This window comes from Roseivivax lentus, assembly GCF_900156805.1.
In the GTDB taxonomy this organism is placed as follows: Bacteria; Pseudomonadota; Alphaproteobacteria; order Rhodobacterales; family Rhodobacteraceae; genus Roseivivax; species Roseivivax lentus.
Window position 1 is genome coordinate 1 of record NZ_FTOQ01000014.1, and the last position, 56927, is coordinate 56927.

Consider the following 56927-nt stretch of genomic DNA (forward strand, 5'->3'; position numbering starts at 1 on the left):
GCCGCCGCCCGGCGCGACCGTCAGGCTGCCCGGCGCCGAGATCGAATTGACCGTGACGTTGCTCGGGGCCGCGCTCACCGCCTGCGCGATGGTCAAGGCCGCCGTGCCCGAGTTCGTGACCGTGTAGGTGACGGATTTCGCCATCCCCGCGGGCTCGCTGCCCTGGGCGTCCGTCCCGCCATCGGTGAGCGCGCCGCTTTCCGACGAACTCACCGCGATCTCGGGTTCGGGGGGCGGAGGCGTGCCAATGGTGCCGGTGCCGCCTGAATAGGTGTAGGTAAAGTTGATCGCGGTCGCCCCGTGGGTCCCCGTGACGGAACAGCCCGCGCTGCAATCGAGGGTTACCGATCCACCTGACGATACAGGGTTCCCGTTCACCGAAAAGGTAAGCAGTCTCGCATCGTCGCCGCCATCGAAATTGAAGAAATTGGTATTTCCAGCGCTGTCGACGTTCTGGATGAGTATAAAATCTTCGTTTTCGTCGCTGACTGGTACGTTGGTTGAATAGTCGCAATCGTTATCGGTCAGGTTTAGCGCGAGCGTATCTGTCACGGATGTCGGCGCCCCCGGCGAAGGGCAATTGGTGTACTGCGCCTGCGCCGGGACAGAGAGGACGAGCCAGAGAAACAGCGCCTTGCAGAACAGCAGACAGGCCTGCAGGACGAAAAGACGGGCCCGGTCGATAGATTTGGCGACGGACCGGTCTTCGCCATGCGCGTCTCGGGAGGCTCCGATCGCCGAGAACCGGGAAAATGCCATGGTCATGTCGCGTCGCCCTTCAAATCGGGCCAGGGCATTGCCAAGCATCTCTGCCGAAACACGCCATGACCATATCATCAATAACCACCAGGCTCTCACCCGGATCGTTCGAAATACGCGGCGCTTCGCAGGCGAACCCTCGCGCTGCCGTGGGGTAAACGTTATCCGCGGGCCGGAATCGCACAACGGGCTTTGTTTCGCTTTTTGCGGGTATGAGGATTTCTGCAACACACTTCATGAGGGCGCGCGCCCTGCTTGGCTGCACAGCCCCCCCGATCCGGCCTGGTCGGGTTGCGACGGACGCCGGAGGCAGGGGATGCGAGATGCCGCCCGAGTGCCATGAGGGCCGCGGGCGAGACGCGGCGGACGGGGTGTTGCGGTTCATGTCAGCCTCCGCGCGCCAGGTCATCGTGCAACTCGGTCAGGAGGGCCGCGCCCTCGAGCGGCATGTCCGGAAAGAGGCTGCGCAGATTGGCCGCCTCGCGCATCTCGGCGAGGCTTAGCGGCGGTCGGCCCGCGCGCCGCCGTCCGCTCCACTCGGCGCCGAGCACTTCGGTGAGGATGAAGTCGCGCTTCGCCGCCGGTCCCGGCCGGGACAGTTGCGCCGCCGGGATCGTGCCGAAGACGTTCTCATAAGCCGCGACGAGAGGATCGGCGGGGCGCGGCTGGGACTTGGGCAACGGCATGGCTGCGGGCGCGGCGGCCTGCGGCGCGACCCTCGCCTGCGCCGTGGCGAACAGGCGCGGCGTCTGAAGCCTCTGCGACAGGACGGGCGCGGCCTCCGCGAAGGGCCGCGCGATACGGGCGCCGATCACGTGGGCGAGCGGTCCGGGCGTGCCGGGTTGGCCCTGCGCCCCGGCGTTCAGAACGAGGCTCGGCGCGCCGGTCCCGGGGTCCGGTTCGACCCGGGCGGTCACCGGACGCTGCGCCTGATCGGTCACTCGCATCTGCCCCAGAAGCGTCGCGCTGACCCCGGCCCCGGTGGGCACGCTTTGCGACAGGCGGTGCAGGTCGCCGTCGGGATAGACCACCCGCAGCGTCACCTCGCGGCAGACAAGCAGCGATTTCAGGAAGCCGAAGGCGGTGCCGGCAACCGGCCCCACGGGCACCTGGAACTGGTATCCCGCAGGCAGGCCCTGGGCGTGGTTGGCGGCGGCCTGCCGGATCGGCGTGTCGAAGAACCAGCCGGTCGCCCGATCCGCCTCGAAGGGCGCGAGGTCCAGCGTGATCTCCGCCGGTCCGTGATATTGCACGCGGATCTCGGCCTTGTCTCCCGCGCCGTCATGGGAAAAGAGCGACCGCTCGGCGCCCTGGGCATCGGTCAGCGCGACCACCGAGGCGGGAACGTGCGACGGCGCCGCACCCGGGGCCGCCACGAGCGCCGTGCCGCCGGGGGCGCTTTGGGCGGAAAAGGACATCTCGAGGACATTGGCCGCTGACAGATCGGCCCGGATCGCGTTGACCGAGGGCGCGACGGAAAAGCTGTGCCGCACCGCGTTCACGCCGCTGCGGTCGACCGTGTACATGCCGCTCTCGTTGCCCGGATCGGGCGCGTGGGTGTTCCCGGCGGCTTTGCGGATCGAATGGGAGGTGTTCCACAGCGCGTCGATGCGCGCGGCCCAGTCCGCCTCGTGTTTGAGCGCGGCGCGCAAGGGCGGAAGCAGCGCGGGCGGCGCCGAGGCCGGCGCCTGCGCGAAGAGGCTGTCGAGCCAGGCCGCGCGGATCCCGGCGGCGTCGAGGGGCGGCAGTCCCTGCGCCTGCCGGCCGCTCCATTCATAGGCGATCCGGTACTCGACCACGTAGTCCACGTTGCTGAGCGGTCCGCGCCCGAGGGCCGCTGCCGCAGCCGCCTTGTCCGTGGGGCTGATCGGCGCGAACAGCGACTGGTAGCTGGTGACGAGCTGGCTGCGCGCCTGCGCGGCGGCGGTCAGGTGCTGTTCCAGCTCCGCCCGGTCCTGATCCGTCCAGAGATAGGCGGTGGCGCTGATCAGGTTGAAATACCGGGTGGTCAGACCGGCGCTGAGCGCGATCACGTCGTCCGACGTGCGTGCGGCAAGGGTGTTGAGGAAGTGCCAGGTCTCGGCGCTGAAGGTCCCGAAGCTGTTCCATTCCCACGGGAACTCACCCACCCCGGAGGTATCGACCGGCAGGAATTCCTCCGGGGCCGCGGCCATCGCCTGCGCGGGCGCGGTCTTGAGGACCGCGCGGGCGCCGGGACCGCCGATGCCGGCAGATCGCCGCAGGGTGGCGACAAGCGACTGCTTGAGGGCACGATAGGGGTCGGACATGGCCGGACCTCGGAGCTGCGGGGAATGGGACATGGGGGTGCCTGCCCGGTGGCGCCGGTCAGGCCGTGCGGACAGCGGCGTGAAAACGCCCACCCGACGATCGCGCGCGATCATCGGATGGGCCGGCACTCGTGACAACACAACCTACACGCGGGTCGTTACTGCGCCCCGGGCCACGCGCAATTCGCCCCAATCACGTAGGCCTGCGAGGTCATCAGGGTGCCGGGGATGACGGCGGGCGGCGGGGTCATGGTGACGGTCACCGTGCCGGCGGTCTTGTCGTAATGGTAGGTCGAGCTTTGGTAGCTCTGCGATGCGCCGGCCAGCGGAATGCCGAGGAAGCTGACGCTCCACGAGGATTGCTGCTGGAAGTGCGACTGGAACAGCGCTTCGGTGGCATTGTGGAAGACCATCTTGATCGTCGGCAATTGCGAGATGGCCAGCACGTCGAGCACCCCGAAATCCCCGTTCTCGGCGAAGTTGTAGGGTTGCGGCGTGGTGAAGGCGACGCCGCTGACGTTCGGATCGTGATTGGCCGCCTGCTTGATCAGCTGCGGGTTCCACCAGCCCGAACCGTTGCTGATGTCATAGGCGCTGGCGGAGAGTTGCGGCGTGAACTTGGTCACCCCGGTGAAGGACATGGTGATGTCGACCTGGGTCACTTTCTGGTCGAAGGAGAACGCGTTGTAGCTTGCGCCCGCGCTGCCGCCGAGATGAAAGAAGTCGATCCAGCCGGACACGCCTGCCCCGCCATTGACCGAAACGCTGGAGGTCGTCTGGTCCACCTGGGTAACCGTCATGTTGACCTCGAAGCCCTGCGTGCCCTGCAGCCCATTCTGGATCGTGCTCGTGGGCTCCGCGATGTTGAGATACGGCAGGATCGAGGCCGTCCCGTTGACATCCGCCGCCGACATCCAGCCCGGCTTCACAGCCGCCGGCGTCGGGGAGAGGTTCCTCGCACATTGCGCGATTTGCGCATTGTAGGAATTGACCGCGTTCTGGACCGTGGCCGCCGCCGCCGTCTGCGACAGGTACGTCATGAAGTCGCTGATAAGCTTTCCGGTGCCGAGCGGCGCATTGGGCAGCAGCGAGGTCGGGCTGGTCGAGCTGCGGAAGGTCGCAAGCGTCAGATCGTCAGCGCCCCAGGAGAGGATCTGCTCGGTGACATAGAGCAGCTTGGCGCTGGCCGTGGCCGAATTCGCCGCGGGAATGGCCCCGAAAAGCGAGGTGTAGTCGGCCACCACGGTGGTAACGATCCCCGCCGCGTTCATGTTTGCCTGGTTGAGCGCGGTCTGGTCGGCCGCGGTCAGCTCGTAGGCCATCGCGGTGTAGAGGTTGAACAGCCCGGTCGTCAGTGCGCTGCCGTCGGTGATCTGAAGGTACCCGTCCGCATTGTACTGCATGACGTTGTCGAACTGGTTCCACGTCGCGGTGTTGAAGATCGCCGCGTTGTTCCAGTACCAGAACAGATCGCCCATCCCGGCGCTGTCGACCGGCGACCAGTTCTGGACGTTCAGCGCGGACTTGACCGCGCTATCGGCTTTTTTCATCAGGCCATCGTAATAGGCCTTCTTGATGGGGGCGATGTCCTGTGCGGTTGTCTCGAGGTCTTTCATGGTCTTGTCCTCCGGATCCTGTTCCCTGTGATGCTCGGATCGAGCGCTGTCCCCCGGGAGCGATCCTTGAATGGCGGGGAACAGTGAGGACATGCTGTCAGGGCGCGGGGTTCCGGTCCCGAAAGCCTGCCGAAATTAAAACGAAATCGCGGGCCTTCGGAAATTCGGGAAGGTTTCGGAAATCTTTCGGTCTTTTCCCGCGCGTCTGCGCGAAGGTGTCCGGGTCTCCCCAGACGGCGCGGGCCCGCGTGTACCTCTCTCCTTCCTGACGGCGCGGGCCCGCGCCACACCCCGGACCTCTCAGGCGGCCCGGACCTCTCAGGCGGATGGCCATGGACTTGTTGACCGCGCAGACGCAGGAGATCACGGGCGTCAGCATCTTTCCCTATTACCGCGATGTGCCGCTCGAGCTGGACGCGGTCGCGCATGGCGCCTCGGGGCGCTACGAGACCGGCTTTTTCGCCGGGCAATCCTATCACCGCCTGACGCTGGACGACGTGCGCATCACGCGGGCGCTGCATGTGGGCGCCACCTATAGCTGCACCGCGCGCGGCCCCGACGACCGGCCGCTCAAGACGCATTGGCTGTTCTGCACCTCGCTGGCGCCGCGCCTGTCCTTCGGTCTCAGCAAGGGCTGGGGCGCGCCCGCCGGTTGCACCGCCATCCTGCCGGATATCGACGGGCTGCTGGTCGAGCTCGAGGAATTGACCGACCTCGTCAGCGTGTTCCCCTCCCCGCTTGTCGAAAACAGCGTCTGCGAAGCTCAGATCGGCCGGAAGGGCTGGCTGGTGATGACCCGCATCGGCTGTCCGCAGCGGATCGGCATCCTCGTCGAGGACCCGGTGCTGCCCTCCAGCATGTGCCTGGGATCGACCGGCATCACCATGGCCGCGCGCGCGGTGCGGACCACGCAAGCCATATCGCTCGGCCCGTTATCCTGCGTGCGCGACGGTGATGCCGCGCTGTTTCTGCGGATGGAGGCGTGATGTTTGGGCTATGCCGCAGCGCCGATGATGTTTACGCTACGTCCGGTAGCCAGTTGCCGTCGGTTTTCCCTAATCTTCGTTCGAGCGATGTCGAACAGCCGTTTCGGGTGCCGCATGCGGAGCAACGGGCCGACCGCCCCGGGCCGCATTCGTGTCTGCGACACGGAGACACCGGCGCCCCTAAGGGCGCTCGCGTCTGGGACGGGACCGGCGTTTTTCACCAAGCACGCGTTCATGTCGGGGCCGGTATTCTTGATGGGGCCAGTATTTTTTACGGGGATTGTCCTGCGCACATCATGACCACGGTATCGGGACATATCAGGCTGGGCCGCGCCACCTATCATCCGGGGACCGAACGGATCCTGACGGCGTCGGGCGACGAGATCGTGCTGCGCGCGCAATCGGCGCAGGTGCTGCGCGCGCTGATCGGGCGGCTGGGCGCGCTCAGCCCACGCGACGACCTGATCGCCGAGGTCTGGCCCGATGTCGCGGTCACCGATGACAGCCTGACGCAGTGCATCCTCGATATCCGCCGCGCCATCGGCGATGCCGACCGGAGCGTGCTGAGGACCATGCCGAAGCGGGGCTACGTCCTGCACGGAGAGCTGGTGCAGGGCCCCGTTCCCGCAGCGCCCGGGCAGGCGGCGGCGCATGCATCGGTTGGGATCGCGCCCGCGACGCCGCGTAGCCCCGCAGAGACCGGGCGCGCCGACGCGGCGCCGGACCCGTCCCGCGATCCCGGTGCGCCGCATTACGCGCATCCCCTTCGCATCATCCCCCAGCTCGATCCGCGCGATGTGCTGCCCACGCTGGCCGTGCTGCCGTTCCGGGCGCCGCCCGACAGCAGCCGCGCCGCGATCGTGAGCGCCTATCTCGGCGACGAGATCGCCGGCGGCATCAGCCGGTCGGAAGACATGAACGTCATCTCGCGGCTCTCCACGCTGGAGCTTGGCCAGGGCGCGGGCGACCTGCGGCGCGTGGGGCAGATGCTGAACGCCGATTTCGTCCTCTCGGGCAGCGTGTTCGATCGCGGCACCTCGAGCCTCCTGCTCGTCGAGTTCGCCGAGACCACGTCGCAGCGGGTGCTCTGGTCGGACCGGATGGCGCTGGCCGACCGCGCCTGGATCGAGGATGACGAATGCGTCGGCCGGATCGTCGCCCAGGTGCGCCGGGCGATCATGACGAACGAGGTGCGGCGCGTCCGGTCCTCGGCGCTCAGGGATCTGAAGCTCTTCAGTGTGCTGCACGGGGCGGTCGGGCTGATGCACCGCTTCGCGCCGAAGGAGTTCAACCTCGCGCGGAACTACCTCGATTACGTGATCGAGAAGGCGCCGGATCATCCGACGCCCTTGGCCTGGCTCGCGCGCTGGCACGTTCTGCGCGCCGTTCAGGGCTGGACCGAGGACACGAAATGCGAAGCCCGCGCGGCCCTCGACTTCACCGGGCGGGCGCTGGATATCGACCCCGATCACACGCTCGCCCTGGTCTCCGAAGGGCAGGTCCTGGCGCACCTGGCGCACCGGCTCGACGAGGCCGAAAGCCGCTACAACACCGCGCTGGCGATCACCCCGAACGATGCGCAATGCCTCGCGTTGCGTGGCATGTTCTCGGCCATTCGCGACCGCGGCGCGGAGGGCAAGCGCGACACCGAACGCGCGCTGCATCTGTCGCCGCTGCATCCGCACCGCTTCTTCTTCCTGGCGCAGGCCGCCGCCGCCAACATCGCCGCCAAGGATTACCCCCGCGCGGTGACGCTGGCCAAGGAATCGCTGCGCCTGAACCGCACGCATGTCTCCACGCTGCGCACGCTGGCCATCGCCCAGGCGGGCGCGGACCAGATGGAGGATGCCCGCCGCACCGCCGCCGAACTGATGCGGCTGCATCCCGGCATGCGCGTCAGCAGCTGGCTGAAGAACTCGCCCAGCAGCGGCTACGAGCTGGGCCGGTCGGCGGCGGAAAAGCTGAAACTCTCCGGGATCCCGCTTTAGGCAAACCGGCAAGAAAACCACCAGGAGGTACGATATGAGTATGGGTCCCGAGAATGCCCTGAACGCCTTGAACGCGCTCAATGCGCTCAACGCCCTGAATGCGCTGAACGCGCTTGGCAGCAGCAATGCCCTGGGCGCGCCGGGCGGCGAAAGCCCGCTTCTGGGCGAGGCGCTCATCACCAACCGCGACGGCATCGCGGGTGCGCGCATTCCGGATATCCCCGCGCCCGCGCCGGGTCTCGCCGACAGCCCGCAGAACCTGCCGCGCCTGTCGACCAGCGTCCGCGCCGCCATTTTCCAGGCCGAGCTCGGTCAAAGCGTCGATCTGTCCGTCGAAATCAACGACGGCCTGCCCACCGCCACGCTCTGGCGAAAGACGGCTGAACGCGACCGCAAGTCCCGCACGGTCACCTTCGCGCCGATGGTCGAGATGACCGGCCCCACGACCGAGCAGCTCGTCACGCAGCTCAGGCTCGTCGGCTCCTATGCGCGGCTGCGTGCCGACCGGGGGGCGGAGGTCCTGTCGCAGATCGGCGTGCCCACGGCCTTCTTCGGCTCGATCGGCTTTCTCGACCCGGCCCGGACACCGCACACGATCGAGCTGCTCTACACCGCGCTCGGATTTGCCCTGCCGGTGATCCAGCGCACGAAGTTCGCGATGGCGGTCAAGCGGCCCATCGAGTTCTCGCCGCAGGTGCAGCCGATGATCGCGACGCCGACCCATGGCTCGCTGCCCAGCGGGCATGCGACCGAGGTCTTCCTGATGGCGCGCGTTCTGTGGAAGCTCCTGCGCGAAAGCGGCGCGCCGCAATATGCCGATCACGATAACGCTTACTGGGGCGAGATGCTGATGCGGCAGGCCGCACGGATCGCCACCAACCGCACCGTGGCCGGCGTGCATTTCCCCATCGACAGCGTGGCGGGCGCCGCGCTGGGGCTGACGCTGGCCGATCATGTTCATGCCATGTGCCGGGGCGGCGGCTGGTCGTCCGCCTGTCTCAAGGCGCCGAAATTCAACGCCGACGACGATTTCGACTGGCACCAGCTCTATGCTGCCAAAGGCGACAAGCTGCAGCCCGAGGCCGGCACGGGCGACCATGTCTATGCCACCTTCGAGACCCATGAGGCGGGCGGAGACGCGCCTCCCTCCCCGGCGCTCAACTGGCTCTGGCAGAAGGCGCTGGACGAATGGCGCGACCCGCAGCCGGCAGCCGGACGATAGGGGCGCACCATGGCGCAGTGGATCCCGAACCCGCTGGAGCAGGCGGGCGACATCATCGATCACGTGACTTTTTTTCGGCTGAGCCGCGCCGGGGCGGATACGGAACCGGCGCCCGATACAATCTGGTGGTCGGTCCTGGTCGAGCTCGAGGAGATCAGCATCGACACTCTGGCGGCCCGGATTTCGGACTTTGCGCAGGACCTCGTCATCCCCGCCGCCTATGACGCGGAAGATCGCGCGCGCTCCCTGCCGCGACAGCCGGTGACACTGTTCGCCCGCAGCGCGCTGGTCGCGCATCTGAACGATCGCAGCCAGGACCTGGGCATCGCCTCCGTCCTTCTGGGCGCCGAGACGCCCGCGCGGTTTCTCGACCGGGACGCGGCGCCCCGGGACCTGCCCGGGATCGAAGTGGCAGACGACGTGGTCGTGCAGGCGGTCGTGGATGACGGCATCGCGCTCGCGCATGACCTTTTTCGCCGCGGCGCGACCGCGACCCGCATCCACTACGCGCATATCTTCGAAGCGGAGCCGGTGCCGGGCGGCCATACGAGCCTCGGGCGCGGGCTGGAGCGGGCGGAGATCGACCGCATCCTCGCCGAATGCACCTTCGGCGGCATGCTCGACGAGGATCTCTTCTACAGCCGCACCGGGCAGCTCGATCCCGCGCGAGAGGTATTCTCCACCGTGGCGCTGCGCCGGTCCCACGGCACGCATATCATGGCGCTTGCGGCGGGCGCGCCCATGGCCGAGGAGGACGCCAAGCATCCGATCCTCTGCGCCGCTCTGCCCTCGCGGATCGTCGGGGACACGACCGGGCTCGACATGGTGCCGCTGCTGTACCTGGCCTTCCACATCCTTGTCCGGCAGGCCCGCCGCTTCCGCAGGCAGGACGGCACCCCTGCCCCGGTGATCTTCAACTTCTCCTATGGCAATAACGGCGGGCCGCATGACGGCACCGGCATCTTCGCCACGCTCTTCGATCATTATTTCGGCCCGGATGCCCCGCGCGCGACCGCGCAGGAACAGCGGGCCTGGCTGACCCTGCCGGCCGGGAATGCCAATCTCGAACAGCTGCACGGCGTGGTGCCCGAAGGCGCAAGCGGGCCGGTGACGCTCGATCTCTGCCTGCTGCCCGACGACCGCACGGCGAGCCATGTGCAGGTCTGGATGCCGTCCTGCCCCAAGGATGCGCAGCCCGACTTCGCCCGCATCACCGTGCACACCCCTGCCGGTCAGTGCGGCACGATCGACACGCAGCCCGGCGCGCATGCCGAGCTTGTCGGCGCGGAGAACCGGAGGATCGCCTGGCTTGCCTACCAATATGTCGGCGGGCACACGCGGCGCGGGCTGGTGACGCTGTCGATCAATCCGACCGCCGATCTGACGGACGACACGGCGCTCGCCCCGGCAGGCCAGTGGCGGCTGGAGATCGAGCGCCATCCCGGCCTGTCGGACGACCCGATCCATGTCTGGATCCGCCGCGACGAGACGCTGCCCGGCCAGATGCCGGGCGGTCGTCAGGCCTTTTTCGACAATCCCGACTACGTGCGCTTCGACCGCTTCGGCGCACCGCTGCCCGTCGATCCGCCGGACAGCGATTGCCCGGTCCGGCGCTCCGGCACGCTGAGCGGCTTTTCCTGCGGCGCGGAGCCCGTCGTGGTGGCGGCCTACGTGGCGCAGGAGGCGGTGCTTTCGGATTATTCCGCGGCAGGACCGCTCAACCCGACGCCCGGGGGTCCGCAGCCGCCGCGCGACGGCCCCGATCTGGCGGCGCGGGGCGATGACAGCTTCGTGCGGCGCGGCGTGCTGTCGGCGGGATCGAGAAGCGGCTCCTGGGTGCGGCTCGCGGGCACCAGCGTCGCGGCGCCGCAAGTGGCCCGGATTGCCCGTGGCGACATCGCCCGCGCGACGGGCAGCGCGCGCGATTGGGCGCGCGCGCTTGCGCAGGCGGACGGCCTGCCGCTGAAGGACGATCCGGGCCCAACCCGGGTCGGGGCGGGTGCGGTGCGGTCCGCGCCCGGCGAGGCCTGAGCGACCGGCCGCGCGGGCCCCGGCGCGCAATGATGACATGTCATGCCTTCCGAGGAGGCCTCACGGCGCGGCGTCAGCCTCCGGGATGACCGCCTCGGCCTCGATCTCGACCTTGTAGCCGCCGATCAGCCCTGCCACGACCACGAGCGTATTGGCGGGCTTCACCGCCCCGAAGACCCGGCCATGGGCGCGCGAGATCGCGGCGACATCGGCCTCGTCGGTGATGTAGATGCGGGTGCGCACCACGTCCTCGGCCCGCGCCCCGAGCGCCGAGAGCGCGGCGAGGATCTTGTCGAGCACGTAGGTCGTCTGCGCCCCGGCATCCTCCGCGGCCACCTTGCGCGACGGGCCCGCCGTGGCCGTGGTGCCCGAGACGAAGACGCGCGCGCCCACGCGCTGCGCGCGGGCATATCCGGCGATATCCTCCCATTCCGAGCCGGTCAGCACGCGCGTCGCGCCGGGGCGCGCGGCGGGCTCGGCGGCATGGGCTAGCGGGATCCGGTCGAGGTGATGCGACAGATCCCCCGAGGCGGTCAGGAACGGCGGCCTGCGATATTCATCGCCGCAATCGCCGGGCACCGGGTCGGTCCCGGCGAAGGCCGCGTCCAGCGCCGCGCGGTCCTCGGCATCGAGCGCGAAGGAGAACAGGCGCAGGTTATCGGCCATGTGTTCGCTTTGCCCGAGCCGCGCGCCGATGATCGTGGCGGCCACGGCCTCCTGTTCCAGCACCCAGCGCGTCGCCACGTTCGACAGCGACACGCCATGCTTGCGCGCGATGCCCGAGGCCGCCCGCAGGAGCCCCTGAAACGCATCCCAGCCGCCGATCGTGTCGATGAAGCGGCGGTATTTCATCTTCGACCAGTCGCCGATCTGCGCGGGGTCCTCCGCGCCCAGCCATCGCTCCGACAGGAAACCGCCGCAGAGCGTGCCATAGGCAAAGAGCTTCACGCCGGTTTCGCGCGCCAGATCGCTGAGCGGCCCCGCCGCGCGCCGGTCCACAAGCGAGAACGACACCTGGTTCGAGACCAGAGGCACGCCGTCCTTCAACGCCACGCGCAGGTGATCGGCGTCGAAATTGGTGACGCCCAGCTCGGCGATCAGCCCCTTCTCGCGCAGCTCGGCCAGCTCGTGCAGCGCATCGAGCCAAGCCGGGTGCTGAAAGCTCCACCAGTGGAATTGCAGAAGGTCGACGCAGTCAACGCCGAGCCGTTCGAGCCGCTCGGCCACCCCGGCGCGCACGATTGCGGGCGTCATCGGGCCGGGTGGCGGGCACCATTTGGTGAAGGCGAGAGGCCGCTTTTCGTTCTCTCCCCGCCGGGCCAGAAGCCGCCCGGCGATGATCTCGGCGCTGCCGTAATGATCGGCCATGTCGAACGTATCGAAACCTGCGCCGGCATAGGCCGCAAGGTGGTCCGCGCCGGTCTCGGGGTCGATCTCGGTGCCGTCCTTCTCGATGTCCGCCACCTGCCACAGCCCCACGAGCGTGCGGGCCATGTCGAGCGATCCGAGGCGCGTGCGGTCGGGGCGGGGGTCAGTCATGGCGGGCGGCCTCGTCGATCCGGTGGGCGAGAATGGCGAAGCTGCGCTCGATATCGCGGCATAGCGCGGCGCGGGCGGAGGCCCCGTCACCCGCTTTCAGCGCCGCGAGGATCTCGTGGTGGTGGCGGTGCTCGTCGAGGGTCTGCGCCGATTGCTCGCGGATCACGAGGTTCAGATACGCGCCGTATTGCATCCAGAGCGCCTCGATCATCGGCAGCAACACTTCCGACCCGCTGAGCCGGTAGAGCGCGAAGTGAAAGGCGTAGTTGAGCTCCAGATCGGGCAGCACGCCGTCGGCCCCCGCCCCGGCCAGCATCGCCTCGAGCGGGGCAAGGTCGTCCGGCCCCATCCGCGCCATCGCCGCGTCGAGCGCCAGCGCCTCGAGCGCCAGTCGCGCGGCCTTCAGGTCGGTGATCCGGCGCGCATCGAAGGGCGGCACCATCAGCGTCCGGCTCGGCGTGTCGATCAGCGCGCCCTCCGCCACCAGCCGCCGCACCGCCTCGCGCACCGGGGTCATCGAACAGCCCAGCTGTTCGGCCAGATCGCGCAGGCTGACCACGTCGCCCGGGGCGAATTCACCGCGCGTGAACGCCTGCCGGAGCGCGTCATAAACGGTCTCGCGCAGCTTCGACTGATCGATCGGGGCGAGTCTCGGCTGGTTCATGGGCACGCTCCCTGCCTGCGCTTCCGGGGGGTCAGAAAAGATTTGACACCCCATCGGGCTTTTACACAAGATCAAATATCACAGATCAAAAGGCGCAACATGGCGGACGATCCCGAGGACGGTTTCTGGCTTTACGATCTCAGGATCGAGACCGTGCTCGACGGCCGCACGCCCGTCTGCCGCCATATCGAGGGCGAGGCCTTCCGCATGCAGGGCGAGACGCTGGTCTTCGAGGCCGGGCAGCGCGTGTCGGCCTATGCGCTCGCGGCCCTGCTGCCGCTTCTGCCCGCCAAGCAGCGCACGACCGATCCCAACGACTGGATGTCCACCGACGCCGAAATTGCCTGCCCCGACCCCCATTGCGGCGGGCGCTTCCGCATCATCCGCGAAGGCAAGCGGCATTTCAGCCATGCCGCGACCACCGGCCTGCCGGATGCCCGCAAGGCTCCCTATTGGCAGGAGGGCGAGACATGAGCGTGGCGACCATCGAGCTGCGCCCGGGCCACCGCATCAGCCGCGTGATCCGCGGCGGCTGGCAACTCGCGGGCGATCACGGCGACGTCGACCGCGCGACGGCCATCGCCGACATGGAAGCCTTCGTCGATGCCGGCATCACCACCTTCGACTGCGCCGATATCTATACCGGCGTCGAGGAGATGATCGGTGCGTTCATGGCGGATCTGCGCCAGAGGCGCGGAGCCGAGGCCGCCGACCGTGTCGTCGTTCATACCAAGCTCGTCCCCGATCTGGGCCGCCTGCCCGATCTTCGCGCCGACGAGGTCGAGGCGATCATCGACCGGTCGCTCAAGCGGCTGCAGGTCGACCGGCTGGACCTCGTGCAATTCTACTGGTGGGACACGTCGCTCGGCGATCCGGTCGCGGCGATGGAGGTGCTGAAGCGCTGCCAGGCGGCGGGCAAGATCCGCAATCTCGGCGTGACCAACTGGGACGTGGCCGATACCCGGCCTTTCGTCGAGGCGGGCATCGATCTGGTCTCGACGCAGGTGCAATATTCCGTGCTCGACCGCCGTCCGGCGGGCGGGCTTGCGGACTGGGCGGCACAGGCCGACATGCAGCTTCTGTGCTACGGCACGCTCGCGGGCGGGTTTCTCACCGAGGGCTGGCTGGGCAAACCCGATCCGGGCTTTGCCTTCGAGAACCGCAGCCTCGTGAAATACCGACTCATCATCGACGAATTCGGCCCCTGGGCGCTGTTCCAGGAGTTGCTCGAAGCGCTGAAGGCGGTGGGCGACCGGCACGGCGTGTCGCTGTCCTCGGTCGCGACGGCCTGGGTGCTCGACCAGCCGCAGGTGGCCGCGGCCATCGTCGGCGCGCGCTATGCCCGGCACCTGCCGAAGACCCTGCAGGTCTTCGACGTGACGCTCGACGCCGAGGATCATGCGCGGATCGGCGTGGTCATCGCCAAGGCGGGCGGGCCGAACGGGCCGGTCTTCGGGCTCGAGGGCGACCGGACGAACCGTCACGGGCGCATCATGAAATACAACCTTAACACCAATCCCGACGACGCGGTGCTGGGGACGCAGACGTGACCGAGACGCTGCTGGAAACGGCGGGCCTTTGTCGCGCCTTCGGGCCGCTCAAGGCCGTCGACGATGTCTCGATTGCCGTCAAGGCGGGCACGATCACCGGGCTCATCGGCCCGAACGGTGCGGGAAAGTCGACGCTTTTCAATCTTCTGACAGGCGTTCTTGCACCGGATGCGGGCAAGATCCGCCTCAAGGGCGAGGACGTGACCGGCCTGCCGCCCGATGCGCTGTTCACGCGCGGACTTGGCCGCACGTTCCAGATTCCGCGCCCTTTCGCGCGCATGTCGGTCCTGGAAAACGTGATGATGGCCCCCGTCGGCCAGACAGGGGAGCGCGTCTGGGGGCCGTTCGTCGGCGCGGGCCGGGTCCGGGCGGAAGAAGCCCGCATCCGCGCCCGCGCGCTAGAGGTTCTGGACTTCGTCACGCTCGCGCCGCTCGCGGATCACCCGGCGGGCAAGATCTCGGGCGGGCAGCGCAAGCTGCTGGAACTCGCGCGCGTCTTGATGGGCGATCCGGAGGTGATCCTGCTCGACGAGCCCGCCGCCGGGGTGAACCCGTCGCTGACAGCGACCTTGATCGAGAAGATCGAGGCGCTGAACCGGCAGGGCAAGACCTTCGTCATCATCGAGCATGACATGGATTTCATCATGCGCCATTGCGATCCCGTCATCGCGATGGCCGAGGGCCGCCTCGTGTTTGAGGGTAGCGCCGCGGAGGCGCAGGCCAACCCGGTCCTTCTCGAGGCCTATCTCGGGACGATGGTGCATGGCTGATCCGGCGCTCAGCATCCGGGCCGTGACGGCGGGCTACCTGCGCGACCTGCCGATCCTCTTCGACGTGGACCTCGTGGCCGAGGCCGGGAAGATCACCACGATCATCGGACCGAACGGCGCGGGGAAATCGACCTTGATCAAGGCGATAGCGGGCCTTGTTCCAGTGACGTCCGGGACCGTTCGGCATGGCGGCACCGACATCACCGGCCTGCGTCCCGACCGGATGGCCGCCCACGGCATCGCCTACGTGCCGCAGACCGACAACATCTTCCGCAGCCTGACCATCCGCGAGAATCTCGACCTCGCGCTGCGCCGTGCGGGGCTGCGCCGGGACGCGATCCGCGCCCGCCTGCTGGCCCAGTTCCCGGCACTTCAGGCCAAGCTCGGCGACAAGGCCGGATCGCTTTCGGGCGGGCAACGGCAATTCCTGGCGCTGGCCAATGCGCTCGCGACCGAGCCGCGCACGATCCTGATGGACGAGCCGTCCGCCGGGCTGTCCCCCCGGGCCGCCGAGGAGGTGCTGGAGATGGCGCGCGGGTTGACCGAGACTGGCGTGACGATCCTCCTCGTCGAGCAGAACGTGACCCAGGCGCTGCGCCTCTCGGACCACTGCTACATCCTGGCCGAGGGCCGCAACCAGATCGACGGCAAGGCCGCCGACCTTCTGGGCGATCCGGTGGTGGCCGAGATCTATCTCGGCGGCAAGCGCCTCAGGGTGGGCGCATGATCCAGCACCTCGTCGACGGCGTGCTTGTGGGAGCGATCTACGCGCTCGGAGCCATCGGGCTGACGATGGTCATGCACATGCTGCGCTTCGCCAATTTCTCCCATGCGGAGCTGCTGTCGGTCGGGGCCTATGCGGCGCTGGTCTTCGAAAAGCTGTTCTCGGCTCTCGCCCCGCCGCTCGCCGCCAAGATCGGCCCCCTGTCGATGTCCTTAGCGCTGGCGCTCGCGGTTCTTGTCTCGATGGCGATCACCGCCGCCACCGCCGTGCTGATCGACAAGCTCGTCTTCAAGCGCATCCGCGAGCGGGGCGAGGAACTGTCGATGGTCTTCGCCTCCTTCGGTGTGGCGCTGATCGTCCGCAACGTGATCGGGCTCGTCTTCGGGCTCGGCACCACGCTTTACAGCCGCGAGATCCCCTTCGCGATGGTCCTGAGCCTCGATCCCTTGATCCTCGTGCGGCCCGACCAGATCTTCACCCTCTCGGCGGCGCTCCTCCTGATGGTGATCCTGCACCTCGTCCTGTCGCGCACGACCTTCGGTTACAGCTTGCGCGCAGTGGCCGAGAACCCGGCGCTCGCGCAGATCGCAGGCGTCAACCTGCGCCGCATCGTGATCGCCGTCTGGGTGATCGGTGGCGGGCTGGCCGCGGCGGCCGGCGTGTTCTACGGGCTGACGAACCAGATCACGCCGATGATCGGACGCGACCTTCTGATGCCGGTCTTCGCCGCGACCATCGTCGGCGGGATCGGGTCGATCTACGGCGCGGCGGCGGGCGGTTTCCTCGTGGGCCTCGCCGCGAACCTCGCGCTGGTGATCCTGCCTTCGGGCTACAGCCCCTCGGTGCCGTTTCTCATCATCCTGCTCGTCCTCAGCTTCCGCCCGAGCGGCATCTTCGCATCGGAGCGCGCATGATCGGGCTTCTGTCCTACCTCGTCTTCTTCGCCACGGTGGCGACGATCCTTGCCATCGCGGTGCTGGGGCTCAACCTGCAATGGGGCAATACCGGGCTCTTCAACGGCGGCGTGGCCGCGTTCTTCGGGGCGGGGGCTTACGGCACGCTGATCCTCGGCGGCACGCCGCAGGCGGGGCATCTGGGCGGCTTCGCCATGCCCTATCCGCTGGCGCTTTTAGGGGGCATGGCGGTGGCCGCCGCGCTGGCCTGGGGTGTGGGTCGGCTCACGCTCAAGCTCAGGCACGATTACCTCGCCATCGCGACCTTCGGCGTGGCGGTGGCCTTCGAGAACGTCATGCGCAATGCCGAATGGCTCTCGGGCGGGGCCAAGGGCCTGCGCGGCTTCGAGCGGCCCTTGCAGGAGGGAATCGGCTCGGGTCTCGCCTATAACGCGCTCTATCTGGCCTTCGTGGCGTCGCTCTTGCTGCTCACCTACCTTTTCCTCGAACGGCTCGTGAGCTCCCCCTTCGGACGGCTCCTGCGCGCGATCCGGGAGGACGAAGAGGCCGCGCGCTCCCTCGGCAAGAACCCCGCGAAGGTGCGGCTCACGGCCTTTGTCACAGGCTCCGTCATCATGGGGATGGCGGGCGGGCTCTACGCCACCTTCTACGCCTTCGTCAGCCCGCAGGACGTGCTGCCGATCCTGACCTTCCAGATCTGGGCCATGCTGATCGTGGGCGGCGCGGGCAACAATCGCGGCGCGATCCTGGGCGCGTTCCTGATGTGGGGGGCCTGGACGGCGAGCGGCTGGGCGCTGTCGCGCCACGCCCCGGTCGAGGCGCAGATCTATGCAGGTTCGATCCAATATGTCCTAATCGGATCGGTGATCGTGGGCATGCTGCTGTGGCGGCCGCAGGGGCTCTTCCCCGAACGGCTCGTCGTGTCGCAATCGGGCGGCGCCACCCGGCCCGCTCCGGCGAAATAGAGATTATCAATGAAGCCAACCAACAGAACCAACAGGGAGACGAAGGAATGACCAAGACAGGGAACCTGCTGCGCACGGGCGCGGCCATGGGGCTGGCGCTCGCGGCGATGAGCGTCGCCGACACAGCCGCCGCGCAGGAATGCAGCGTCAAGGTGGGCGCGGTGCTGCCCACCTCGGTCGATTGGGGCCGTCCAATCGCCGAGACCGCGCAATGGGTGGTCGACCAGGTCAACGAGGCCGGCGGCGTGAACGATTGCCAGGTCGAGATGGTTCTGCGCGACACCCAGGTCGATCCCAAGGTCGGTGTCGATGCCGCCAAGGCGCTTGTCGATCTCGACGGCGTGCCGGTGCTGCTCGGGGCCGTTTCCTCGGGCGTGTCGATGCCGATCCTGACCTCGGTAACGGTGCCCGCGGGCGTCATGCAGATGTCGTGCTGCTCGTCCTCGACCGCCTTCACCGCGCTCGCCGAGGAAGGCAAGACCGACGGGCTGTGGTTCCGCACCTTCGCCACGACGGGCGTGCAGGCGGCGGTCGGCGCGAAGGTCGCGCAGGACCAGGGCTGGAAGAAGGTCGCGGTCTTCTACAAGAACGACGATTGGGGCCAGGATATCGGCAAGCTCGTCGCCGCCGATCTCGAAGCGCTCGGGATCGAGGTCACGGCCTCGGTCGCCATCAACGACGCCCAGCCCAGTTACCGCGCCGAGGCGGCCTCGGCGCTTTCGGGCCAGCCCGACGCGATCTATCTCGCTCTTTATCCGAACGAGGGCACGGCCACGGTGCGCGAATGGATCTCGCTCGGCGGCACGCAGAACATGATCCTCGCCAATTCGCTGAAATCCGAGGAATTCCGCGAGAATGTCGGCATGGATTACCTCTCCAATGCCTGGGGCACCGACACCGCCTCCCCGCGCGCCGACAGCGCCACAGCCTTCGTCGACGCCTACCAGGCGCGCTTTGACGGCCCGCCGAACGGTCCGGGCCTCGCCAACAGCTACGACGCCACGATGATCGCGCTTCTGGCGATGGAAGCGGCGGGCAAGGACGCCACGGGGGCCGAGATCGCCGCCGCTGTGCCCCGCGTGACCGACCCCGCGGGCACGCCGGTTACCGCCGACAGCGCCGGCTTCACCCAGGCGCGCGAGGTCTTCGCCGAGGGCGGCAGCGTCATGTATCAAGGCGCCACGGGCAACGTGCGCTTCGACGCCAATGGCGACGTCTCGGCCCCGGCCGTGGTGTGGAAATTCGGCGAGGCGGGCATCGACGAGGTCGAATACCTCTCGCTCGACGACGTGGATGCCTTCATGAGCGCGCTGCAGAAGTGACGATCCGAGGCGGCGCCGGCAGGTTCGGCGCCGCCTCCACTCAGAGGTCTATGCGGCCAGTGGCCCGCGCAGGCAGGTCACCGTGAACCACAAGGCCACGTCGATTTGGCAAACCGGAAAAGGGCTCAGCGCGTTCCGCGACGATAGGGCGGCCACATGCGCGAAAAGACGCCGTCCCGCTTGATGAGCCCGTGCTGCAGCGCCGCAAGCACATGCACTCCGACGATCCCGGTGATGAGGTAGCTGCCGTAGAAATGCGCGCTCTTGGCGATCTCGGCCACCGCATCGGATCGGGGGGCCAGCTTCGGAAACCCGATCGCGTTCAGCGTCTCGATGGGAAAGCCGCCCGCGACGACCCGGATGTAGCCCGCAACGGGCATCGCCAGGATCAGCACGTAAAGCGCCATGTGGCTGGCATGGGCGGCGCGCTGCTGCCACACCGGAATGTGATCGGGCAAGGGCGGCGCCGGGCGCAGGCCGCGATAGGACAGGCGGATCACCGCCATGACGAAGATCAGGACGCCCGTATTCTTGTGATAGATGTAGAGCGAATTCTGGAAGGGCCGGCTAAGCCCTTCCTGAACCATGAGAAATCCCACCGGGATGGTCGACAGGATCAACAGCGCCATGGCCCAGTGCATCACCCGGGCGAAGGTCGTATAATCGGATTGGGCCTTGTCCATCGCGCACCTCACACAAGGGCATGTTAGCGCCGTGACTGCACGCTGCAAGCGATACCGGCGAGGGCTTGACGCGGCCCGCTTCCCGCTCAAATCAGCGCTATGACCATGCTGCCGACAGATTCCACCGCGCGGGCGCGGCACGATTGGGCGAACGGGTTCCGTTTTCCGCCCGCGGTACTGCGTTTTGCCGCCGCCTCGCTGGCCGGTGCGGTCCTCGTGGCCGCGCTCTCCGCCGGGCTGTTCGACGCGGCGCTGGTCCATGTCGCGGTGACCACAATCCTGTTCCTCGCCGCGGCGCTCTTCGCCGCGACGCGCATGGCCCGCGATTATCCCCACGCGGCTCTCGGGCTGGCCAACGTCGTCACGCTGGCACGACTCGGCCTGACCGCGGCCCTGGTCAGCCAGATCCTGTCGGGCGAGGCCACGCCGTGGCTCGTCTTCGCGCTTGCGGTGGCGGCCCTGTGCCTCGATGGCATGGATGGCTGGCTCGCGCGCTGGCAGCGACTGACCTCGCGCTTCGGGGCGATGTTCGACATGGAGGTGGATGCGGCACTGGGCCTCGTGCTGGCGCTGAACGCGCTTGCCGCGGGCACGGTCGGCCCGGCGGTCCTGCTGCTGGCGCTGCCGCGATACGCCTTTGCCGCCACGGGGCGCATCCTGCCGTGGATGGCGCGTCCGCTGCCCGAGCGGCGGGGCCGCAAGCTGGTCTGCGTGCTGCAGATCGCGGCCCTGATCGCGCTGCAGCTGCCGCTGCTGGGCGACATGCAGGCCGCGCTGATCGTCACCGCGACGGCACTGGCGCTGGCCTGGTCCTTCGGGCGCGATATCCTCTGGCTGTGGCGGAACCGGCCGTGACCGCCCTGCCCGTCCGGGCCCTGCTTCGGCTTCTGCTCGCCACGCTGGTTCTGCATCTGCTGCTGATCCAGCCGAACCATCCCGCGGCCATGACCTGGCAGGCCCTGCTGCTCTTCCCGCTGGAACTGCCGCTGATCCTGTTGCTGCTGATCGCGGCCAGGGGCCTTGCGGCGACGCTCCTGCGCGGGTTCCTCGCCGTGGCGCTGACGGTGATCGCGGTGCTCAAGACCGCCGATTTCGCGATGTTCACGGCGCTGGCCCGGGGCTTCAATCCTGTCGCCGACCTGGTGCTGATCGATGCCGGTCTGCGGCTTCTGTCGGGCTCCGTCGGGATCGTCCCGGCGATCCTCACGGGCCTTGCCGCGATCCTCGCCACCTGCGCCATCGCCGCCGCGACCTGGTGGGCGACGGGCGTCTGGGCGGCCCTCTCGGTGCCGCGCGGCGTGCGACCGGCGGCGGGCCTCAGCGCGATCGTCTTTTCAGGCCTCGTGTTGGCGCAGATCGGCGAGAGCTGGGGCAAGTGGCGCCTGCCCGTCTCACCGCCCGGCGCGGCCTTCACCGCGCGTCTTGGGCTGGAACGCGGCGCCCTCATCCGTGACACGATGGCCGAACTGCGCGCCTTCCGCCTCGCCGCGGCGACCGATCCCTTGGCCGAGGCAAGCGGCCTGCTCGACCGGATCGACCGCGACGTACTGATCGTCTTCGTCGAAAGCTACGGGCGCACCAGTCTCGACACGCCCTATTACGCCGATCTGCACCGCGAAACCCTGCGGCGCAACGAGGCGCGCCTGCAGGAGTTGGGCCTTTCCATGACCTCCGGCATCCTCGAGGCACCGACGCGGGGCGGGCAAAGTTGGCTGTCGCACGCGACCTTCGCCAACGGGCTCTGGGTGACCGACCAGACGCGGTATGGCGCCGCCCTCGCCTCGGGGCGCGAGACGCTTTTTCACATCGCGGCACGGTCGGGCTTTCACACCGCGGCGATCATGCCTCAGATCACCCTCGACTGGCCCGAATCTTCGGTGATGGGCTTTGACACGATCCTGGCCGCCAGCGATCTGGGCTATCGCGGCGAAGCCTTCAACTGGGTCACCATGCCCGATCAATACACCTTTTCGGCGCTCGACCGTTTGCTGCGCGACGCGGTGACCGACAAGCCCGTCTTCGCCCAGTTCGCGACCGGATCCTCGCACGCGCCCTGGGTGCCGGTGCCGCAACTGGTTTCCTGGGACGAGATCGGCGACGGGCGCATCTTCAACGAGATGGCCGCGTCGGGCGATACCCCGAAGGAAGTCTGGCGCGACCGCGACCGCGTTCGCCTGCAATACCGCAAGGCCATCGACTACGCGCTCGACACGGTCTTCGCCTACGCCGCGCTGCACGCGGAGGATCCGCCGCTTCTGATCGTGCTCGGCGATCACCAGGCGGCCGATTTCGTGTCGCTCGACGACACCGCGCAGGTGCCGATCCACGTGATCGGGCCGCCGCACCTCGTGTCGGAGATCGACGCCTGGGGCTGGACGCCCGGCCTGATCCCAGCCTCCGACAGCCCGGTGATCGCCATGGACCGGATGCGCGATCTGCTGATCGAGGCGTTTTCCTCGGGGATCGAGGTCGCCGAGGCATCTCGATGAGGCGTCCCGGTCTGCCGTCCTGGACGCTCCGTGCGGTGCAGGGAGCCATCGCGCTGGGGCTTCTGGTGCTTCTCTGGCAGGTCGCGGGCGGCGAGGAGGCCGCGCAAAGCCTCACCTCGGCGAACCCCGCCTGGCTGGCGGCGGCCCTTGCCGCGCTGACCCTTCAGACGGTGCTTTCGGCGCTGCGCTGGCGGCTGACCGCGGCGCAGCTCGGCATCACGATCGACCCGCGCGCGGCGCTGCGGGAATATTACCTCTCGCAGGTGGTGAACCAATCGCTGCCGGGCGGCGTGCTCGGCGATGCGGAGCGGGCGCGGCGCGCCCGCGCGCAGGCCGGGTTCCTGGCCTCTGGTCAGGCGGTCCTCTTCGAGCGTCTGGCGGGCCAGGCGGGCCTTTTCCTGTGCACCGCGACGGCCTTCATCCTGACGCTCGCCCTGCCCGGCGGGGTGGTCTGGCCGGATTGGCTGCGCGCGCCGGTGGCCGGGTTCGTCGGGCTCGGGCTGTGCCTGCCCTTTGGGTTCTACGCCGCCACGCGCCTTGACGGGCGGCTGGGGCGCGGCCTGCGCGCCTTCGGAGCGGCGATGGTCACGGCCCTTGCGGCCCGTTCCGTCATCGTCCGGCAGCTGCTGCTGAGCCTTGCCACCACGGCCTGCAACCTTGCGGCCTTCGCCTTCTGCGCCGAGGCGGTCGGGCACGGCCTGCCGCCCGCGGCGGTCGCGGCCTTCGTGCCGCTCATCCTGCTGACGATGCTGGTCCCGCTCACCATCAGCGGCTGGGGCCTGCGCGAAGGCGCGGCGGCGGCGCTCTTTCCGGTGGCGGGCGCCTCGGCGAGCGGCGGTCTGGCCACCAGCATCGTCTTCGGGCTCATGCTGATCGTCTCGACCCTGCCCGGTCTTCTGGTGCTGCTCGGGCGGCGGCCCGATCCGGTCGGGTCGCGCTGATCAGGGCGCGGCGCTGCGCCGTGGGCGATCATGCACCGCCTCGATCGCGGCCTGCGCATCGGCGTTCAACCCGCAATCGAACACCACATCGGAGCCGAGCGAGAAGACCCGCGTGTCCGGACGGATCGCATCGGCGAGCTTCTCGGTGGGCGACGGCATGGTCAGGCCCTGCTGCCCGCCGCCAATCAGAAGCGGCGCGATCGCGACCTGAAGCCGGGTCAGAAGGCCCGCTTCGAGGAACCGCGAAATGGTGATGCCGCCGCCCTCGATCATCAGCGTGGAGAGGCCCGCGTCGTGCAGCGCCTCCAGCACCGCGGCGGGATCGATGAGACCGTCCTCTGCCGGAAGGCGGATCACCTCGATGCCCGGCGCGCGCGCCCGGTCCACGGACTGGATGACGATCCGCCGCGCACCGTCGGCCTGCAGAAGCGGCGCGTCGTCGGGCAGCCGTCCGCGCGGATCGACGACGATGCGCGCGGGGTTCGGGCCCGGGCAGAGGCGCACGGTCAGCCGCGGGATATCGTGCAGCGCGGTGCGCACGCCGATGACCACGCCGTCCACCAGCGCCCGCATGCGGTGCAGATGAGCCAGCCCGTCCGGGCCGGACACGTCGCGCGCATCGCCCGTCACCGTTGCGATCCGACCGTCGAGCGACTGGCCGATCTGCGCCACGGTCACCGGACCGAGGTCGCGACGCGCGAGCGGGCCGTAGAGCGCGATGGCCTCGGCCTCGCGCGGGCTCCAATGGCCGCAGCAGGCGCAGGCCCGCCCCTGCCGCACCGCGAGCATCCGCTCCCAGACCCGTTCGCTGACATCAATCGGTTGCATGCGCACCGTTCCTTTCCGCGCCGGGCGGCATCGCGAGGATATCGCCATGCCCGATCCGGCATGTACTGCGCGCCGCATCTGCCACGCGCATCGCACCCCAGGCTTCGGCGCTTGCCGCGCCGGCCTCTGCCGCCGCCGCGGCTATTCCCTCGACCAGCGCGGCCTGCAGCGCCGCCGATGCCGGACCGAGCTGCCAGGGGCTGGACGCGTGCTGCACGTCGAAGCCTTCCCGCGCGAAGGCCGATGCCGCGGTCTCGACCGCGTCGGGGCCCAGCGCCGGACCGAGGCCCTTGTCGCCGCGCTGGTGGCGGTTGAAGGCCTCCGTTACGGCCGCGTCCTCGGCGTCCGCAGGGCTCCATTCCATGTCGCCATCATAGGACAGGGCGGCATAGACGGGCACCCGCACCCGCGCCGCGAGGTCGCGCAGCCACGCCTCGGGCATGAGATCGAGAAGCGCCGACGCGGTCACCAGCGTCACACCCTCGAGCGGCAGCGCCTCGAGATCGCCGAGATCCATCGCCCATGTCTCCGCCTGCCCGCCCGCGCAATCGGCGGCCCGGCGCAGCAGGTGCGGGTCGTTGTCGACCAGCCGCCAGAACGTGCCCGCGGGCAGATGCGGCGCCATCGCGCGCACGGTCGAGCCAGTGCCGCATCCGAGATCGAGGATCACCGGATCGGGCCCCGCCGCCCGGGCCGCGCGCCGCAACAGTGCCGCGTCCCGCGCGGCGTGATCGGCGGGTTCGCGCAAGGCCAGCCAGTCGGCGGAAAATCCCACGTCAGACCTCGCCCTCGTACCAGGCCCGCGCGACATGGCTTTCATGCAGCAGGATGCGCAGTTTCTTCACCCGCCCGTCATCCTTGAGCCGGCCTTCGCGCACGAACCCGGCCATCCGATCGAAGATGTGGCGGCACAGGAACTCGGTCGTGGTGAACTTGCCCTCGAATTCCGGCACCTCGTCGAGGTTCTGGAACTTCAGCGGCGCCAGCACCTCGCTCAGCATGTCGGTGGCGAGACCGATATCGACCACCAGCCCGTGCTGATCGATATCCTCGGTGTAGAAGGCCGCGTCCACGGTGAAGGTCGCACCGTGCATGTTCTGCGCGGGCCCGAAGATGGGCGAGGCGAAGGAATGGGCGATCATGATGTGATCTCGGACTTCGACGGCGAACATGCGGTCTCCTTTCGGTCAGGTGTATCGGATACGGTGGCACAACGTGCCGGGATCGGCGAGGATCGCGCCGTATTGCCCGGGCAGCGCGGCGAAGGCGGTCTCGCCGGAAATCAGCGCGTCGAGCGCGGGATCGGTCAGCAGATCGAGCGCCTTGGCCATGCGCCGCGCGTGATCCCAGCGCGGGCTGCGCGCCGCCGGAAGCTGGCCGACCTGGCTGCTGACAAGGCGCAGGCGGCGGCTGTGAAAGGCCCCGCCCAGCGGCACCGGGATCGGCCCCGCGCCGTGCCAGCTGGCCTCGACGATGGTGCCCTCCTGTCCGGCGCAGTCGATGGCGCGGGCCAGACCCTCGGGCGTGGCGGAGGCATGGATGACCACGTCGCATTCGCCCGGTGCAGTCTCCGGCGCGGCGAATTCGCAACCCAGCGCGGCCGCCAGCGCCGCGCGGTCCGGATCGCGGTCGACCAGCGTCACCTCCGCCCCGGGCAACCGCGCGGCGAGATAGCCCGCCAGCGCGCCGATCACGCCCGCACCGATCACGGCGATCCGGTCCCCGGCCGAGGCGCCGCTGTCCCACAGGATATTGAGCGCGGTCTCCATGTTGGCGCCCAGAATGCCGCGTTCGGGCGGCAGGGCGTCGGGCAGCGGGGTCAGCATCGCCTCGGCCATGCGAAAGCGGTCCTGATGGGGATGCAGCGCAAAGACCGCGCGGCCGGCGAAGCTGCCCTCGGTCGCGCGGCCCACGGCGCAATAGCCGTATTTGACGGGAAACGGGAACGCGCCTTCCTGAGCGGGCGCGCGCATGCGCTCCGTCTCGCTGTCGGGCACGCGGCCTTGGAAGACCAGCCGCTCGGTGCCCCGGCTGATACCGGTGAACAGCGTCTCGACCGCGATGCCCGCGCCCGTCTCCGCGGGGCGCAGCTCGGCCGCTTCGGGGCCCGTGCACCAGAGCGCGGTTGCATTCATCGCGGCAGATGTCCCGACTTGGCGATCTTGGTCGCGATGTAGCGATCGTTCCAGCCGGTGCGGCCTTGGTGCAGAGGCACCCGCTCAATCACCTCGATGCCCTGCGCGGCGAGGATGGCGATCTTGGCGGGATTATTGGTCATCAGCCGCACCTGAGCGATGCCCAGCCGGTGCAGCATATTTGCCCCTATGCGGAAATCCCGCTCGTCGTCCTCGAAGCCGAGCCATTGATTGGCCTCGACCGTGTCCAGCCCCGCATCCTGCAGCGTGTAGGCGCGCATCTTGTTGGCAAGGCCGATGCCCCGGCCCTCCTGGTTGAGGTACAGGAGCACCCCGCCCCCGGTTTCCGCCATGGCCGACATGGCCCCGCGCAGCTGGGCGCCGCAATCGCATTTCCGGCTGCCCAGCACGTCGCCGGTGAAACAGGACGAATGCAGCCGGACGGTCACCGGCCCGGTGAGGTCCGGCGCACCGATCTCGATGGCGTAATGCTCCTCGCCGCCGTTGCCCGAGCGAAAGACATGCACATGCCCCGCCTCGGAGACATCCATCGGCAGGCGGGCCGAACTGATCGGGTGTTGCGGCTGGTCCCGCTCCAGCGCCGCGATCACGTCCGCTGCCGACATCACGGTCAGATCGAGGCGCCGGACAAGCTCCGCGTCCTCGCCCAGCGGCACGACGAGCGCCGCGGGCAGCATCTGCTCCGCCTTCGCCAGCGCGATGGCCGCGCGGTGCAGGACCGATCCCGCGGCCGTCACGGGCACGGTCTGCGGCGCGGGAACGGCAGGCTCTTCCGCCGTCACCGCCGCCTGCCCCGCAATCGCCGTCAACCATGCCAGCCCCGCCGCTTGCGGCACATCGAGCGTCACCGTCTCGCCTGCGCCGGTCTCCGGCAGGCCCAGCGCCGCGGCCCGGTGCGCCGTCACCACCAGTTGCGGATGCCCGAGCGCCGAAAGCGCGGCCAGGCGGGCATCGGTCAGCGTCTCGACCCAGGCGACAAGCGCCACGGTCCCGGCGTCTTTCAGGGCGACCGGCAGGCCGAGCCTGAGATCGCCCTTGATGCGCAACAGGTATTCGGCGGCGCGCGGCGCGAGGGCCTCGCGCGTGGCGTCGTCATGCAGGTCGGTCGGACGAAAGAGTTGCACCCTCGGCACCCATCTTAAGGATTGGTTTCTAGGAAGTTAGCGCAGCCACGGCGGAGGCAAGCGTCGTGCGCGACTTGTTGCGACCCCGCCGCATTCCCGTTGGACGGGCGCGGGCGCGCGCTATGTGCAGGCGTGCATGGCGAAAGGAGATCGAATGGACCGCTGGCTGGGATTTCTGCGATCACTGGTGATCTATCATAATCCCGTGTCCATCCGGGCCTGGCGGCGCTTTTACCGCGAGATCCTGACGCCGGGCGATCTGGTGTTCGATGTGGGCGCGCATGTGGGCACGCGGGCGCGGGCGATGCGGGCCGTGGGCGCGCGGGTGGTCGCGCTGGAGCCGCAGCAGCCCTTCGCGGGCTTTTTGCGCCGGACCCTGCCGCGCGACATCCACCTGATCGAGGCCGCCGCGGGCCGAAGCGAGAGCGAGGCGGAAATGGCCGTCTCCTCGCGGCATCCGACCGTGTCGTCGCTGCGCACCGATTTCGTCGAGGGCGCCGCGACCGCGCCGGGTTTCGACCATGTGCGCTGGGACCGGGTGCAGCGGGTCCGCCTGGTCACGCTCGACGGTCTGATCGCGCAATTCGGGCGCCCAAGCTACGTCAAGATCGATGTCGAGGGGTTCGAGCTTGAGGTGCTCGGGGGATTGTCCGAGCCGCTGCCGCTGTTATCCGTCGAATTCCTGCCCGGCTTTCCGCATCTGACCCATGCGGTGATCGACCGGCTCTGCGCATTGGGCGAGTATCGGTTCAATCCCGTGCAGGGGGAGAATGGCGGGCTGTTGTGGTCCGACTGGCGCGATGCGGGCGCGACCCGGGCATGGCTCGGCACCCTGCCCGCCGAAGCAACCTCGGGCGATCTCTTCGCGCGGCTGTCCTAGGCGTTGCGCGTCATTCGCCCCGGATGATCCGGGCGAAGGCGTCGAACAACACAGGCGGCGCGGCAATCACGGTGCCGCTCTCCTCGGGGCGCTCCGCGGCCTGCCAGCCCTCCACCCGCGCGCCCGATTGCCGCAGAAGCACGAGGCCCGCGGCGATGTCCCAGGGCTGCAGACGCCGTTCCCAGAACCCGTCGAGCCGCCCCGCCGCCACCCAAGCCAGATCGAGCGCCGCCGCCCCCATGCGCCGCACACCGGCGCAATGCGGCATCAGCCGCGCGATATCGGCGGCGTGGTCGTCGATATGCGGCATCGTGCCGAAGGGAATGCCGGTGCCGAAGAGCGCAGGCTCGAGCGTCGCGGTCGCCGCCGGCGTCATGGCCGCGCCGTTCAGCGTCGCGGCCGCGCCGGTCCGCGCCGCGAAAGTCTCGCCGTGCAGCGGGCTGTGCACCACACCGACCGTGATCTCGCCCGCGACCTCGAGCGCGACCGAGACCGCCCAATGCGGGATGCCGCGCAGGAAATTCGTCGTGCCGTCGAGCGGATCGACGATCCAGCGGCGCGTGACCGGGCCGGATGTGCCGCTTTCCTCGCCGAGCCAGCCATCTTCGGGCCGGGCCGCGGCGAGCCGCGCCCGCACATGCCGTTCCGCCGCGAGGTCGGCCTCGGAGACGAAATCGCCCGCGCGTTTATGGGTGGCGGTGAGCCGGGTCCGGTCGCGCCAGTGACCGCGCAGGATCTCTCCCGCCTCCTCGGCGACGGCGACCGCCAGCTCGAGATCCGCGGCGCTCATCTCCGGTGCCCCGCCGCGACCCGGTCGAGGATGTCGCCCACCCGCGCCGCCGCATCGGCCCATGTGGGCAGGTCCTGCGCGGCCAGCCGCGCGGCCCGCGATTTCGCCGCGTGGGCCTGCGGGTCCTGCAAGAGCGCGCGCAACGCCTCGGCGAAGGCCGCGGGATCGTCGGGGGCGACCAGCGTTCCGGCGGCCTCGGGCACCGTCCCGGGCACCGCACCGGCGGTCGTCGAGACGATGGGCAGACCGCGCAGCAGCGCTTCGTCGAAGACTATGCCGTAGCCTTCGTAGCGCGTCGCCAGCGCGAAAAGATGGGCCTGCGCGTAAAGCGCGTTCAGTTCGGCCTGACCGACCCGCCCGGCAAGGCGCAGGCGGTCCACCAAACCGGCCTCGGCGATCTGCCGGGTCAGCGCGGCGTCATGGCCGGGCTCCCAGGGGCTCCCGACGATGACCGCCCGCCACGGCATATCCGCGATCTGCGCCAGCGCGGCGATCAGCACGTCATGCCCCTTGCGCGGATGCAGAAGACCCACCGACAGGATCAGCGGCGGACCGGGCGGCGGCGCGTCGGGCCGGTCGGGCGGCAGCTCCGGTCGCCCGGGCCGGATCACCGAGATCCGGTCGGAGTTCACGGCATAATCCGACACCAGAACCTCGCCGATATGGGCGCTTGGCACGAGGACATGCGCCGCGCGGGTCAGGTTTTCCCGTTCCAGCGCCTGCAGCCGCCGGGCTTCGGCTTCGGGAAGGCCGCTTTCATGCGCGAGCGGGTGATGCACCAGCGCAATAATCGGCGCCGCGACCCGGTCCAGCGCCGCGGTCTCGAGCGCGCCGAAGGCCAGCCCGTCCACGATGACCACGCGCTCCGACGGGACCTCCGACAGACGACAGAGCGCCTCGGCCATGTCCGCAGGGCCGGGAAACGGAAAACCCTCCGGCAGGGCGACATGGGTCACGTCCCGACCACCGGCGCGCAGGGCCTCCAGCAGAGAGCGGTCGTAATGATAGCCGCCGGTCGGAGAAGACAGGTCCCCCGGAACGGCAAACGCGGCGTCGTGAGCGGGACACATTCTGAGACCTCCACCTGCTGGCCTTCAGGTTAGGGCACGGACGGGGCAAGACAATCGGGGCGCACCGACGATCTTGCCGCGATGTCCGTGGCTTGATTGAGGGCGCACGCCATTTCGTGCAGCGCGCGTCTTGCGGAAGTGCGTCGCGCAGGATCATGCTCCGGTTCGGTTTTCCGCGTGACCGGGCAGGACTTCGCCCCATCTCGGCAGGAACACGTCACCGTCACCGGGCCATCGCCGGCCTGTTTCTCAACCGAGGACGCCAATCATGCGCTTTGGGACCTTGATCACCCTGATCCTCGTTCTGTCGGTCGTCGGTCTCACCTATGAGATCGCCGCGGGCCGGGTGCTTGCCCCGTTTTTCGGAACCTCGCTTGTGACCTGGACCGCGGTCATTGCGACGGTGCTGGCGGGGTTCTCGCTGGGCAATGCCCTGGGCGGGCTCGTCGCCGAACGCCCGCCCGACGCCGCCGCCGCCGCTGTGCGCCGGGCGCTGGTTGCGACGGCGGCGCTGATGGCGCTGTCGCCGGTCGTGCTGGCGCTGCTCTACGGGATGGGTGCGCGCGGCACGTCCGGCATGATGTTCACGGTCTTCGTCGCCTTCTTTCCCGCCTCGGTGCTCATCAGCTTCCCGTCGCCCTTCCTGGCCAAGCTCGCCGTGGAGGCCCGCCCGGGGCGCGAGGGATCCTCGTTGGGCCTGATCCTTGCGGCCGGCTCGCTCGGCGCCATTGCGGGGGCGATCATCGCGGGCTTCGTCGCGCTGCCGCTGATCGGCTCGGCTGCCACCTTCTCGGCCTGCGGCGCCGCGGCTTTGGCCTGCGTGCTCTTCGTGCGCGGGGCGCCGCCCGACGCGGACCCGTCGCGCGGGCGCACCGCGGGCTCGACCACGCTGCTTTCGGTCTGGCCCGCGGGCCTCGCGATCCTTCTGAGCATGGCCAACGGGGCGGTCTGCCAATACGAGTCGGGCCTCTCCTGCATCGACGTTCTGCGGCACGGCAACACGATCCAGCTGCAATCGGATCGCACGCCGCAAGCCGCCGAACGCACGCTGCGGTCGGACGAGGCGGCGGGCACGCCGCCCGAACTGGTGCTGCCTTACACGCAATGGCTCTGGGCGCGGATGGACCGCGACCTCGGACCGGCGCCCGCGGTGCTGTTCATCGGCGGCGGCGGCTACACCCTGCCGACCCGTCTTCTCGCCGAGCGGCCCGAGGCTCGCGCCATCGCGGTCGAAATCGACCCGCTGGTGACCTCTGTGGTGCGCGACACCCTGCCCCGCGCGGGCGCGATGATCGCGAAGACCGGCTTCGTCGCGGACAGCGAAGCCCTCGACGACACGGACGGCGGGCGGCTGGGCATCGTCCACGCCGATGGGCGGGTCTATATCAACGAGGCCGAACGCCGCTTCGACGCCGCCGTCATCGACGCGTTCTCGTCGGGATCGGTGCCCGCGCATCTGGCGACGCTGGAGACCTATGAACGCCTGCGCGCGGTGGTCGACGGGCCGGTCTACGTGAACCTGATCGACAGGCCGGACGGGCGGTTGGCGCGCGGGGTGCATGCGATCCTGCGCGGGCTCTACTCCCATGTGGAGGCGGTGCAGGGCCCGCTCAGCAATCGCGGACGGGCCAATATCGTGCTTGCCGCCGCACAGACGCCGCTGGCCGCGCTCGACCGGCTGCCCCGGGGCTATGCGCCGACCGAGATCACGCCCGCGCGGACCTTCACCGATGACCGGGGATGGGTCGGCCACCGCTAGGACTTGGGATGCCGTGTTCCGTGCCGGTTGCTTGGCATTCCAAGCAGCCGGGCCGGTCGGCTCACGCGCGCCCGGCTTTGCAGGCAGGGACAGCGCGGCCTCGGCCCGCCCTCAGCCGGCACCGTGCAGCATCGCCTCCACAAGCTTCTGCACCCGCAGCGCTTCGCGGGGCGATGCGAGGCGGTTGGGCTTGCCCTCGATACAGAGCTTCAACTCGTCCAATTGCGCCTTGAGGCTGACCGCGCGGGGGTCTTCCGGGCGGGGCCGGGTTTCGACGAAGGCGCCGCCGTCCGAGACGGCATCGATGTAAAATTCCGTGATCCGGCGGCTTGTCCGCGTGCCCTTGATGGTCAGCTCCTGCCGGTCGGGCAGCGCGCCGCCGACGCTGGCGAGGATCGTCACCGGACGGCCATCGCCGCTTGTGAGGCGCGCGGCCATATGGGTTTCGCACAGGGCCGGGTCGGACGGGTAAGCGGGCCGGGCCCAGTCCACCGAGAGCGGCCCGAGCAGGCGTTCGGTGAAGAACAGGAAATGCGAGACGACCTCGCGGGTCATGCCGCCCTCGTCGCGAAAGCGCAGCCAATCCGCCGCCTGCTGCCAGGCGCGCGGCCAGGCACCGTAGGTCAGGATGATCTCCGCCCCGACCAGATCGCCCATCGCGCCCGACTGCGCCGCCGCCGAGACATCCGCCAGCGCGTCGCCGGAGGCCTGCACGAAATTGACCGCCGCCGGAACGCCCTGTTCCTCGAGCCGCGCGACGAGAGCCGCGCTGGCCTCGAGATCGACGCCAAGCGGCTTTTCGAGAAAGACCGCCTTGCCCGCCTCCGCCGCGGCCAGCGCATAGGCCTTGCGCGGCACCGGCGGACAGGCGAGGTAGACCAACTCCGCCGCCGCCATCGCCGCTTCGGGCGTTTCGGTCACGACCGCGTCCGGGACCAGCGCCTGCGCCGCCGCGCAGGCCACGGGATCGGGATCCCAAAGCGTGACCGGCGCGAAGCCGTCATGCCGGGCCATATGCGCCAGCATGCGCCGGCCCATGATCCCCAGCCCGATGAGTGCAGTCCTTGTCGTCATCCGTCCCGTCCTTGTCCTTCACTGCTCCAGCAGCGTTTTGTCGAGCACCATGTGCACGCCCTTGTTGCCGTTGACGCATTGCGTGATCCGCAGATCCGCGGCGAGCGAGCAGAGCATGTAGGCATCCGCCGGGCTCAGCCCGCGCCGCTCGGTGATCCAGGCGATCATGTCGCGCACGGCGCGCTCGGCGCAGCGGTCGAGGCTTTCGTGCAGCCCCATCGTGATCAGCTGATCGGGGGTCTCGGCGCGCGGCGCGGGAAGCGTCACGTCGCTCAGGGCGGTCAGCCGGAACGTGCCGGTCAGCGCGGTTTCGATGGCGGTCACGCAGACCTCGCCGTCGCCCTGCGCGGCGTGCCCGTCTCCGGCCGAGAACAGCGCGCCCTCAGCGAAGATCGGAAGGTAGAGCGTGGCACCGGGACCGAGCATCTTGTTGTCGAGATTGCCGCCATGGGCGCGCGGTTGGGTCGTCGAGATTCGCCCCCATCCCGGCGGCGGTGCCACGCCCATGACCCCGAAGAACGGGGCCAGTGGGAGCGTCAGCCCCCAAGAGAGGCGCGCGGTCATCGCATCGGTGTCGAGCGGGATGATGGTCGTGCGGCCGGTGTCGAAATCCTCGGGCAAGGCGCCGGAAAGCGGGCGGATGATGTTCCAGCCCCAATCCTGCCGCAGCGCCACATCGAGGATATCGACCTGCAGGACCATGCCGGGCCGCGCCCCGCTTATGGCCACGGGGCCGGTCAGGATATGGCCCGGAAGCATTCGTTCGGCCCGCGCGTGGATATCGTGGATTTCGCCCGGAACGTGGAAGCCCGCATCGGGCGGCGGCAGGTGCGCCTCGCCGCCCGAGACGGTCTCGATGGTCACGGTCTCGCCGCTCTCGATCTCGAGGACCGGCGGCAGGGCGGCATCGAAATAGCCCCAGGCACAGGTCTCGAGGCTGGCGGCGAGGTGATGGCGCATGGCAGCGGGCCCTTCCGGATCGTCACAGGCTTTCGGTGATGGCATTGGCGGCCTCGATCGCGAGCGGCGCGATCTTGGCGACGAAGGTTTCGCGGGACCACTCGGCCAGCGATCCCGCGACGTGGATCGCCCCCAGCGGCTCGCCGGGCGCGCGGGCGATGGCGACACCGATGGCGATTTCGCCCTGGATGAATTCGTCGGTGACGACCGCGAAGCCATCCGCACGCGCATCCGCGACGCGCGCCATGATCGCGTCGCCATCGGTCAGCGTCTGGCCGGTATAGGCGGTCAGCGGCGCCTGTTCGAGGATCTGCGCGACCCGCGCGTCCGGCAGGGCCGAGAGCACCGCACGCCCGCCCGCCGTGCAGAAAAGCGGCACGCTGTGGCCGACCAAGGTGGCGAAGAAGGTCTCGCGCTTGCTCTGCATCCGCAGCGCGTAGATGAGGCGCGCCTCGTCGAAGAGGCTCAGATCGACCCGCTCGCGCACCGTCTTGCGCAGCTCCAGCAGCACCGGCGTCGCCTTCTGCACCACCGGATCGAGCCGCAGGACATCGAGCGTCCGGTCCAGAAGCCGCACGCCCGGCAGGTAGCCGCGGTCGTTCGGGCCGCGCCGGAGATATCCCAGCACCATGAGCGTATGCGTGATGCGCTGCGCCGCCGACCGGTCCATCCCGGCACGGCTCGCGATCTCGCTCAGCGAAAGCGGCCCGCTGGCGTGGTTGAAGGCGGAGAGCACATGCATCGCCCGGGCGGCGGCGCGCACGAAAAGCGGGTCGCCTTCCTCTGCCTGATTATTGGGCGGGGAAATCGGGTCGGCTCGAAAAACCTCGCGCATCGAAATCCTCGTGGTTGACGTAGCGTCGCAAATCGCGGCACTCTCATCTAGCGATATAAAAGTATCGCCTGTCGATACACAAGGCCGTCAGAGCGATCAATAATGAAAAACCCGCCGCAAGCGACAGAAATCGCTCGGGATTCGGGAACGCACCAACAGTCGGGGGAACGCGGGTCTCGCACCCGCCTTTCGCCACGATGATTCGGCTCCCGCAGACGGGGGCGTCATGCCTGCCGCGGGTCCTCGAAGGCCGGCGCAGGCCAAAGCGGTTTCCGGCGGCGGCCCCGCCGGGAAGCGGCGGGGATCACCCTGCGCAATCCGGCACGGCCCAGACCGTGCCCGGGCACGACCAACAGACGCGAAAGGCAAACAGGGAAACGTTCATGAAGACTTTCAGCTCGAATTATCATTGGCTCGCCGCAGGCCTCGTGGCCGGCAGCACGGCCTTCACCCCCGCGATCGCGCAAGAGGACGAGGTGACCATCACCGCGGTGATGCATTCCGGCCTGCGCGTGCTGGACCCGGTCATCACCACCGCGCATATCACCCGCAACCACGGCTACATGATCTATGACGTGCTGACCGCGGTGGACGAGAATTTCACCCCGCAGCCGCAGATGGCCGATTGGGAGATCTCCGACGACGGCCTCGTCTACACCTTCACCCTGCGCGACGGTCTGCTGTTCCATGACGGCGCGCCGGTGACCGGTGAGGATGTCGTGGCCTCGCTGACGCGCTGGGGCGACCGGGATTCCGGCGGCCAGTTGATCTTCGACGTGACCGAGAGCCTTGAGGCCCCGGACGAGAAGACCATCGTCTGGACCCTGACGGAGCCCTTCGCGCCGCTGATGGACGTGATCTCCAAGCAATCGGCGGTGCCGCCCTTCATCATGCCCGCGCGCGTCGCCGCGACGCCGCCCTCGGAGACGATCACCGAATACGTGGGCTCCGGTCCCTTCACCTTCAACGAGGACGAATACGAACCGGGCGTGTCGGTCACCTACGAGAAGTTCGACGATTACGTCCCCCGCGACGGCGAGGTGTCGTGGATGGCCGGGCCGAAGGAGGTCAAGGTCGACCGCGTCGTCTGGACCACGATGCCCGACAACCTGACCGCCATCAACGCGCTGGTCGCCGGCGAGATCGACTATATCGAACAGCTCTCCATCGACCTGCTGCCGATCCTCGAGGCGGCGCCGAACGTGGTTGTCGAGATGCGCGACCCGCTGGGATACGTCACCATCGGCCGCCCGAACCACCTGCATCCGCCCTTCGACAACAAGCTCGTGCGGCAGGCGGCCATGGATGCGCTGAGCCAGGAGAACATGCTGGCGACGATGCAGGGCAACCCGGATTACTACAATGTCTGCGGCGCCATCTTCGGCTGCGCGACCCCGCTCGGCGACGAGACGGGCTCCGAGCCGGTCACCGGCGGTGCCGATATCGAGGCGGCGAAGGCCAAGCTCGAAGAGGCGGGTTATGACGGCACGCCCATCGTGCTGATGGCGCCGACGGACGTGGTCAGCCTGATGAACCAGCCGGTCGTGGCAGCCCAGGCCCTGCGCGAGGCGGGCTTCGAAGTCGACATGCAGTCGATGGACTGGCAATCCGTGGTGCAGCGCCGTGCGCAGCAGAACACCATCGAGGATGGCGGCTGGAACATGTTCTTCACCAACTGGATGGTGCCGGAAGTCTCCGATCCGCTGATCAACGTGATGGTCAACGGGCGCGGCGACGACGCCTGGTTCGGCTGGCCCGACGATCCCGAAATCGAGGAAATGCGCGCGGCCTTCGTGAAGGCCACCACCCCCGAGGAGCAGAAGGCCATCGCCGTCGATATCCAGGCGCATGTCATGGATAACGTGAACTACATCATGATGGGCGAGTACCTGATCCCGCAGGCGCGCAGCACCGCGCTCGAGGGCATGATCCCGTCGCCGGTTCCGGTGTTCTGGAACATGGAAAAGACCTCCGAGTGAGGTCTGCCGGGGCGCGCGCGGACGATGCGCGCCCCACCCCTTCCGCCGCCGACCGGGTGCCCGCCCCCGGCGCACCGACCGAACGGAGATCCATACATGCTGGGCTATATCCTCAAACGGGTGCTGGCCACGATCCCGGTCATGGCGATCGTCGCCATCTTCGTTTTCCTGCTGCTGCGGCTGACGCCCGGCGATCCAGCGGCGATCCTCGCGGGCGACGCGGCCACTCCGGACCAGCTCGAACGCATCCGCGACAGGCTGGGTCTGAACGACCCGCTCTATATCCAGTTCTTCACTTGGGTCGGGCAGCTCCTGCAGGGCGATCTGGGCACGTCGCTGATTTCCAACACCTCGGTCTCGTCGATGATCGGCAACCGCATCGGTCCCACCATCAACATCGCGCTGATGACGATCCTGATCTCGGTCGCGCTGGCCGTGCCGATGGGCGTCATCGCGGCCTGGCGGCACCGCACCTGGGTCGATTTCCTGGTGATGTCCTTCTCGGTGCTGGGCTTTTCCGTGCCGGTCTTCGTGATCGGCTACATCCTGATCCAGATTTTCGCGATCGAGCTGCGCTGGGTTCCGGTGCAGGGCTACGTCTCGCCGGGCGAGGATTTCGGCGACTTCTTCGTGCGCGCGATCATGCCGTCGTTGACCCTGGCCACGATCTACATCGCGCTCATCGCGCGGATGACCCGCGCCTCGATGCTCGAAGTGCTGGGCGAGGATTACATCCGCACCGCCCGCGCCAAGGGCGTGCGCGAGAATGTCGTGCTGTTCCGCCACGCTTTGCGCAATGCCGCCGTGCCGATCCTGACCATCATCGGCACGGGTTTCGCGCTGCTGATCTCGGGCGTGGTGGTCACCGAGAGCGTGTTCAACATCCCCGGCATCGGCCGGCTGACGGTCGATGCGATCCTCGCGCGCGACTACCCGGTGATCCAGGCGATGATCCTGCTGACGGCGGGCATCTACGTCGTGGTGAACCTTCTGGTCGATATCTCCTATTCCTTCTTTGATCCGAGGATCCGGTACTGATGACCGATACCACCCGATCCACGCAGAGCGCCTTCGCCGCGCTGACGCGGCTCATCTCGCTGCCGGGCGGCGCCCGCCTTGGCGGCGGGCCGATCATCGCGGCGCTGATCCTTCTGGTCATCGTCGTGGCCTCGCTCGCGGCACCGCTTTACGTGCCCTACGATCCGCTCGAGATGAAGGCGCTGTCGCGGCTGCAGGGCCCGTCCGAGGCGCATCCCCTGGGCACCGATCCATTCGGGCGCGACATCTTCAGCCGGGTGATGACGGGCGGGCAGGTCTCGCTTCTGATCGGCGTCGGCGCCGCCGTGGTCAGCGTGGCCCTCGGCCTCATCATCGGGCTGGTCGCGGGATTTTTCCGCATGGCCGACGCGATCATCATGCGCATCATGGACAGCCTCATGGCGATCCCCGCGATCCTTCTGGCGATTGCGCTCGTGGCGCTGAACGGGCCCAGCCTGGGCTCGGTCATCATCGCGATCACCATCCCCGAAGTGCCGCGCGTCGTGCGGCTGGTGCGCTCGGTCGTGCTGTCGGCGCGCGAGGAGCCCTACGTGGAGGCGGCCATCGCCCTGGGCTCGCCGATGCCGAAGATCCTCTTTCAGCATCTGATGCCCAACACCTTCGCCCCGCTCATCGTGCAAGGCACATATATCTGCGCCTCCGCCATCCTGATCGAGGCGCTTCTGAGCTTCCTCGGCGCGGGCGTCTCCACCGAGATCCCCACCTGGGGCAACATCATGGCCGAGGGGCGGCTCTACTTCCAGATCAAGCCCGGGCTGATCTTCTGGCCGGGCCTGCTGCTGTCGCTGTGCATCCTGTCGATCAACCTTCTGGGTGATGCCGCGCGCGACGTGCTCGACCCCCGCATGAAGAAACGAGAGGGCTGAGATGCAGTTCAAGTCGAAGGATTTCTCGGAGGCCGAGCGCGTCCTGAAGATCCGCAAACTGAAGGTCGGGCTGACGGGCCGTCCGGACGCCGCACCGGTCCTGAACGAGATCGACCTCGATATCCGCGCGGGCGAGACGCATTGCCTCGTGGGCGAAAGCGGCTCGGGCAAGTCGGTGACCTCGCTCGCGGTGATGGGGCTTCTGCCCAAGGATGCGCTCGAGGTGCAGGGCGGGCTCATCGACCTCGAGGGCTTCGACATCACCGCCGCCACCCATGCGCAGATGCGCGAGCTGCGCGCCCAGCGCATCGCGATGATCTTCCAGGAGCCGATGACGGCGCTGAACCCGGTGCTGCGCGTGGGCGAGCAGATCGAGGAAGTGCTGGCGATGCACACCGACCTGTCGGGCTCCGAGGCCAAGGCCCGCGTCCTCGACATCATGGACCAGGTGCATCTGCCGGATGTCGAGCGCATCTACCGCGCCTTCCCGCACCAGCTATCGGGCGGCCAGCGCCAGCGCATCATGATCGCCATGGCGCTCGTGCTCGATCCCGACCTGCTGATCGCCGACGAGCCGACGACCGCGCTCGACGTGACGACGCAGCTGCAGATCCTGAAGCTGATCGCCGAGATGCAGGAACGCCACGGCACCGCGGTGCTGTTCATCACCCACGACATGGGCGTGGTGGCCGAGATCGCCGATACGGTCAGCGTCATGCAGAAGGGCCGGATCGTCGAACGCGCGCCGATCCGGCAATTGCTGACCGACCCGAAGGAGGCCTATACCCGCAAGCTGCTGACCGCCGTGCCCAGCCTCGGACCCCGCATGCGCCGCGACGGGGACGGCGCGAAGCCGGTGCTCGAGGTGGCGGGGCTCGACATGACCTATGGCGGCACCGGCATATTCCGCAAATCGAAGGCGGTGCACGCGGTGCAGGATGCGCATTTCTCCATCGCGCCGGGGCGCACGTTGGGCATCGTCGGCGAAAGCGGGTCGGGCAAGTCCACGGTGGCGCGCTGCATCATGCGGCTCATCGATCCCACCGGCGGCGAGATCACCGTCTCGGGCAAGGAGATCTCGACCCTCGGGCGGCGCGCGTTGCAGCCGCACCGGAAATCGCTTCAGATCGTGTTCCAGGATCCGTACCGGTCGCTCAACCCGCGCTGGACCGTGGCGCGCAGCCTCTGCGAGGGGCCGATCAATTTCGGCGTTTCCAAGGCCGAGGCGATGAAGACCGCCGCCGAGTTGATGGAGCTCGTGGAATTGCCGCGCGACGCGCTCGACCGTTACCCGCACCAATTCTCGGGCGGGCAGCGCCAGCGCATCGCCATCGCCCGCGCCGTCGCCATGAAGCCCGACCTGCTGGTCGCCGACGAGGCGGTCTCGGCGCTCGATGTGAGCGTCCAGGCGCAGGTGCTGGACCTGCTCGCCGATGTGCAGAAACGCTTCGGCGTGGCCTTGCTGTTCATCACACACGATTTGCGCGTCGCCGCGCAGATCTGCGACGAGGTCCTCGTGATGCAGAAGGGCAAGGTGGTCGAAGCCGGGCCCGCCGACGAGGTCCTACTGCATCCCGGCCACGACTACACCCGGTCCCTGATCGAGGCCGCCCCCGGCCGCGAATGGGATTTCGCTAATTTCCGCGCGCTGACCGGCGCGCCGCTGACGCAAGGAGCCACCCCATGACCATCCTCCCCGAAATCGCCCAGTTCGCCGACGACCTGACCGCGATCCGGCACGATTTCCACGCCCATCCCGAGCTCGGCTTCGAAGAGACGCGCACATCCGGCATCGTCGCCGAGAAGCTGCGGGAATACGGCGTCGACGAGGTGCATGAAGGTCTGGGCGGCACCGGCGTCGTGGGCGTCATCAAAGGCCGCGGCGAAGGCAATCGCCGCGTGGGCCTGCGCGCCGACATGGACGCCCTGCCCATCGAGGAAGCCTCGGGCGTGCCCTATGCCTCGACCAATCCGGGCCGGATGCATGCCTGCGGCCATGACGGGCACACGACCATGCTGCTGGGGGCCGCGCGCTACCTCGCGGCGACCCGCGATTTCGCGGGCTCCGTCGTGCTGATCTTCCAGCCCGCGGAGGAAGGTCTGGGCGGCGCCCGGCGCATGATCGCCGAGGGGCTGTTCGAGAAATTCCCCTGCGACGAGATCTACGGGATGCACAACGATCCCAACACCGATCCGGGCATCGTGACGGTGACCCCGGGACCTGCGATGGCGGGGGCCACCTTCTTCGACATCCGGGTCAAGGGGACGGGCAGCCACGCCGCGATGCCGCACCAGTCGCGCGATCCGATCGTGATCGGCACGGCCCTCGTGCAGCAGCTTCAAAGTGTCGTCAGCCGCAACACGCCGCCGACGAAGCCCATCGTTCTGTCGGTGACGAAGTTCAACGCGGGCTCGGCCTATAACGTGGTGCCCGACGACGCGAACATCGCGGGGACGATCCGCTATTTCCACCAGGAGGTCGCCGATCTGGCCGAAACCCGCATCCGCGAGCTTTGCGCGGGCCTGTCGCAAGCCTACGGCGTCGAGATCACCGCCGATCTGCGCAACGTCTTCGACGTGCTGATGAACGATCCCGAGCTTTCGAAGGCCTATGTCGCGGCGGCGAGGGACATCGTCGGCGACGACATGTCCTATGAAATCGACGACCAGATGACCGGGTCGGAGGATTTCGCCGACATGCTGCACGTCGTCCCGGGCGCCTATTGCCGGGTCGGGCATGCGGGGAACGTGCCGCTGCACAATCCCTCCTTCGTGCTCGATGACGGCATCCTGCCCATCGGCGCCTCGGTCTATGCGCGGATCGTGGAAACGCGCCTGAAGCGCGACGCCTGATCCCGCCCTGCCCTGTCCACCGCCGCGCCGATCCGGGTGCGGCGACTAGGAGCCCTGCCGATGACCAATCCGCTCGACCTGCCGTTCGACACCGAGGAGATGCTGGAGGGCCTGCGCCCCTGGATCGAGACCGAAAGTCCGACCTTCGATGCCGCCGCCGTGAACCGGATGATGGACCTCGTGCAGCACGAGATGGCCACGCTGGGCGCGCGGGTCGAGCGCATCCCGGGCCGCATGGGCCTCGGGGACAGCCTGCGCGCGACCATGCCGCATCCCCGCGCGGGCGAAGGCGGCATCCTGCTTCTCGGGCACATGGACACCGTGCACCCGGTCGGCACGCTCGAGAAACTGCCCTTCCGGCGCGAGGGCGACATCTGTACCGGGCCGGGCCTGATGGACATGAAGGGCGGCAATTACGTCTATCTCGACGCGCTGCGCAAATTGCTGGCCGCCGGGATCGACACGTCGCTGCCGGTGACCGTGCTGTTCACCCCCGACGAGGAGATCGGCACGCCCTCGACCCGCGCGCTGATAGAGGCGGAGGCGAAGCGACACCAGTTCATCCTCGTGCCCGAACCGGCCCGCCCCGATGGCGGCGCAGTCATCGGGCGCTACGCCATCGCGCGCTTCAACCTGCAAACCCGCGGCCGGCCCAGCCATGCGGGCTGGGCGCTGGCGGATGGCCGTTCCGCAATTGCCGAGATGGCCCGCCACGTCGCAATCATCGAAGGCATGACCACCGAGGATTGCACCTTTTCCGTCGGCGTTTTCCATGCCGGGCAGTGGGTCAACTGCGTCTCCAGCGTCTGCGATGCGGAGGTGCTGAGCATGGCCAAGACGCAGGAATTGCTCGACGCGGGCGTCGAGAAGATGCTCGCGCTCAACGATGACAGCGGCGACGTGGTGATGGAGGTTCGGCGCGGCGTCACCCGCCCGGTCTGGGAGCCCGACCAGCCGGGCACCATGGCGATGCTGGACCTGGCGAACGAGATCGCCGGAGAGATCGGCTTTCACATGACGGGCCAATCCGCGGGCGGCGGATCGGACGGGAACTTCACCGGCTTTCTCGGCTTGCCGACGCTCGATTCCATCGGCGTGCGGGGCAAGGGCCTGCACACCCTGACCGAACATATCGAGGTCGACAGCCTCGTCGAACGCGCGCGGCTTGCGGCGGGGCTCTTCACCCGGCTCGGCACCTGATGTCGGACGCCCTGTCGCGCAGCCTCGAGATCACCAAACACGTGGTGGAGACCGACCGCGGTGTGGTCGCGGCGCAGCATCGGCAGGCGGCGGAGGCCGGGGCCGAGGTGCTGGCCGCCGGGGGCGACGCGGTCGATGCGGCGGTGGCCTGTTCCTTCGTATGCGGTGTGCTCGAGCCCTGGATGTCGGGGCCCGCGGGCGGCGGCGGCGCGATGCACTGGCGCGCCGGCACCGGCACCGCCCATGCGCTGAATTTCGGCATGTCCGCACCTTCGGGCCTGCGCCTTGCCGATTTCCCGCTCTCGGGCGAGGGCGTCGCGGCCGATCTCTTTCCCTGGGACCGGGTGGTCGAGGATCGCAACGTGCAGGGCGCCCGCGCGGTCGCGGTGCCGGGGGTCGTGGCCGGGCTCGATGCGGCGCATGCGCGCTGGGGCCGCATGCCGTGGGCCGACCTGCTGCAGCCCGCGATCGCCGATGCCCGCCGCGGCATGGAGGTCGATTGGTACGCCGCGCTCATCATCGCGAGTGCCGCGCGGGACCTGGCCCGGGACCCGGATGCGGCGGCGCAGTTCCTGCAGGACGGCCGCTTCCCGCGGTCCTTTTCCTGGACCGCGCAGGGCAATGACCGGATCGACCAGTCGCGGATGGCCGACAGCCTCGACATCCTCGCCCGCGACGGCGCGGCGGCGCTTCACGGCGGCGATCTGGGTGCGGCTCTGGCCGCGGATGTCGCGGCCAAGGGCGGCTATCTGAGCCGCGAGGACCTCGAAGCGGTCACGCCCCGGATCGAGGCCCCGCTTTCCGTGCCCTACCGCGCGGCGCGCTTCGAGGTAATGCCGGGTCTCACCGCCGGTCCGACCTTCGCCCATGCCATGGCGCGTCTGGCCGAGGCGCCCAGGGCCACGCTCGACGAGATGCGGCCCGCCCATGCGCGCGCGCTGCTGTCGGCATACCGCGCGCGGCTCACCACGATGGGGCACGATGGCGAGGTCCATGCGGCCCCGGGATCGACCACGCATTTCTCGGTGGTGGACCGGCAGGGCAACATGGTCGCGCATACCCAGACGCTTCTGTCGATCTTCGGCGCGCGCGTGGTCTCGCCATCGACGGGCTTCCTGCTCAACAACGGCATCATGTGGTTCGACCCGGTGCAGGGTCGGGCCAATTCGCTGACCCCCGGCGCACCCTGCCTGATGAATATCTGCCCCGTGCTCGGCCAGGTGAACGGGGCGCGCGTCGCCTTGGGGGCCGCGGGCGGGCGCAAGATCGTCTCCGCCGTGGTGCAACTCGCGGCGTTTCTTGCCGATCACGACATGGATCTCGCGACGGCCTTCGCCACGCCACGGATCGACGTGTCGGGCGCCGACCGGATCGTCGCGGATGACGCACTGCCGGGTCCGGTGCGCGACGCCCTGCAGGCGGTGGCACCCACCTCCGTGGTGCGCCGGTCGATGCTGCCCTATCCCTTCGCCATCCCCTCGGGCGTCGCGACGCGGGAGGGTCGCCAGACCGGCGCGACCGAAATCATGGCGCCCTGGGCGGATGCCGTCACTGAGCCCGCCGCGCTCTAGGCACGCTTGGCGATGGCCGCATGGAGCGCCTTCGGCACACTCGTCACGAAGCAATCCCCACTCCGAAGGCTAGAAATTAATCAAACCCGCGCGCCGTCCCCCGCCGGTCGCGCCTTTTTTGTTGCGCGGGCCGCGGGCGAGCGGGTCAGCATGGGGCTGCAGGACGTTTAGGGTTCCGCCGCGCATCCGCGGGTCTGGTCCGAGAAACGTCACCTGACCGGCAAATTCCGGGCGGGCACACGGCGGGCCAAAATCCCGGGAGGCATACTGCGCAGGTTTGACCCGCGCCCTCCTCCTTGTTCCGCCAGCGGGTCGGACCTCACCTCGAATGCGGGCGGGACGCTGACAAAGGGTAAGTCCATGAACAGAAGAACGCTGCTGTCAACGACGGTCATGTCTCTCGGTCTCCTTGCCGCGACGCAGGGTCCCGTCGCCGCGCAGGAAAAGACCGAATTCCGGCTGGCCTGGTCCATCTACGTGGGCTGGATGCCCTGGGGGTACCTCGAGGAATCGGGCATCATGGACAAGTGGGCCGAGAAATACGGCATCACCGTCGATATCGTGCAGATCAACGACTACGTCGAATCGATCAACCAATACACGGCGGGCGCTTTCGATGGCGTCTCCGCGACCAACATGGACACGCTGTCGATCCCGGCCGGCGGCGGCGTCGACACCACGGCGCTTATCATCGGGGATTATTCCAACGGCAACGACGCGGTCATCGCCAAGGGCGACATGACCCTCGCGGATCTGGCGGGCACCCGCGTGAACCTCGTCGAGCTGTCGGTGTCGCATTACCTGCTGGCCCGCGCGCTCGATTCCGTGGGCCTGGCCGAGCGGGACCTCGACGGCGTCGTCAATACCTCGGACGCGGACATGATCGCTGCCTTCGCGACCGACGATGTCAGCACGGTGGTGACCTGGAACCCGCTCGTGTCGGAGATTCTGTCCTCGAACCCCGATGCGACAAACCTCTTCGACAGCTCCGCCATCCCGGGCGAGATCCTCGACCTGATGGTGGTCAACACCGAAACGCTGGCGGCCAATCCCGATTTCGGCAAGGCCGTCGTCGGCGCCTGGTACGAGGTCATGGGCCTGATGGCCGCGGGCGACGAAGAGGCATTGACCGCCATGGCCGAGGCCTCGGGCACCGATCTTGCGGGCTACAAGGCGCAGCTCGACGCGACCGAGATGTTCTTCGATCCCGCCGAGGCCGTCGCGCAGGCCGCGAGCCCCGATCTGCCCGCAACCATGGTCAGCGTCGCCGAATTCCTGTTCGACAAGGGCATCCTCGGCGTGGATGCGCCGTCGGCGGATTTCGTCGGCATCGAATACCCGGACGGCACGGTGACCGGGAACGCGGACAACGTCACGTTCCGGTTCGATGCCAGCTACATGCAGATGGCCGCGGACGGCGCGCTTTGAGCTGACGAAATGCCTCACCCGGCCGGAGGCGGCCGGGCATCCTCCACCCCCGCCCGAGACATCGCGCATGCGCCTGATCAACCGCCGCCCCACCTCGCCGCCGCTTGCGGTCGTGCTGGCCGCCCTGCCCTTCGTCGCCGTGGCCGTGGCCTATGCCATCGGCTCCGACATCCGGCTGGCCGCCAATCCGCAGGACAAGCTGCTGCCGGCACCCGCGACCATCCTCGAGACCGCGATCCGGCTCTTCACCGAGGGCGACCGGCGGTCGGGCGACATCCTGCTCTGGCACGACACCTGGGCGAGCCTCCGGCGGCTCTTCTTCGGCGTGGGGATCGGCGCGATCATCTCGCTCGTCGCGGGCGTTCTCATCGGCATGCTGCCTTACGCGCGGCGCACCTTCTCGGATTTCGTGGCGGTGCTGTCGATGGTGCCGCCGCTGGCGATGCTGCCGATCCTGTTCATCGTCTTCGGGCTCGGCGAGACCTCGAAGATCGTGCTGATCGTCGTGGGAATCACGCCGTTCCTGATCCGCGACCTGAGCCAGCGCGTCCTCGACATCCCGCACGAGGAGATCGTGAAGGCGCAGACGCTGGGCGCCTCGAGCCTCGTGATCGCGCTGCGCGTGGTGCTGCCGCAGATCCTGCCGCGGCTCATCGCGGCGGTGCGGCTGTCGCTGGGATCAGCCTGGCTGTTCCTGATCGCCGCCGAAGCGGTCGCGGCGGATGTGGGGCTCGGCTATCGCATCTTCCTTGTCCGCCGCTACCTCGCGATGGACATCATCCTGACCTACGTCATCTGGATCACGCTTCTGGCCTTCCTGATCGACTGGGCGCTAAAGGTCGCCTCGCGCCGCGCCTTTCCCTGGCTGGGGGCGGGCCTGTGAGTTTCGTGTCGGTCACAGATGTCTGGCAATCCTATGACGGACGGTCGATCATCGAGCGGGTCAATCTCGACGTGGCCGAGGGCGAATTCGTGTCGATCGTCGGCGCGTCGGGCTGCGGCAAGTCGACCTTCCTGCGGCTGCTCTTGGCCGATGAGCGCCCGACCCGCGGCACGATCCGTATCGATGGCGGCGCTCCGGCGGTGGAGCCCGGGCGCGAACGTGGCGTCGTCTTCCAGCGCTATTCGGTCTTCCCGCATATGAGCGTGCGCGACAACATCGTGGCCGCCGAAAGCTTCGCCACGGGGCTCGGCCGCTTCTTCGGAGCGAAGCTGCGCGCGGCCCGCGCACGGGCGGATGGCACGCTCGACCGGATTGGCCTGGCCCATGTGGCGGGCAATTATCCCGCGACGCTCTCGGGCGGGATGCAGCAGCGGCTGGCCATCGGGCAGGCCCTGACCGCCCGCCCGCGTATCCTGCTGCTGGACGAGCCCTTCGGCGCGCTCGATCCCGGAACGCGGATCGCGATGCACGATTTCCTGACCGAGCTTCGGGCCGAGACCGCGATGACCGTCTTCATGGTCACCCATGACCTCTCCGAGGGTTTCAAGCTGGGCGACCGGGTGCTGGTCTTCGACAAGCCGCGCTGGGACCCCGACTACCCCGAGAAGTTCGGCGCCACGATCACCTACGATTTCGACGCCCGGGACGGGGGCATCCCCTATCAGCGCATCCTCGAGAAGGCCCCCGGCCTCGCCCCAGACATCGTGTCCGACATCGCCCCTGACATCGCGGGCCCGGCCTAGCCCGGCCCGTTCCAACGCCCATGCGCGCCGCCGGACCCCGCGCATGGGAAACAGCCAAGGTCCGGAAGCCGCACGCCCGCAGACGGGCGCACCCGAGAGGGAGACCGACATGCTCTTCGAGCCCATGACCCGCCAAGGCAGGTCCCACCACCCCGACGCCGCCCGCGCACGCCACAGGGCGCGCGACCGGCGCTTTCATCATCCCGACCTCACCAAGCTCGGCGGCTGGCGCGCCATGCAGAAAGAGGGCGAATTGCCCGAGGGCCGCTGGGACGAGGAGCGCCGCTGGGCGCTCCGCATGGGCCTGACCGGCGCCGACAGCATCGACGACAAGTCGATCCCGACCTTCGCGCGGGGCGAGCTGCCGCATTACGCGGGCATCAACACCTTCCTCAAGGCGCCCTATACCGAGGATGTCCTCGAGGTGGCCAATTACGACGCGACCGTGCTCGGCATCCCCTTCGACGGCGGCACCACCTACCGGCCCGGCACCCGCTTCGGCCCGCAGGGCGTGCGCAAGATCTCGGCGCTTTATACCCCCTACAACTACGAGATCGGCGTCGATCTGCGCGAACAGATGACGCTTTGCGATGCGGGCGACGTGTTCACCATCCCCGCCAATATCGAGAAGAGCTTCGATCAGATCAGCCGCGCGGTGAGCCATGTGTTCTCGTCGGGCTCGCTGCCGATCATGATCGGGGGCGATCATTCCATCGGCTTTCCCTGCGTGCGCGGCATCGCCGAATGCACCTCGAAGAAGATCGGCATCGTGCATTTCGACCGCCATGCGGACATCCAGGAAAAGGACCTGGACGAGCGGATGCACACCACGCCGTGGTTCCATGCCACCAATATGCCGAACGTGCCCGCGAAGAACCTCGTGCAGGTTGGCATCGGCGGCTGGCAGGTGCCGCGCGAGGCGGTGAAGGTCGCCCGCGAGCGGCAGACCAACATCATCACCATGTCCGACATGGAGGCGATGGGCATCGACAAGACCGCCGAGATGGCGCTCGAGATGGCCTGGGATGGGGTCGACATGGTCTACATGTCCTTCGACATCGACAGCATCGATTGCGGCTTCGTGCCGGGCACCGGCTGGCCCGAACCGGGCGGCTTCCTGCCGCGCGAGGCGCTGGCGCTGGCCTCGAAGGTCGCGGCCGAGGGCATCTGCGGGATGGAGCTGGTGGAGGTCTCGCCGCCCTACGACACCTCCGACATCACCGCGCTGATGGGCACGCGGGTGATCGTGGACGTGCTGGGCGCGATGGTCTCGAACGGCACGCTGGGCAAGCACAAGCAGCATATCGACAAGCCCGTCTCGATCCCCCATGGCGAGTTCGAGGGCAAGAGGTGGTCCAATGCCACATGATCACGGGCCCCACGGGCATCATCCCCATCATCACCACGACCATGACCACGCGCACGGCCCCGGTCACAACCATGCCGATGCGGAGCACCTGCACAGCCACATGCACCACCATGATGCGGCGGCGGACCTGCAGGTGCTGGCCACGCAATTCATCGCGGGCTTCCTGCAGGCCGATGACAAGACGAGCTATCTCAAGCTCGCGGGCGTGCCGTTCGAACGGGCCTCGAAGGACGGCGCCAAGGCGCTGAAACTCGTCGACGTGGAACTGACGACCGACTGGCAGGTGGGCACCGCCTCCCCGAGCTTCGGCTCACGCGAATTGTCCTACCTGCCCTTCCCCGGAGAGATGGTGCGGGAACGCACCAACATGTCCCTGATCTACGTGTCGCTCGACGAGAAATCCGTCCTCGACATCCGCGACTTTCTCAACACCCGCAAACAGGAGATCGAAAGATGAAGACACTGCCCCTCGCCGCCCTCGCGGCGCTGACCGCCCTGCCCGCCGCGGCCCATACCGAGGCCACGCTGCATGTCCACCATGCCGAAACCGGGTCGATGATACTCGCGGGCGCGATGGTGGTCGTGGCGCTGGCCCTGACGCTTCGGCGCTGAACGGAAACGGGCGGCCCCGGATCCCTCCGAAGGCCGCCCGCGCAGGCGACGCAGTCAAAGCCGCAGGCCCGCCTCAGTTCAGGCGCTGGCCGGTCTCGGGCTCGAAATAGGAGACCTTGCCCAGATCGAAGGCCAGCGATTGCTGCGCGCCGGCTTTGGCGCTGGTTTCCGCGTGCAGGCGGGCGGTCACGTGCTTGCCGCCCAGCTGCATGACCGCGTAGGTATCGGCGCCCGCGGGTTCCACGATCTCGATCAGGCATTCGGCGATCTGCGCGTGCTCGCTGGTCAGGCGCGCGGGATCGGCGATATCCTCGGGCCGGACGCCCATGATGACGTCTTCGGGCAGATCGGTGTTGCGGGTGTCGGTCAGCACGATCGGTTCGCCGTCCTTGCGGGCGATCTCGATCTTGGTGCCGTTGCCGTTGCGCCGCGCCTTGGCCGGGATCAGGTTCATCGCGGGCGAGCCCATGAAATCGGCCACGAAGAGGTTGGCCGGGCGGTTGTAGATCTCCGCCGGGGAGCCGATCTGCTGGATCACCCCGCCCTTCATGACGACGATCTTGGTGGCCAGCGTCATCGCCTCGATCTGGTCGTGGGTGACGTAGACCATCGACGCGCCAAGCTTCTGGTGCAGGGCCTTGATCTCGGTGCGCATCTCGACGCGCAGCTTGGCATCGAGGTTCGACAGCGGCTCGTCGAAGAGAAAGAGCTTGGGATCGCGTACCAGCGCGCGGCCCATGGCGACCCGCTGGCGTTGACCGCCCGAGAGTTGCCCGGGCTTGCGGTGCAGCAATTGCTCGATCTGCAGCTGTGCCGCGACGTGCTTCAGCTTGGCCTCCTGCGTGGCGGGATCGACGCCGCGCACCTTCATGCCGAAGGTGATGTTCTTGGCCACGGTCATGGTCGGGTAAAGCGCGTAGGACTGGAACACCATGGCAATGTCGCGGTCTTTGGGGCTGACATTGGTCATGTTCTGACCGCCGATGAAGAGATCGCCGCCGGAGATCGGCTCAAGCCCCGCGATGCAGTTGAGAAGCGTGGACTTGCCGCAACCCGAGGGGCCGACGAGGACTAGGAAATCGCCCTCCTCGATCGACACGTTGATGTCGTGCAGCACCGCGGTCGCGCCGTAGTTCTTGTAGAGGTTCTTGACGTCGAGGATCGGGGACATCGGACTTATCCTTTCACGGAACCGGCGGTCAGACCGCGGATGAAATACTTTCCGGCAACCACGTAGACGAACAGCGTCGGCAGGGCCGCGATGATCGCGGCGGCCATGTCGACGTTGTATTCCTTCACGCCGGTGGTCGAATTGACGATGTTGTTGAGCGCGACCGTCACAGGCTGCGTGCCCGCCTGGCTGAAGGAGACGCCGAACAGGAAATCGTTCCAGATCTGGGTGAACTGCCAGATGACGGTGACGACGATGATCGGCAGCGACAGCGGCAGGAAGATCGACCAGAAGATGCGGAAGAACCCCGCGCCATCGACCTTGGCGGCCTTGGTCAGCTCGTCCGGGATCGACACGTAGTAATTGCGGAAGAACAGCGTGGTGAAGCCCAGGCCGTAGATCACGTGCACGAAGACGAGCCCCGGAATGGTCCCGGCGATGCCCATCACCCCCAACATCCGCGCCATCGGCAGCAGCACCACCTGGAACGGGATGAAACAGCCAAAGAGCATCAGCGCGAAGAAGATGTTGGCCCCCTTGAAGCGCCATTGCGCGACGACATAGCCGTTCAGCGCACCGAGCAGGGTCGAGATCAGAACGCCCGGAATGGCGATCAGCACGGAGTTCCAGAAGAACGGGCGCACGCCTTCGCACTGGATGCCCGTGCAGGCCTCGGACCAGGCGCTGCGCCACGCGTCGAAGGTGACATCGCGCGGCAGGGACATCAGATCGCCGGTGCGGATCTCGTCGAGCGATTTCAGCGACGTGGTGATCATCACGAAAAGCGGCATCAGGTAGAACAGCGCGAAGATGCACAGCGCGAGATAGAGGATGATGCGCAGCGCCAGCTTGGTCGTCTGGCTCTGGCTGCGGGCCATCGAGGGACCGCCGCTGGAAGAGATATCAGCCATCTTTGGTCCTCAATTCCGAATAAAGGTAGGGAACGACGATCGCGAAGACGACGAGCATCATGACCATGGCGGAGCTGGCCGCCTGGCCGATATCGCCGCGCGAGAAGGCCATCGCGTACATGTAGGTTGCGGGCAGATCGGTGGCGTAGCCCGGGCCCCCGCCGGTCAGCGCGATCACGAGGTCGAAGGACTTGATCGCGAGATGCGCCAGCACGATGAACGCGCTGAGAAAGATCGGCGCCATCGAGGGGATGATGATCGCGGTGTAGACGCGCCAATGCGGGATGCCGTCGACCTGCGCGGCCTTGATGATCTCGCCATCGACGGAGCGCAGACCCGCGAGGAAAAGCGCCATCACGAAGCCGGAGCTTTGCCATATCGCGGCGATCACGATGGTGTAGATGGCCATGTCGGGATCGACCAGCCAGTCGAAGCGGAACTCCTCGAAGCCCCAGCCTCGGACCATCGCCTCGAGGCCGAGCCCCGGATTGAGGATCCATTTCCACGCGGTGCCGGTGACGATCATCGACAGCGCCATCGGGTAGAGGTAGATCGTGCGGATCGCGCCCTCGGTGCGGATCTTCTGATCGAGCAGGATCGCCAGCAGCAATCCCAGAACCATCGCGATGATGATGAAGAGCGATCCGAAGATGAACAGGTTGACCATCGCCGTCTCGAAGCGCGGCGAGGCGGCCAGACGTTCATACTGGATGAAGCTGTCGAGCTCGTAGCGCGGCATCAGGCGCGAGCGCGTCAGGGACACCCAGGCCGTCCAGCCGATGAAGCCGTAGACGAAGATCATGACCGCGATGAACGACGGTGCCAGAACGATCTTCGGCATGTTGTCTTGAAGCCATTTCGACATGGCGTGTCCCCCCTTTGCCTCCCGTGGCCCTGCCCCCCGAGGGGCAAGGCCTGCTTTGGTAATCGCGGGCGATTACATGGAGTTGGCGACTGCGTCCGTCAGCATCTGCACGGCGTCCTCGGACGACATGTCAGAGTTGAAATGCGCGGTGACGACATCGGTGATCGCACCGGCCTGCGCGCCGAAGAGCGCCATGCCATGGGCATAGGACGGCAGGAGCGAGCCGCCGTCAGACGACGCGGCCATGTCGGCCGAAGACGTCTGCGCGCAGCTGTCGAACCCGTCGAGCGCGACGTCGGTGCGCGCGGGGATCGAGCCCTTGTTCATGTTGAACACTTCCTGGAAGGTCGGGCCCATCACCAGCTCCGCCAGAAGCTCCTGGCCAGCTTCTTTCGCCTCGCCGCCCACTTCGAACATCGCGAAGCTGTCGACGTTGTAGAGGAAGCCCTCACCGGGCGTGGAGGCGCAGGTGAAATCGACACCCGGCTCCTGACCGGCGGCGAGGAATTCACCCTTGGCCCAGTCGCCCATGATTTGGAAGGCGGCCTCGCCGTTCATGACCATCGCGGTGGCGAGGTTCCAGTCGCGGCCCGAGAAGTTGTCGTCGACATAGCCGCGCAGCGTGCGCATCTGGTCGAAGACCGCAACCATCGTGTCCGAGCCCAGCGCTTCGGGATCGAGGTCGACCAGCGCCTTCTGGTAGAAGTCCGGACCGCCGAGACCCAGAACCACGGTCTCGAAGACGGTGGCGTCCTGCCAGGCCTGACCGCCATGGGCGAGCGGGATGATGCCCGCCGCCTGCAGCGTCTCGGCCGCGGCGTTGAACTCGTCCCAGGTGGTGGGCATCTCGATGTTGTTGGCCGCGAGGATCTCGGTGTTGGCCCAGATCCAGTCCACGCGGTGCACGTTCACCGGAACCGCGCACCAAGTGCCGTCGCACTTCATGTGCGAGGCGATCGAAGCGGGCAGCAGCTCGCCCCAGTTATTGGCCTCGGCGACGTCCGAGATATCGGCCAGAACGCCTTCCTGATACCATTCCTGAATGGACGGGCCCTTGATCTGTGCCGCGGTCGGTGCGTTGCCGGACAGCACGCGGGCACGCAGCGCGGTGCCTGCCGCATCGCCGCCGCCGCCTGCGACGGGCATGTCGGTCCAGGTGCCGCCATTGGCCGCGAATTCTTCCTGCAGCACGGCCACGGACTTGGCCTCGCCGCCGGACGTCCAGTAATGCAGGACTTCCGCTTCGGGCGTGACGTGGCTTTCGGCCAGTGCCCCGTTTGCGGCCACGATCGCGATCGCGGACGCCATTGCAAATGCGCCGTATTTCATCTTGGTTTCCTCCCAGAGATTGCCCGTGTCGGGCTTGCGTGGCGGGACTGTGTCGCCCGGATCGCAGCCTTGCAACGCGGGAATGGCCGCTGCCCGCCCGGGACATGCAATTAATCGGGCAAGCCGTTACACGTTGTTACGCAAAGCCCTGTCGCGGCGCGGGCAGGGACCTATCATGCCCCGCGCAGGCGCCCGTGCGACGCTGTGCCGAAGGAGATCTTGGATGACGATTCCGCGGATTCTGGTGGTCGATGACGACGCGGAGATGCGCCGCATGATGACCCAGTTCCTGCAGAAGAACGGCTCCATCGCACTGCCTGCCGCGAACGAGGCGGAGGTGCGCGCGCATCTCGACGGCGGGCGGATCGACCTCATCCTGCTCGACGTGATGCTGGGCGACGAGAACGGCCTGTCGATCTGCGACCGGCTGCGGCGCGAACAGGATGTGCCGGTCATCATGGTCTCGGCGCTGTCCGCCGATCACCAGCGGATGCAGGGCTACGAGGTCGGCGCGGACGACTACATCGCCAAGCCCTTCAATCCCGAACTGATGCTGGCGCGGGTCAAGGCCGTGCTGAAGCGCACCCGGCGCGCCTCCTCGCTCGCGCATCGCCGCAAGACCGAGACCTTCCACTTCCGCGGCTGGCGCTACGACGCCAAGCGCCGCGAGGCGCTGTCGCCCGACGGCGTGCAGGTCGCCCTGTCCAAGCGCGAGACCGCGCTTCTGCAGGTGCTGCTGGCCAATCCCTTCATCCCCCTGACCCGCGAGGAGATCGCCGAGGCGCTCAGCCTCGACGAGGCCGCACCGCAGCCGGGCGATGCGACGGGCCGCTCCATCGACATGCTGGTCAAGCGCCTGCGCTCCAAGATCGAGGCCAACCCGAAGGAACCCGACGTGCTGCGGACCGAACGCGGCGTGGGCTACGTCTTCGCGGTCGACGTGACGACCGAAGATCGATGACGCGGCACGCGCCCAGCCTGCGCTTCGTGGGCATGGTTCTCGTGCTGCTGGCCTTCGCCGCGGGCGCGGTCACGGCCTGGGCCTGGGTGCGGTCGGACGCGCGCTGGCAGCAGCACCGCGCCGAGGCCTACGTCGCGGGGCTGGCACTTTACGCGACGCTGCAGACCGGGACCGCGGCGCCCACGGGCATGGGCATCGTCCCGCTGTCCGCCGACGATCAGCGCCGCGCGGATGCGGGCGATTTCCTGCAATTGTCGCGCGCGCCGCAGGTCGTGCGCACCACCATCGTGCCCATCCTGCCCGATCCCGGCAGCGGCGGGCTGGCCCAGGCGCTGACCCTCGTGATCCTGTCGCCGGACATCGTCTATCCGATCGCCCCCCTGCAGCAGCGCACCGAGCAGACCGCGGCGGAGACCGCGGGCGGGGTGCTGCGCCTTCTGGCCACCTATTGCAGCGATCCGGTGGTTCTGGCCCGCACCGGCACCGGCCCCTGGTCCTATGTCGAGGGCGGACGCTTCTGGAACTGTGCTGCCGCCCCCGCCGACCTGCGGCTCTGGGCCGCGATGGGGGCGGCGATCGCCCTTGCCGGTCTGCTCACGGTGCTCTTGAACACCACGGCGCATTTCACCGATTTCGCGACCCGCCTGCGCAGCCGCCGCAGGCTCGACGGTCCGGAAAGCTACGACACCGACGGGCCGAAGGAATTGCAGGACATCGTGACGGCCGTGAACACCCACCTGGAGGCCGAGCGCGCCCAACTGGCCGCCCGCGCCGCCGTGCTCTCCGGGGTCAGCCACGATCTCGGCACGCCGGCGACCCGGCTGCGCCTGCGCACGGCGCTCATCGAGGATGCGGAGCTGCGCGGCAAGCTCGAACAGGACATCGACAGCATGACCGGCATGATCGAAAGCGTGCTGACCTATACCCGTGCCGAGATGAACGCCGAGGAGCCCCGGCCGATCTCGCTGCAATCGCTGGTCGAGGCGATCGTCGCGGATTACGAGGATATCGGCAAACCGGTGCGGCTGCGGCCGCCCCGCGACGTGGTGCTGCAGGGCGCGCAATCGGTCTTCATGTCCCGGCGCGGCAGCAGCGTCATCTCGGGCGATCACGACATCGTCGTGCGGGCGCGTCCGATCTCGCTGCAGCGGGCGATCTGCAACCTCATCGACAACGCTCTGAAATACGGTCGCCGCTCCACGGTCGGGCTCGAGACGGACGCGGCCAGCGTGACGATCACGGTCGAGGATGAGGGCACGGCCAGCACAGCGAAGGATATCGAAAAGCTGATGGCGCCCTTCACCCGCGGTGACAACACCGCCGCGAAGCACGGCTACGGGCTCGGCCTGACCATCGTGAACACCATCGCCAGCCTGCATGGCGGCGCGCTGTCTTTCGAGGATACGCCGACGGGGATCACCGCCCGCCTGACCATCGCGCGCGGCTAGGTGCGGCGTGCCCGAACTTGGCGGCGCTATTTCGGCGGATTTGTCCTCGCAGGAGCCGAGGCACCGCGTCTGATTGTATGTAGGTGGGACTCGGTGAGCGCTTTTGTCTACCCCTCACCCCGGAAATAGACTGCGTTGCCGCCCCGAAACTTCATTTGGTGGCGCCGGCTTGTGAGGCGCAAGGCCAGATGGGACCGAACCAGGTGAGCCGTGGCGGCGGGGATCGCCTCGACGCGTTCAACAGCATTCTCGACCGGCAGCTTGGCCATTCCCCAACGCAAAGCATCGAGATGCTGAAAGCCTCGCGCTCGGGCTAGGTCACGCGCGGCGTCGTAATGCGTTCGCATCGCCAATGTTCGGGTCCGTCCGCGCCTTCGAGGCCTAGACTGGCCTGCTCCCTGCGGTCCGCCTTGCTCCGAGCGGCCTTCTCCGAGTCGGTGTGCAGGCTGATCCAGTGGGTTTCGCGTGGTTCGATGCCCCGATGCCGGCACGGTCGTGGCGGCACAGGTAGAAAAGACGCTTCGTTAGACGATAATCCTGATCGAGAAATCCCCGATTTGTGCAGAAATCAACCGGATCGGATGCCCTCTCTGGCGCGAAAACGCCAATTCCCGTTTTTGTGTCAGTAAGTCATTAGCCGGGCATTTTGAGAATAATGGCGGTGCCGTCAGCCGAATTCGGTCTTATCTCCA

Annotated in this window: 53 protein-coding genes and 1 riboswitch (1 of these 54 running past the window's edge); of the genes, 32 read left to right on the top strand and 21 right to left on the bottom strand. The window is 68.1% G+C overall.

Features of this window, described 5'->3' with window-relative positions; translation table 11 throughout:
* From BW990_RS16680 to BW990_RS16690, 3 genes are all read right to left on the bottom strand, one after another.
* Window positions 1–765, bottom strand: a 765-nt coding sequence (locus BW990_RS16680; protein WP_143526257.1) for a hypothetical protein, incomplete at its 3' end; no start/stop codon positions are given.
* Window positions 766–1145: 380 nt separating this feature from the next.
* Complete coding sequence (locus BW990_RS16685) at window positions 1146–3047, bottom strand: hypothetical protein (RefSeq protein WP_076449810.1); 1902 nt, start codon at window positions 3045–3047, stop codon at window positions 1146–1148.
* 158 nt (window positions 3048–3205) lie between these two features.
* Window positions 3206–4663 (bottom strand): hypothetical protein, encoded by a 1458-nt coding sequence (locus BW990_RS16690; protein WP_076449812.1) that lies wholly within the window; start codon window positions 4661–4663, stop codon window positions 3206–3208.
* 332 nt (window positions 4664–4995) lie between these two features.
* Here BW990_RS16690 and BW990_RS16695 point away from each other — a divergent pair, with 332 nt between their 5' ends.
* The 4 genes from BW990_RS16695 (at window position 4996) to BW990_RS16710 (ending at window position 10890) form a co-directional block, all read left to right on the top strand.
* Complete coding sequence (locus tag BW990_RS16695) at window positions 4996–5649, top strand: hypothetical protein (protein ID WP_076449814.1); 654 nt, start codon at window positions 4996–4998, stop codon at window positions 5647–5649.
* A gap of 296 nt (window positions 5650–5945) precedes the next feature.
* On the top strand, window positions 5946–7637 hold the full coding sequence (locus BW990_RS16700; protein ID WP_076449816.1) for a winged helix-turn-helix domain-containing tetratricopeptide repeat protein: 1692 nt from the start codon (window positions 5946–5948) through the stop codon (window positions 7635–7637).
* Window positions 7638–7671: 34 nt separating this feature from the next.
* Window positions 7672–8859: a phosphatase PAP2 family protein gene (locus BW990_RS16705; protein WP_083950684.1), complete on the top strand. Its 1188-nt coding sequence runs from the start codon at window positions 7672–7674 to the stop codon at window positions 8857–8859.
* A 9-nt stretch (window positions 8860–8868) separates the two neighbouring features.
* Window positions 8869–10890 carry a S8/S53 family peptidase gene (locus tag BW990_RS16710; protein ID WP_076449820.1) on the top strand — a complete coding sequence of 674 codons (2022 nt, stop codon included), beginning with the start codon at window positions 8869–8871 and terminating at the stop codon, window positions 10888–10890.
* Between the two features lie 60 nt (window positions 10891–10950).
* Here the strand turns inward: BW990_RS16710 and BW990_RS16715 are convergent, their stop codons facing one another.
* Window positions 10951–12429 (bottom strand): aldo/keto reductase, encoded by a 1479-nt coding sequence (locus BW990_RS16715; RefSeq protein WP_076449822.1) that lies wholly within the window; start codon window positions 12427–12429, stop codon window positions 10951–10953.
* A complete protein-coding gene (locus BW990_RS16720; RefSeq protein WP_076449824.1) occupies window positions 12422–13093 on the bottom strand; it encodes a GntR family transcriptional regulator in 672 nt (223 codons plus the stop codon). Before BW990_RS16720 ends, BW990_RS16715 begins: the two co-directional genes overlap by 8 nt.
* Before the next feature lie 99 nt (window positions 13094–13192).
* On the opposite strand from BW990_RS16720, the gene BW990_RS16725 reads away from it, so the two are divergent.
* The 7 genes from BW990_RS16725 to BW990_RS16755 are packed head-to-tail and all read left to right on the top strand — an operon-like array spanning window position 13193 to window position 19338.
* Window positions 13193–13567, top strand: coding sequence for a TIGR04076 family protein (locus BW990_RS16725; RefSeq protein WP_076449826.1), 375 nt, complete (start codon window positions 13193–13195; stop codon window positions 13565–13567).
* Complete coding sequence (locus BW990_RS16730) at window positions 13564–14643, top strand: aldo/keto reductase (RefSeq protein ID WP_076449828.1); 1080 nt, start codon at window positions 13564–13566, stop codon at window positions 14641–14643. The genes BW990_RS16725 and BW990_RS16730 overlap by 4 nt, the downstream gene beginning before the upstream one ends.
* Window positions 14640–15413, top strand: coding sequence for an ABC transporter ATP-binding protein (locus BW990_RS16735; protein WP_076449830.1), 774 nt, complete (start codon window positions 14640–14642; stop codon window positions 15411–15413). The genes BW990_RS16730 and BW990_RS16735 overlap by 4 nt, the downstream gene beginning before the upstream one ends.
* Complete coding sequence (locus tag BW990_RS16740) at window positions 15406–16140, top strand: ABC transporter ATP-binding protein (RefSeq protein WP_076449832.1); 735 nt, start codon at window positions 15406–15408, stop codon at window positions 16138–16140. Before BW990_RS16735 ends, BW990_RS16740 begins: the two co-directional genes overlap by 8 nt.
* Window positions 16137–17051: a branched-chain amino acid ABC transporter permease gene (locus BW990_RS16745; protein WP_076449834.1), complete on the top strand. Its 915-nt coding sequence runs from the start codon at window positions 16137–16139 to the stop codon at window positions 17049–17051. The genes BW990_RS16740 and BW990_RS16745 overlap by 4 nt, the downstream gene beginning before the upstream one ends.
* On the top strand, window positions 17048–18016 hold the full coding sequence (locus tag BW990_RS16750; RefSeq protein WP_076449836.1) for a branched-chain amino acid ABC transporter permease: 969 nt from the start codon (window positions 17048–17050) through the stop codon (window positions 18014–18016). The genes BW990_RS16745 and BW990_RS16750 overlap by 4 nt, the downstream gene beginning before the upstream one ends.
* A 47-nt stretch (window positions 18017–18063) precedes the next feature.
* A complete protein-coding gene (locus BW990_RS16755) occupies window positions 18064–19338 on the top strand; it encodes an ABC transporter substrate-binding protein (RefSeq protein WP_083950685.1) in 1275 nt (424 codons plus the stop codon).
* 125 nt (window positions 19339–19463) lie between these two features.
* Here BW990_RS16755 and BW990_RS16760 read toward each other — a convergent pair whose 3' ends face one another.
* Entirely contained in the window at window positions 19464–20021 is a 558-nt protein-coding gene (locus tag BW990_RS16760) for a cytochrome b (RefSeq protein WP_076449838.1), read from the bottom strand.
* 99 nt (window positions 20022–20120) lie between these two features.
* Here BW990_RS16760 and BW990_RS16765 point away from each other — a divergent pair, with 99 nt between their 5' ends.
* The 3 genes from BW990_RS16765 to BW990_RS16775 are packed head-to-tail and all read left to right on the top strand — an operon-like array spanning window position 20121 to window position 23451.
* On the top strand, window positions 20121–20876 hold the full coding sequence (locus BW990_RS16765; protein WP_076449840.1) for a CDP-alcohol phosphatidyltransferase family protein: 756 nt from the start codon (window positions 20121–20123) through the stop codon (window positions 20874–20876).
* Window positions 20873–22510, top strand: coding sequence for a sulfatase-like hydrolase/transferase (locus BW990_RS16770; protein WP_234990288.1), 1638 nt, complete (start codon window positions 20873–20875; stop codon window positions 22508–22510). Before BW990_RS16765 ends, BW990_RS16770 begins: the two co-directional genes overlap by 4 nt.
* Window positions 22507–23451 (top strand): lysylphosphatidylglycerol synthase transmembrane domain-containing protein, encoded by a 945-nt coding sequence (locus BW990_RS16775; RefSeq protein ID WP_076449842.1) that lies wholly within the window; start codon window positions 22507–22509, stop codon window positions 23449–23451. The genes BW990_RS16770 and BW990_RS16775 overlap by 4 nt, the downstream gene beginning before the upstream one ends.
* On the opposite strand, the gene BW990_RS16780 is transcribed toward BW990_RS16775, so the two are convergent.
* From BW990_RS16780 to ribA, 5 genes are read right to left on the bottom strand one after another with little or no spacing between them, the layout of a single operon-like run.
* Window positions 23452–24279: a RibD family protein gene (locus tag BW990_RS16780; protein ID WP_076449844.1), complete on the bottom strand. Its 828-nt coding sequence runs from the start codon at window positions 24277–24279 to the stop codon at window positions 23452–23454. It lies immediately after the preceding gene.
* Window positions 24266–25054, bottom strand: a complete 789-nt coding sequence (locus BW990_RS16785) for a class I SAM-dependent methyltransferase (protein WP_143526258.1) — start codon at window positions 25052–25054, stop codon at window positions 24266–24268. Before BW990_RS16785 ends, BW990_RS16780 begins: the two co-directional genes overlap by 14 nt.
* Before the next feature lies 1 nt (window position 25055).
* Window positions 25056–25451, bottom strand: a complete 396-nt coding sequence (locus BW990_RS16790) for a 6-pyruvoyl trahydropterin synthase family protein (protein ID WP_076449848.1) — start codon at window positions 25449–25451, stop codon at window positions 25056–25058.
* Between the two features lie 15 nt (window positions 25452–25466).
* Window positions 25467–26414 carry a zinc-dependent alcohol dehydrogenase gene (locus BW990_RS16795; protein ID WP_200798069.1) on the bottom strand — a complete coding sequence of 316 codons (948 nt, stop codon included), beginning with the start codon at window positions 26412–26414 and terminating at the stop codon, window positions 25467–25469.
* Window positions 26411–27559, bottom strand: a complete 1149-nt coding sequence (gene ribA / locus BW990_RS16800; protein WP_407690141.1) for a GTP cyclohydrolase II — start codon at window positions 27557–27559, stop codon at window positions 26411–26413. Before ribA ends, BW990_RS16795 begins: the two co-directional genes overlap by 4 nt.
* 154 nt (window positions 27560–27713) lie before the next feature.
* Here ribA and BW990_RS16805 point away from each other — a divergent pair, with 154 nt between their 5' ends.
* Window positions 27714–28439: an FkbM family methyltransferase gene (locus BW990_RS16805; RefSeq protein ID WP_083950686.1), complete on the top strand. Its 726-nt coding sequence runs from the start codon at window positions 27714–27716 to the stop codon at window positions 28437–28439.
* 10 nt (window positions 28440–28449) lie between these two features.
* Here the strand turns inward: BW990_RS16805 and BW990_RS16810 are convergent, their stop codons facing one another.
* Together BW990_RS16810 and BW990_RS16815 are read right to left on the bottom strand one after the other, a co-directional pair.
* Window positions 28450–29229, bottom strand: coding sequence for an inositol monophosphatase family protein (locus tag BW990_RS16810; RefSeq protein ID WP_076449852.1), 780 nt, complete (start codon window positions 29227–29229; stop codon window positions 28450–28452).
* Window positions 29226–30299 (bottom strand): glycosyltransferase family 4 protein, encoded by a 1074-nt coding sequence (locus BW990_RS16815; RefSeq protein ID WP_076449854.1) that lies wholly within the window; start codon window positions 30297–30299, stop codon window positions 29226–29228. The genes BW990_RS16810 and BW990_RS16815 overlap by 4 nt, the downstream gene beginning before the upstream one ends.
* Before the next feature lie 268 nt (window positions 30300–30567).
* On the opposite strand from BW990_RS16815, the gene BW990_RS16820 reads away from it, so the two are divergent.
* Window positions 30568–32058, top strand: a complete 1491-nt coding sequence (locus BW990_RS16820) for a fused MFS/spermidine synthase (protein ID WP_076449856.1) — start codon at window positions 30568–30570, stop codon at window positions 32056–32058.
* Window positions 32059–32169: 111 nt separating this feature from the next.
* On the opposite strand, the gene BW990_RS16825 is transcribed toward BW990_RS16820, so the two are convergent.
* From BW990_RS16825 to BW990_RS16835, 3 genes are read right to left on the bottom strand one after another with little or no spacing between them, the layout of a single operon-like run.
* Window positions 32170–33132, bottom strand: a complete 963-nt coding sequence (locus tag BW990_RS16825) for a Gfo/Idh/MocA family protein (RefSeq protein WP_076449858.1) — start codon at window positions 33130–33132, stop codon at window positions 32170–32172.
* Between the two features lie 18 nt (window positions 33133–33150).
* Window positions 33151–34092, bottom strand: a complete 942-nt coding sequence (locus BW990_RS16830) for an acetamidase/formamidase family protein (protein WP_076449860.1) — start codon at window positions 34090–34092, stop codon at window positions 33151–33153.
* A gap of 22 nt (window positions 34093–34114) precedes the next feature.
* The gene (locus tag BW990_RS16835) at window positions 34115–34927 is read right to left on the bottom strand and encodes an IclR family transcriptional regulator (protein WP_083950687.1); all 813 of its coding nucleotides are present in this window, start codon (window positions 34925–34927) and stop codon (window positions 34115–34117) included.
* Between the two features lie 383 nt (window positions 34928–35310).
* On the opposite strand from BW990_RS16835, the gene BW990_RS16840 reads away from it, so the two are divergent.
* The 13 genes from BW990_RS16840 (at window position 35311) to BW990_RS21945 (ending at window position 49550) form a co-directional block, all read left to right on the top strand.
* Window positions 35311–36906, top strand: coding sequence for an ABC transporter substrate-binding protein (locus BW990_RS16840; RefSeq protein ID WP_076449862.1), 1596 nt, complete (start codon window positions 35311–35313; stop codon window positions 36904–36906).
* A 96-nt stretch (window positions 36907–37002) separates the two neighbouring features.
* A complete protein-coding gene (locus BW990_RS16845; RefSeq protein WP_076449864.1) occupies window positions 37003–37944 on the top strand; it encodes an ABC transporter permease in 942 nt (313 codons plus the stop codon).
* A complete protein-coding gene (locus BW990_RS16850) occupies window positions 37944–38831 on the top strand; it encodes an ABC transporter permease (RefSeq protein WP_076449866.1) in 888 nt (295 codons plus the stop codon). Before BW990_RS16845 ends, BW990_RS16850 begins: the two co-directional genes overlap by 1 nt.
* A gap of 1 nt (window position 38832) precedes the next feature.
* On the top strand, window positions 38833–40518 hold the full coding sequence (locus tag BW990_RS16855) for an ABC transporter ATP-binding protein (RefSeq protein ID WP_076449868.1): 1686 nt from the start codon (window positions 38833–38835) through the stop codon (window positions 40516–40518).
* A complete protein-coding gene (locus BW990_RS16860; protein WP_076449870.1) occupies window positions 40515–41684 on the top strand; it encodes a M20 aminoacylase family protein in 1170 nt (389 codons plus the stop codon). The genes BW990_RS16855 and BW990_RS16860 overlap by 4 nt, the downstream gene beginning before the upstream one ends.
* Before the next feature lie 60 nt (window positions 41685–41744).
* Window positions 41745–42884: a M20/M25/M40 family metallo-hydrolase gene (locus BW990_RS16865; RefSeq protein ID WP_076449872.1), complete on the top strand. Its 1140-nt coding sequence runs from the start codon at window positions 41745–41747 to the stop codon at window positions 42882–42884.
* Window positions 42884–44455, top strand: a complete 1572-nt coding sequence (locus tag BW990_RS16870) for a gamma-glutamyltransferase (protein WP_076449874.1) — start codon at window positions 42884–42886, stop codon at window positions 44453–44455. Before BW990_RS16865 ends, BW990_RS16870 begins: the two co-directional genes overlap by 1 nt.
* A gap of 156 nt (window positions 44456–44611) precedes the next feature.
* A riboswitch (guanidine-I (ykkC/yxkD leader) is annotated at window positions 44612–44719 on the top strand.
* Window positions 44720–44848: 129 nt separating this feature from the next.
* Window positions 44849–45883 carry a putative urea ABC transporter substrate-binding protein gene (locus BW990_RS16875; protein WP_234990289.1) on the top strand — a complete coding sequence of 345 codons (1035 nt, stop codon included), beginning with the start codon at window positions 44849–44851 and terminating at the stop codon, window positions 45881–45883.
* A 67-nt stretch (window positions 45884–45950) separates the two neighbouring features.
* Window positions 45951–46766, top strand: a complete 816-nt coding sequence (locus tag BW990_RS16880) for an ABC transporter permease (protein WP_076449878.1) — start codon at window positions 45951–45953, stop codon at window positions 46764–46766.
* 5 nt (window positions 46767–46771) lie between these two features.
* Window positions 46772–47569, top strand: coding sequence for an ATP-binding cassette domain-containing protein (locus tag BW990_RS16885; protein WP_234990290.1), 798 nt, complete (start codon window positions 46772–46774; stop codon window positions 47567–47569).
* Window positions 47570–47678: 109 nt separating this feature from the next.
* Window positions 47679–48938, top strand: coding sequence for an agmatinase family protein (locus tag BW990_RS16890; RefSeq protein WP_234990291.1), 1260 nt, complete (start codon window positions 47679–47681; stop codon window positions 48936–48938).
* Window positions 48928–49395 (top strand): hypothetical protein, encoded by a 468-nt coding sequence (locus BW990_RS16895; protein WP_076449882.1) that lies wholly within the window; start codon window positions 48928–48930, stop codon window positions 49393–49395. The genes BW990_RS16890 and BW990_RS16895 overlap by 11 nt, the downstream gene beginning before the upstream one ends.
* A complete protein-coding gene (locus BW990_RS21945) occupies window positions 49392–49550 on the top strand; it encodes a hypothetical protein (RefSeq protein ID WP_159441682.1) in 159 nt (52 codons plus the stop codon). The genes BW990_RS16895 and BW990_RS21945 overlap by 4 nt, the downstream gene beginning before the upstream one ends.
* A 73-nt stretch (window positions 49551–49623) precedes the next feature.
* On the opposite strand, the gene BW990_RS16900 is transcribed toward BW990_RS21945, so the two are convergent.
* The 4 genes from BW990_RS16900 to BW990_RS16915 all read right to left on the bottom strand — a co-directional run bounded on the left by BW990_RS16900 (window position 49624) and on the right by BW990_RS16915 (window position 53826).
* On the bottom strand, window positions 49624–50721 hold the full coding sequence (locus BW990_RS16900; RefSeq protein ID WP_076449884.1) for an ABC transporter ATP-binding protein: 1098 nt from the start codon (window positions 50719–50721) through the stop codon (window positions 49624–49626).
* 5 nt (window positions 50722–50726) lie between these two features.
* Entirely contained in the window at window positions 50727–51632 is a 906-nt protein-coding gene (locus BW990_RS16905; protein ID WP_076449886.1) for a carbohydrate ABC transporter permease, read from the bottom strand.
* Window positions 51625–52497 carry a carbohydrate ABC transporter permease gene (locus BW990_RS16910; RefSeq protein WP_076449888.1) on the bottom strand — a complete coding sequence of 291 codons (873 nt, stop codon included), beginning with the start codon at window positions 52495–52497 and terminating at the stop codon, window positions 51625–51627. The genes BW990_RS16905 and BW990_RS16910 overlap by 8 nt, the downstream gene beginning before the upstream one ends.
* Before the next feature lie 72 nt (window positions 52498–52569).
* Window positions 52570–53826: an ABC transporter substrate-binding protein gene (locus BW990_RS16915; protein ID WP_076449890.1), complete on the bottom strand. Its 1257-nt coding sequence runs from the start codon at window positions 53824–53826 to the stop codon at window positions 52570–52572.
* Between the two features lie 223 nt (window positions 53827–54049).
* On the opposite strand from BW990_RS16915, the gene BW990_RS16920 reads away from it, so the two are divergent.
* The 3 genes from BW990_RS16920 (at window position 54050) to BW990_RS22480 (ending at window position 56552) form a co-directional block, all read left to right on the top strand.
* Window positions 54050–54787, top strand: a complete 738-nt coding sequence (locus BW990_RS16920) for a response regulator (protein ID WP_076449892.1) — start codon at window positions 54050–54052, stop codon at window positions 54785–54787.
* Window positions 54784–56235: a sensor histidine kinase gene (locus BW990_RS16925; protein WP_076449894.1), complete on the top strand. Its 1452-nt coding sequence runs from the start codon at window positions 54784–54786 to the stop codon at window positions 56233–56235. Before BW990_RS16920 ends, BW990_RS16925 begins: the two co-directional genes overlap by 4 nt.
* A 188-nt stretch (window positions 56236–56423) precedes the next feature.
* Complete coding sequence (locus tag BW990_RS22480; protein WP_268794345.1) at window positions 56424–56552, top strand: hypothetical protein; 129 nt, start codon at window positions 56424–56426, stop codon at window positions 56550–56552.
* 316 nt (window positions 56553–56868) lie between these two features.
* Here the strand turns inward: BW990_RS22480 and BW990_RS22575 are convergent, their stop codons facing one another.
* Window positions 56869–56927: the 3' end of a DDE-type integrase/transposase/recombinase gene (locus tag BW990_RS22575; protein WP_407690142.1), read on the bottom strand. The gene runs 364 nt beyond the window's last position; the window shows 59 of its 423 coding nt (coding positions 365–423); its start codon lies beyond the right edge, outside the window; its stop codon occupies window positions 56869–56871.

Coding starts and splice junctions, on each gene's coding strand:
- BW990_RS16755 (WP_083950685.1), top strand. CDS start 18,064: ATGACCAAGACAGGGAACCTGCTGCGCACGGGCGCGGCCATGGGGCTG.
- BW990_RS16760 (WP_076449838.1), bottom strand. CDS start 20,021: ATGGACAAGGCCCAATCCGATTATACGACCTTCGCCCGGGTGATGCAC.
- BW990_RS16910 (WP_076449888.1), bottom strand. CDS start 52,497: ATGTCGAAATGGCTTCAAGACAACATGCCGAAGATCGTTCTGGCACCG.
- BW990_RS16690 (WP_076449812.1), bottom strand. CDS start 4,663: ATGAAAGACCTCGAGACAACCGCACAGGACATCGCCCCCATCAAGAAG.
- BW990_RS16750 (WP_076449836.1), top strand. CDS start 17,048: ATGATCGGGCTTCTGTCCTACCTCGTCTTCTTCGCCACGGTGGCGACG.
- BW990_RS16840 (WP_076449862.1), top strand. CDS start 35,311: ATGAAGACTTTCAGCTCGAATTATCATTGGCTCGCCGCAGGCCTCGTG.
- BW990_RS16700 (WP_076449816.1), top strand. CDS start 5,946: ATGACCACGGTATCGGGACATATCAGGCTGGGCCGCGCCACCTATCAT.
- BW990_RS21945 (WP_159441682.1), top strand. CDS start 49,392: ATGAAGACACTGCCCCTCGCCGCCCTCGCGGCGCTGACCGCCCTGCCC.
- BW990_RS16780 (WP_076449844.1), bottom strand. CDS start 24,279: ATGCAACCGATTGATGTCAGCGAACGGGTCTGGGAGCGGATGCTCGCG.
- BW990_RS16730 (WP_076449828.1), top strand. CDS start 13,564: ATGAGCGTGGCGACCATCGAGCTGCGCCCGGGCCACCGCATCAGCCGC.
- BW990_RS16805 (WP_083950686.1), top strand. CDS start 27,714: ATGGACCGCTGGCTGGGATTTCTGCGATCACTGGTGATCTATCATAAT.
- BW990_RS16900 (WP_076449884.1), bottom strand. CDS start 50,721: ATGTCCCCGATCCTCGACGTCAAGAACCTCTACAAGAACTACGGCGCG.
- BW990_RS16905 (WP_076449886.1), bottom strand. CDS start 51,632: ATGGCTGATATCTCTTCCAGCGGCGGTCCCTCGATGGCCCGCAGCCAG.
- BW990_RS16745 (WP_076449834.1), top strand. CDS start 16,137: ATGATCCAGCACCTCGTCGACGGCGTGCTTGTGGGAGCGATCTACGCG.
- BW990_RS16810 (WP_076449852.1), bottom strand. CDS start 29,229: ATGAGCGCCGCGGATCTCGAGCTGGCGGTCGCCGTCGCCGAGGAGGCG.
- BW990_RS16695 (WP_076449814.1), top strand. CDS start 4,996: ATGGACTTGTTGACCGCGCAGACGCAGGAGATCACGGGCGTCAGCATC.
- BW990_RS16895 (WP_076449882.1), top strand. CDS start 48,928: ATGCCACATGATCACGGGCCCCACGGGCATCATCCCCATCATCACCAC.
- BW990_RS16865 (WP_076449872.1), top strand. CDS start 41,745: ATGACCAATCCGCTCGACCTGCCGTTCGACACCGAGGAGATGCTGGAG.
- BW990_RS16725 (WP_076449826.1), top strand. CDS start 13,193: ATGGCGGACGATCCCGAGGACGGTTTCTGGCTTTACGATCTCAGGATC.
- BW990_RS16880 (WP_076449878.1), top strand. CDS start 45,951: ATGCGCCTGATCAACCGCCGCCCCACCTCGCCGCCGCTTGCGGTCGTG.
- BW990_RS16830 (WP_076449860.1), bottom strand. CDS start 34,092: ATGCGCCATCACCTCGCCGCCAGCCTCGAGACCTGTGCCTGGGGCTAT.
- BW990_RS16890 (WP_234990291.1), top strand. CDS start 47,679: ATGCTCTTCGAGCCCATGACCCGCCAAGGCAGGTCCCACCACCCCGAC.
- BW990_RS16710 (WP_076449820.1), top strand. CDS start 8,869: ATGGCGCAGTGGATCCCGAACCCGCTGGAGCAGGCGGGCGACATCATC.
- BW990_RS16815 (WP_076449854.1), bottom strand. CDS start 30,299: ATGTGTCCCGCTCACGACGCCGCGTTTGCCGTTCCGGGGGACCTGTCT.
- BW990_RS16775 (WP_076449842.1), top strand. CDS start 22,507: ATGAGGCGTCCCGGTCTGCCGTCCTGGACGCTCCGTGCGGTGCAGGGA.
- BW990_RS16795 (WP_200798069.1), bottom strand. CDS start 26,414: ATGAATGCAACCGCGCTCTGGTGCACGGGCCCCGAAGCGGCCGAGCTG.
- BW990_RS16925 (WP_076449894.1), top strand. CDS start 54,784: ATGACGCGGCACGCGCCCAGCCTGCGCTTCGTGGGCATGGTTCTCGTG.
- BW990_RS16875 (WP_234990289.1), top strand. CDS start 44,849: ATGTCTCTCGGTCTCCTTGCCGCGACGCAGGGTCCCGTCGCCGCGCAG.
- BW990_RS16685 (WP_076449810.1), bottom strand. CDS start 3,047: ATGTCCGACCCCTATCGTGCCCTCAAGCAGTCGCTTGTCGCCACCCTG.
- BW990_RS16845 (WP_076449864.1), top strand. CDS start 37,003: ATGCTGGGCTATATCCTCAAACGGGTGCTGGCCACGATCCCGGTCATG.
- BW990_RS16850 (WP_076449866.1), top strand. CDS start 37,944: ATGACCGATACCACCCGATCCACGCAGAGCGCCTTCGCCGCGCTGACG.
- BW990_RS16835 (WP_083950687.1), bottom strand. CDS start 34,927: ATGCGCGAGGTTTTTCGAGCCGACCCGATTTCCCCGCCCAATAATCAG.
- BW990_RS16740 (WP_076449832.1), top strand. CDS start 15,406: ATGGCTGATCCGGCGCTCAGCATCCGGGCCGTGACGGCGGGCTACCTG.
- BW990_RS16915 (WP_076449890.1), bottom strand. CDS start 53,826: ATGAAATACGGCGCATTTGCAATGGCGTCCGCGATCGCGATCGTGGCC.
- BW990_RS16870 (WP_076449874.1), top strand. CDS start 42,884: ATGTCGGACGCCCTGTCGCGCAGCCTCGAGATCACCAAACACGTGGTG.
- BW990_RS16820 (WP_076449856.1), top strand. CDS start 30,568: ATGCGCTTTGGGACCTTGATCACCCTGATCCTCGTTCTGTCGGTCGTC.
- BW990_RS16825 (WP_076449858.1), bottom strand. CDS start 33,132: ATGACGACAAGGACTGCACTCATCGGGCTGGGGATCATGGGCCGGCGC.
- BW990_RS16705 (WP_083950684.1), top strand. CDS start 7,672: ATGAGTATGGGTCCCGAGAATGCCCTGAACGCCTTGAACGCGCTCAAT.
- BW990_RS16855 (WP_076449868.1), top strand. CDS start 38,833: ATGCAGTTCAAGTCGAAGGATTTCTCGGAGGCCGAGCGCGTCCTGAAG.
- BW990_RS16920 (WP_076449892.1), top strand. CDS start 54,050: ATGACGATTCCGCGGATTCTGGTGGTCGATGACGACGCGGAGATGCGC.
- BW990_RS16860 (WP_076449870.1), top strand. CDS start 40,515: ATGACCATCCTCCCCGAAATCGCCCAGTTCGCCGACGACCTGACCGCG.
- BW990_RS16765 (WP_076449840.1), top strand. CDS start 20,121: ATGACCATGCTGCCGACAGATTCCACCGCGCGGGCGCGGCACGATTGG.
- BW990_RS16715 (WP_076449822.1), bottom strand. CDS start 12,429: ATGACTGACCCCCGCCCCGACCGCACGCGCCTCGGATCGCTCGACATG.
- BW990_RS22480 (WP_268794345.1), top strand. CDS start 56,424: ATGGGACCGAACCAGGTGAGCCGTGGCGGCGGGGATCGCCTCGACGCG.
- BW990_RS16790 (WP_076449848.1), bottom strand. CDS start 25,451: ATGTTCGCCGTCGAAGTCCGAGATCACATCATGATCGCCCATTCCTTC.
- BW990_RS16720 (WP_076449824.1), bottom strand. CDS start 13,093: ATGAACCAGCCGAGACTCGCCCCGATCGATCAGTCGAAGCTGCGCGAG.